Source organism: Shinella zoogloeoides, assembly GCF_022682305.1.
In the GTDB taxonomy this organism is placed as follows: domain Bacteria; phylum Pseudomonadota; class Alphaproteobacteria; order Rhizobiales; family Rhizobiaceae; genus Shinella; species Shinella zoogloeoides_B.
The window spans coordinates 1,670,110-1,727,780 of the sequence record NZ_CP093528.1 but is presented as its reverse complement, the minus strand read 5'-3'; the positions used below and the strand labels follow the sequence as shown (position 1 = coordinate 1,727,780).

46 protein-coding genes and 1 pseudogene (2 of these 47 only partly in view) are annotated in these 57,671 nt (G+C 61.1%); 15 read left to right on the top strand and 32 right to left on the bottom strand.

Annotation, left to right across the window (positions count from 1 at the left end):
• Both MOE34_RS08845 and MOE34_RS08840 read right to left on the bottom strand, forming a co-directional pair.
• Positions 1–1,050 carry the 5' portion of a hypothetical protein gene (locus MOE34_RS08845; protein WP_242218806.1) on the bottom strand. Its footprint begins 120 nt before the window's first position, so 1,050 of the gene's 1,170 nt are visible here — the first part of the coding sequence; it begins with the start codon at positions 1,048–1,050; its stop codon lies off the left edge, out of view.
• Positions 1,038–3,323: an argonaute/piwi family protein gene (locus MOE34_RS08840; RefSeq protein WP_242218808.1), complete on the bottom strand. Its 2,286-nt coding sequence runs from the start codon at positions 3,321–3,323 to the stop codon at positions 1,038–1,040. The genes MOE34_RS08845 and MOE34_RS08840 overlap by 13 nt, the downstream gene beginning before the upstream one ends.
• A gap of 644 nt (positions 3,324–3,967) precedes the next feature.
• Here MOE34_RS08840 and MOE34_RS08835 point away from each other — a divergent pair.
• Entirely contained in the window at positions 3,968–4,495 is a 528-nt protein-coding gene (locus MOE34_RS08835) for a hypothetical protein (protein WP_242218810.1), read from the top strand.
• Between the two features lie 240 nt (positions 4,496–4,735).
• Here the strand turns inward: MOE34_RS08835 and MOE34_RS08830 are convergent, their stop codons facing one another.
• The 5 genes from MOE34_RS08830 to MOE34_RS08810 form a co-directional block, all read right to left on the bottom strand.
• Entirely contained in the window at positions 4,736–7,870 is a 3,135-nt protein-coding gene (locus MOE34_RS08830; RefSeq protein ID WP_242218811.1) for a type I restriction endonuclease subunit R, read from the bottom strand.
• 141 nt (positions 7,871–8,011) lie between these two features.
• Positions 8,012–8,707, bottom strand: a complete 696-nt coding sequence (locus tag MOE34_RS08825; RefSeq protein WP_242218813.1) for an abortive infection family protein — start codon at positions 8,705–8,707, stop codon at positions 8,012–8,014.
• A 3-nt stretch (positions 8,708–8,710) separates the two neighbouring features.
• Positions 8,711–9,262, bottom strand: coding sequence for a hypothetical protein (locus MOE34_RS08820; protein ID WP_242218815.1), 552 nt, complete (start codon positions 9,260–9,262; stop codon positions 8,711–8,713).
• Positions 9,259–10,479: a restriction endonuclease subunit S gene (locus tag MOE34_RS08815; RefSeq protein WP_242218817.1), complete on the bottom strand. Its 1,221-nt coding sequence runs from the start codon at positions 10,477–10,479 to the stop codon at positions 9,259–9,261. Before MOE34_RS08815 ends, MOE34_RS08820 begins: the two co-directional genes overlap by 4 nt.
• On the bottom strand, positions 10,469–11,062 hold the full coding sequence (locus tag MOE34_RS08810) for an N-6 DNA methylase (RefSeq protein ID WP_242218820.1): 594 nt from the start codon (positions 11,060–11,062) through the stop codon (positions 10,469–10,471). The genes MOE34_RS08815 and MOE34_RS08810 overlap by 11 nt, the downstream gene beginning before the upstream one ends.
• Between MOE34_RS08810 and tnpA the strand changes: the two genes are divergently transcribed.
• Genes tnpA through tnpC form a run of 3 tightly spaced genes read left to right on the top strand, consistent with a single transcriptional unit; the run spans position 10,955 to position 13,407 of the window.
• On the top strand, positions 10,955–11,311 hold the full coding sequence (gene tnpA / locus MOE34_RS08805; RefSeq protein ID WP_242223859.1) for an IS66-like element accessory protein TnpA: 357 nt from the start codon (positions 10,955–10,957) through the stop codon (positions 11,309–11,311). The genes MOE34_RS08810 and tnpA overlap by 108 nt on opposite strands.
• A complete protein-coding gene (gene tnpB, locus MOE34_RS08800) occupies positions 11,308–11,661 on the top strand; it encodes an IS66 family insertion sequence element accessory protein TnpB (protein ID WP_037436657.1) in 354 nt (117 codons plus the stop codon). The genes tnpA and tnpB overlap by 4 nt, the downstream gene beginning before the upstream one ends.
• A gap of 45 nt (positions 11,662–11,706) precedes the next feature.
• Entirely contained in the window at positions 11,707–13,407 is a 1,701-nt protein-coding gene (gene tnpC, locus MOE34_RS08795; protein ID WP_242218822.1) for an IS66 family transposase, read from the top strand.
• Here tnpC and MOE34_RS08790 read toward each other — a convergent pair.
• The 5 genes and pseudogenes from MOE34_RS08790 to MOE34_RS08770 form a co-directional block, all read right to left on the bottom strand.
• Entirely contained in the window at positions 13,388–13,621 is a 234-nt protein-coding gene (locus MOE34_RS08790; RefSeq protein ID WP_108523402.1) for a DUF6429 family protein, read from the bottom strand. The two genes, tnpC and MOE34_RS08790, sit on opposite strands and share 20 nt — an antisense overlap.
• Positions 13,608–14,963: a type I restriction-modification system subunit M gene (locus MOE34_RS08785; RefSeq protein ID WP_242218824.1), complete on the bottom strand. Its 1,356-nt coding sequence runs from the start codon at positions 14,961–14,963 to the stop codon at positions 13,608–13,610. Before MOE34_RS08785 ends, MOE34_RS08790 begins: the two co-directional genes overlap by 14 nt.
• 498 nt (positions 14,964–15,461) lie before the next feature.
• A complete protein-coding gene (locus MOE34_RS08780; RefSeq protein ID WP_242218825.1) occupies positions 15,462–15,695 on the bottom strand; it encodes a hypothetical protein in 234 nt (77 codons plus the stop codon).
• A gap of 48 nt (positions 15,696–15,743) precedes the next feature.
• Positions 15,744–15,976: pseudogene (locus MOE34_RS08775) on the bottom strand (damage-inducible mutagenesis protein); the annotation flags it as partial.
• Positions 15,977–16,526: 550 nt separating this feature from the next.
• Complete coding sequence (locus MOE34_RS08770) at positions 16,527–18,635, bottom strand: AAA family ATPase (protein ID WP_242218827.1); 2,109 nt, start codon at positions 18,633–18,635, stop codon at positions 16,527–16,529.
• A gap of 562 nt (positions 18,636–19,197) precedes the next feature.
• On the opposite strand from MOE34_RS08770, the gene MOE34_RS08765 reads away from it, so the two are divergent.
• Positions 19,198–19,665, top strand: a complete 468-nt coding sequence (locus tag MOE34_RS08765) for a helix-turn-helix domain-containing protein (protein WP_242218829.1) — start codon at positions 19,198–19,200, stop codon at positions 19,663–19,665.
• 475 nt (positions 19,666–20,140) lie between these two features.
• Here the strand turns inward: MOE34_RS08765 and MOE34_RS08760 are convergent, their stop codons facing one another.
• The 7 genes from MOE34_RS08760 to MOE34_RS08730 all read right to left on the bottom strand — a co-directional run bounded on the left by MOE34_RS08760 (position 20,141) and on the right by MOE34_RS08730 (position 28,585).
• Entirely contained in the window at positions 20,141–22,012 is a 1,872-nt protein-coding gene (locus MOE34_RS08760; RefSeq protein WP_242223857.1) for an AAA family ATPase, read from the bottom strand.
• A gap of 5 nt (positions 22,013–22,017) precedes the next feature.
• Positions 22,018–22,410 carry a hypothetical protein gene (locus MOE34_RS08755; protein ID WP_242218831.1) on the bottom strand — a complete coding sequence of 131 codons (393 nt, stop codon included), beginning with the start codon at positions 22,408–22,410 and terminating at the stop codon, positions 22,018–22,020.
• On the bottom strand, positions 22,407–22,829 hold the full coding sequence (locus MOE34_RS08750) for a hypothetical protein (protein ID WP_242218833.1): 423 nt from the start codon (positions 22,827–22,829) through the stop codon (positions 22,407–22,409). The genes MOE34_RS08755 and MOE34_RS08750 overlap by 4 nt, the downstream gene beginning before the upstream one ends.
• 3 nt (positions 22,830–22,832) lie before the next feature.
• The gene (locus MOE34_RS08745) at positions 22,833–24,956 is read right to left on the bottom strand and encodes a hypothetical protein (protein ID WP_242218835.1); all 2,124 of its coding nucleotides are present in this window, start codon (positions 24,954–24,956) and stop codon (positions 22,833–22,835) included.
• On the bottom strand, positions 24,953–26,473 hold the full coding sequence (locus tag MOE34_RS08740; protein WP_242218837.1) for a site-specific integrase: 1,521 nt from the start codon (positions 26,471–26,473) through the stop codon (positions 24,953–24,955). The genes MOE34_RS08745 and MOE34_RS08740 overlap by 4 nt, the downstream gene beginning before the upstream one ends.
• Positions 26,470–27,573: a tyrosine-type recombinase/integrase gene (locus MOE34_RS08735; protein ID WP_242218839.1), complete on the bottom strand. Its 1,104-nt coding sequence runs from the start codon at positions 27,571–27,573 to the stop codon at positions 26,470–26,472. The genes MOE34_RS08740 and MOE34_RS08735 overlap by 4 nt, the downstream gene beginning before the upstream one ends.
• Before the next feature lie 478 nt (positions 27,574–28,051).
• Positions 28,052–28,585, bottom strand: coding sequence for a single-stranded DNA-binding protein (locus MOE34_RS08730; protein WP_242222946.1), 534 nt, complete (start codon positions 28,583–28,585; stop codon positions 28,052–28,054).
• Positions 28,586–28,873: 288 nt separating this feature from the next.
• On the opposite strand from MOE34_RS08730, the gene uvrA reads away from it, so the two are divergent.
• Both uvrA and MOE34_RS08720 read left to right on the top strand, forming a co-directional pair.
• On the top strand, positions 28,874–31,792 hold the full coding sequence (uvrA, locus tag MOE34_RS08725) for an excinuclease ABC subunit UvrA (RefSeq protein ID WP_242223855.1): 2,919 nt from the start codon (positions 28,874–28,876) through the stop codon (positions 31,790–31,792).
• Positions 31,793–31,814: 22 nt separating this feature from the next.
• Positions 31,815–32,627: a DUF72 domain-containing protein gene (locus MOE34_RS08720; RefSeq protein WP_242223853.1), complete on the top strand. Its 813-nt coding sequence runs from the start codon at positions 31,815–31,817 to the stop codon at positions 32,625–32,627.
• Here MOE34_RS08720 and MOE34_RS08715 read toward each other — a convergent pair whose 3' ends face one another.
• On the bottom strand, positions 32,628–33,527 hold the full coding sequence (locus tag MOE34_RS08715; protein WP_242222944.1) for an EamA family transporter: 900 nt from the start codon (positions 33,525–33,527) through the stop codon (positions 32,628–32,630).
• A 142-nt stretch (positions 33,528–33,669) separates the two neighbouring features.
• Positions 33,670–35,163 (bottom strand): NAD(P)H-hydrate dehydratase, encoded by a 1,494-nt coding sequence (locus MOE34_RS08710; protein WP_242222942.1) that lies wholly within the window; start codon positions 35,161–35,163, stop codon positions 33,670–33,672.
• Between the two features lie 366 nt (positions 35,164–35,529).
• Here MOE34_RS08710 and MOE34_RS08705 point away from each other — a divergent pair, with 366 nt between their 5' ends.
• Positions 35,530–35,868, top strand: coding sequence for a P-II family nitrogen regulator (locus MOE34_RS08705; RefSeq protein WP_003515720.1), 339 nt, complete (start codon positions 35,530–35,532; stop codon positions 35,866–35,868).
• A gap of 59 nt (positions 35,869–35,927) precedes the next feature.
• Positions 35,928–37,337 (top strand): type I glutamate--ammonia ligase, encoded by a 1,410-nt coding sequence (glnA, locus tag MOE34_RS08700; protein ID WP_242222940.1) that lies wholly within the window; start codon positions 35,928–35,930, stop codon positions 37,335–37,337.
• Positions 37,338–37,429: 92 nt separating this feature from the next.
• Here glnA and MOE34_RS08695 read toward each other — a convergent pair whose 3' ends face one another.
• Together MOE34_RS08695 and MOE34_RS08690 are read right to left on the bottom strand one after the other, a co-directional pair.
• Positions 37,430–38,461 (bottom strand): TAXI family TRAP transporter solute-binding subunit, encoded by a 1,032-nt coding sequence (locus MOE34_RS08695; protein WP_242222938.1) that lies wholly within the window; start codon positions 38,459–38,461, stop codon positions 37,430–37,432.
• Positions 38,462–38,507: 46 nt separating this feature from the next.
• Positions 38,508–39,506 carry a hypothetical protein gene (locus MOE34_RS08690; protein ID WP_242222936.1) on the bottom strand — a complete coding sequence of 333 codons (999 nt, stop codon included), beginning with the start codon at positions 39,504–39,506 and terminating at the stop codon, positions 38,508–38,510.
• Positions 39,507–39,660: 154 nt separating this feature from the next.
• On the opposite strand from MOE34_RS08690, the gene hspQ reads away from it, so the two are divergent.
• Entirely contained in the window at positions 39,661–39,993 is a 333-nt protein-coding gene (gene hspQ, locus MOE34_RS08685) for a heat shock protein HspQ (RefSeq protein ID WP_242222934.1), read from the top strand.
• A gap of 75 nt (positions 39,994–40,068) precedes the next feature.
• On the opposite strand, the gene MOE34_RS08680 is transcribed toward hspQ, so the two are convergent.
• Positions 40,069–40,692, bottom strand: coding sequence for an invasion associated locus B family protein (locus MOE34_RS08680; RefSeq protein ID WP_160784224.1), 624 nt, complete (start codon positions 40,690–40,692; stop codon positions 40,069–40,071).
• A gap of 278 nt (positions 40,693–40,970) precedes the next feature.
• Here MOE34_RS08680 and MOE34_RS08675 point away from each other — a divergent pair, with 278 nt between their 5' ends.
• Complete coding sequence (locus MOE34_RS08675; RefSeq protein ID WP_242223851.1) at positions 40,971–42,767, top strand: extracellular solute-binding protein; 1,797 nt, start codon at positions 40,971–40,973, stop codon at positions 42,765–42,767.
• 119 nt (positions 42,768–42,886) lie between these two features.
• Entirely contained in the window at positions 42,887–43,558 is a 672-nt protein-coding gene (locus MOE34_RS08670) for a DsbA family oxidoreductase (RefSeq protein WP_242222932.1), read from the top strand.
• A 57-nt stretch (positions 43,559–43,615) separates the two neighbouring features.
• On the opposite strand, the gene mfd is transcribed toward MOE34_RS08670, so the two are convergent.
• Both mfd and MOE34_RS08660 read right to left on the bottom strand, forming a co-directional pair.
• Positions 43,616–47,122 (bottom strand): transcription-repair coupling factor, encoded by a 3,507-nt coding sequence (gene mfd, locus MOE34_RS08665; RefSeq protein ID WP_242222931.1) that lies wholly within the window; start codon positions 47,120–47,122, stop codon positions 43,616–43,618.
• Entirely contained in the window at positions 47,119–47,427 is a 309-nt protein-coding gene (locus MOE34_RS08660) for a succinate dehydrogenase assembly factor 2 (protein ID WP_242222928.1), read from the bottom strand. Before MOE34_RS08660 ends, mfd begins: the two co-directional genes overlap by 4 nt.
• A gap of 106 nt (positions 47,428–47,533) precedes the next feature.
• On the opposite strand from MOE34_RS08660, the gene recG reads away from it, so the two are divergent.
• Together recG and MOE34_RS08650 are read left to right on the top strand one after the other, a co-directional pair.
• Positions 47,534–49,636: an ATP-dependent DNA helicase RecG gene (gene recG, locus MOE34_RS08655; RefSeq protein ID WP_242222926.1), complete on the top strand. Its 2,103-nt coding sequence runs from the start codon at positions 47,534–47,536 to the stop codon at positions 49,634–49,636.
• Positions 49,637–49,714: 78 nt separating this feature from the next.
• Positions 49,715–49,927 (top strand): hypothetical protein, encoded by a 213-nt coding sequence (locus MOE34_RS08650; RefSeq protein ID WP_242222924.1) that lies wholly within the window; start codon positions 49,715–49,717, stop codon positions 49,925–49,927.
• 39 nt (positions 49,928–49,966) lie between these two features.
• Here the strand turns inward: MOE34_RS08650 and MOE34_RS08645 are convergent, their stop codons facing one another.
• The 6 genes from MOE34_RS08645 to MOE34_RS08620 form a co-directional block, all read right to left on the bottom strand.
• Positions 49,967–50,674: a DUF502 domain-containing protein gene (locus tag MOE34_RS08645; protein ID WP_242222923.1), complete on the bottom strand. Its 708-nt coding sequence runs from the start codon at positions 50,672–50,674 to the stop codon at positions 49,967–49,969.
• A 25-nt stretch (positions 50,675–50,699) separates the two neighbouring features.
• Entirely contained in the window at positions 50,700–51,194 is a 495-nt protein-coding gene (locus MOE34_RS08640; protein WP_242222921.1) for a GNAT family N-acetyltransferase, read from the bottom strand.
• On the bottom strand, positions 51,191–53,017 hold the full coding sequence (glmS, locus tag MOE34_RS08635) for a glutamine--fructose-6-phosphate transaminase (isomerizing) (RefSeq protein ID WP_242222919.1): 1,827 nt from the start codon (positions 53,015–53,017) through the stop codon (positions 51,191–51,193). Before glmS ends, MOE34_RS08640 begins: the two co-directional genes overlap by 4 nt.
• 122 nt (positions 53,018–53,139) lie before the next feature.
• Positions 53,140–54,519 (bottom strand): bifunctional UDP-N-acetylglucosamine diphosphorylase/glucosamine-1-phosphate N-acetyltransferase GlmU, encoded by a 1,380-nt coding sequence (glmU, locus tag MOE34_RS08630; protein ID WP_242222917.1) that lies wholly within the window; start codon positions 54,517–54,519, stop codon positions 53,140–53,142.
• An 80-nt stretch (positions 54,520–54,599) separates the two neighbouring features.
• Positions 54,600–56,249 (bottom strand): Na/Pi cotransporter family protein, encoded by a 1,650-nt coding sequence (locus MOE34_RS08625; RefSeq protein WP_242223849.1) that lies wholly within the window; start codon positions 56,247–56,249, stop codon positions 54,600–54,602.
• A 59-nt stretch (positions 56,250–56,308) separates the two neighbouring features.
• A complete protein-coding gene (locus MOE34_RS08620) occupies positions 56,309–56,449 on the bottom strand; it encodes a hypothetical protein (RefSeq protein WP_242222915.1) in 141 nt (46 codons plus the stop codon).
• An 82-nt stretch (positions 56,450–56,531) separates the two neighbouring features.
• Between MOE34_RS08620 and MOE34_RS08615 the strand changes: the two genes are divergently transcribed.
• Positions 56,532–57,671: the 5' portion of a peptidylprolyl isomerase gene (locus MOE34_RS08615; RefSeq protein ID WP_242222913.1), read on the top strand. 747 nt of this gene lie beyond the right edge of the window; 1,140 of the gene's 1,887 nt are visible here — the first part of the coding sequence; its start codon is at positions 56,532–56,534; the stop codon falls past the right edge of the window.

The following is a 57,671-nucleotide window of genomic DNA, read 5'->3' as shown; positions in this document are numbered from 1 at the left end:
GACCATGATGTTGTCGTAGCCGCTATCAGTGCTCAGGTAGAGACTGGTATCCGCCGCTACTTCCTCTGTGACTTTAGCAAGCGCGGCCTGGCCTGCGGAGCGGAGGAACTTGACCTCGACGATTGTCCGCAAGGAAGGAATCCCTAGATCGGCTCGTGGATGTTTGTGACCGACGGACGGAAGGTTTTCCTCGTCCTCGAGGTCGGCAAACACCGGAGCCAGAATCGCCCAGAGAAACGACTGGACGTGGTACTCGTTTTCTACGTTCCAGCGCGCGGGAGCGGAATTCGCAGTCCGAGGCTTGTCCTCGTATCTCCATAGCTTGAGTGCCCGACCCGAATTGCGAAGAAGCGCCTTGAGGTCGTCGATCCCCGCAGCCCCCACGGACACGTGAGCCAATCTTGCAAGTGCAAACTCGAAAACAGCCAGACGAACGGCATCACGCGCCACTCCGTCGCCATGAGGCAGCATCTGAACGGCAGCTTGCCAAGCCGGCTCTACATCTTCGCTGTTCATTTGCCGACCGAGAACCTCGGCCAACGCGACCGAAAGCTCGGGAGGCGAGACGGTGATATTCGCCTCGCCGCAAACAATCCGGGCGGCGCGGATCAAGCCCTGCTGCCATGGATCGGTTGAGGATGATGCCTGTTGAAGGAGATTGGCGAGCCACGGCCCTCCGGTCTGGCCGTCCGCGGCTCCCAAGGCGATTCCTAGAAGGCCGATACCATCTGCCTCGATGCGTAGCGGCCGGCCGGGCGAGAAGAAATTGCGACCTGATAGATGTCTGATTTCTTCGTTCATAAGCGACAGCTGGGTTTCATCGAGCACCTTCCCTGCCGCGCCGAAACCGAGTGCCGCGATGTGCTCGGGATGCCTGGCTTGCCCGTCGAAATCCAGCGCGCGCCGCACCTGCGCTCGCAAGTTGGCTTCGTTCCCGGTGACCCAAGCGCAGAAGGCCCCGACGTGGCATGGTAGATCGTCCGATACCTGCGCCTTGGCGCGCAGCGCGTCGTGAACGTCAGCCAGCGCTATCGTCGCTATAGGAACCACAATGTTCGCCCGATCTGGCCGAATTTAACAGCCTCGGCATCCCAACCCGGGACGGCGGCCAGCCCGGTCAAACGTTCCGAGATAAGGTCAGAATAGCGGATCGTAATAGGGAACGGCTCCGGTGACATCATTCGCCACGAATGACCCGCGAACGCGAAAGCCTGGCGGGCGATGTATGTCATGTCGGTGAAGGTCGAAAGGCGGTGAAGTTTCAACAAGCAAGGTCGCGGCATTCCGTCTTCCGGCTTCTTGAGTTCCGAAGCACCCGAAAAGACGACGAGGGATTCCCGGTCCCCCAGCTTGATATGCAAACCACGCGTGGGTCCGAGCACCCCCTTTTTGGGATCGCGAAACCCATATCCGCTCTGTGCATGGTCGAACACGATAAAAGGATGATCGGGCGCGACATGCACGAACGCGAAGGTCACGTCCTGAAGTTTTAGGTCGTGGACGACCCTCTCAACGGCTTCCGCTTCGACATCCTTCAGTGGCTTGAACATGTGGAACACGAGTCGGACCTTGTCGGAACTGCGCCAATTGTCTTGGGTCCGGATGGTCGTTATCGCGCGCTTGAGAGTGTCGTAGAGCGCCGCGGCATAGTCTTCATAGGGGACCACGGCCGTTCTATCGCTCAGCAAATAGCTGCCGTCGCTCGAAAAAACCGTCGTTATCCCGACATACCGCTTTCCGGCGCCAATTCGGCTGGACGACTCGGTATGAGAACCAAGACCGATAACCAGTTCGTGGGCTACCGTCTGCTGAGCTGCAAGCAGCCAAGGGGTGCCTCCGAGTTTCGCGTAAGTGGCGAGGCTCAGATGATTGAGCGAGAACACAAGTTCTCCATCAGGTTGGGCCATCGTTTCCAGTCGAACGCTCTGGACCGGGACATCCCGCTTCAGGAAAACTGACTTGGTGGCGTAATACGGATTGTCGCCTCCGTCAGAAGCCTTGAACTCTTCCTCCACCTGGACAATAGCCAAATCCCATTTGAACCCCTCATCGGCCGATTTTGACAGCGCGGCCCTGCTCGCGACCAAATAGTCCTCTGCAGACGAACCTGCCGTCGTGAAGAAATTCACGGATGGCTTGTCTAGGTGGAAGCGTCGTAGGAAGCCGTCTCCATACCGTGCCTCTTTTTTCGCCCCCGTGAGGGCGTTCGGCATTCCCTCGAGAAATTTGGCCAGGAATCCGTCGACCTGGCCTTCGTGCCTGGCTTGGCAAACCACAGCGATCCGCAGTTGCTTGGGACTGAAAGTCCGCTGGTCGAAAGGCCCGCTTTCCTTAAGTCCGCGCTCTTTCCATGTGTCTTTTCGAGTTCCGCTCGGGTCGAAAAGCAAGGTGGGGGAGAAGATATTCTCGGTCTTCGGAAACGACCGGCTGCGGCTAGATAGCAATTCTCCTACCACAAACTTTGCCCCAGGCACGGCCTCGATGTTTGCCTTCTCCCGGAGATACTTCAACGCGTCCGCAGTCTGGTCTCGTCGCCCGGGGCCAGAATGAAATGATGCGGCATGACGCTCGGCTTCATCCAGAACGGACCGCGCCCGCCGCCCGAGGAGGCAATTCACGACATCTTCCATTATTTCCCGGCGAGGTTCCAGAAAGGCTTCTCCCGTTTTCACCGTTTCGTATCCTTCGGCGTTGTCGGTGAGAGACAGAATGTCGCCGTCCACCGCGACAACTTTTCCGACGAGTCGCACACGATCTAGGACGCGGGAATCCGCAGCGGGTTGCCGTATGGTGACATACCGTCCCAAGAGCGGAATCTCGTGTTCGAGGAGGACAGAACACGGCGCAGCGAGAAAGCTCTTCAACTTGGTTTCGCAAACGACTCCGAGCGTGCTTCTTCCGTCAGCGTGGATAGTTCTGGTATCGAAACGAAGGAGCGTACGACGTTGAATCCATTCGGGAAGCTCCGGATGAAGGAGATACCCACGGCCAACAGGCCCAACTACACTGACCGGACGGTCGGACAGGATGTCGCGAACGCCGCCGAACGCACGCAGCAATGCGGCGGAAAAGAGCGTCGGCCAAAGCCGGCGTTCCTTCAGAAGGTCAATTTCTTCACTGACGGTACCGAGGGGAACGGACCCATCGACAATGGGTATGTCGATGATCGTATCGTCAACGCCGCTTCGGTGAAAAACATGGCTGTCGACGAATTCGGCCCTCAGATCGGCAAGACGCTCCGCATCAAACGGTTGCCGGCCAACACGGACTGATGTGTCGCCGGTTATGGAGAGTGGCGCGAAATTAAGCGAAAGCTGGCTCATGAGCCCTTGGCAAACCCCTCTCGTGGAATTCCGTGAGTCGCGTCGACGATACCGCAAGTCGGTCGACATGCCGAGAATGCAACCACGCGCTGGTAGGGCAATTCCCAGCTTTCTTGCGCAAAACGCCGGAAAATAAGCGGCTCTACAGGCGGTGTCTTCTCGAGCGAACAAAGGTGTCTGCTTCGCTATCAAAGTCCGCCGATGGTCGTCATTCGAGGGGAAGCGGCTATTCGGATTTCCGTGTGAACGCTTCTGCTACGAACACGCCCGCCCTGCACCGCATTCCGAACTTCTGTATCTGGCCTTTGGTTGCCTCGAGCGGTAGAAGAAAGGCGCGGATTGATTACTAAAGTTGCAAGGAACAATTTGTGTTGACATATGTTTACACAGGTGCCATCTATAGAGGCATTGAATGAGCAGGCCTCGTCATCCGAACAAAGAGATCGAGGACGCAGTTGGTTATGCAGAGTCGAAAGGCTGGGTATGGCGAAAGCAAGGTCATTGGGGTCGATTGTACTGTGCGCATGCGGATCGTGACGGATGCCAGTTTGGTGTGAATGGGACCCCCAGAAATCCTGAAAACCATGCCAAGCAGATCATTCGGGCAGTGGACCGATGTCCACACAAGTTAAAGGAGACAAGCGATGAAGACATACGAGTTTAGCGTTATCGCTTCTGGTCTTGACCCGAATGCGGATGACTTCGAAGATCGTTTCTATGCGGCGGGCTGTGATGATGCGCTGATTGCCTTTCAGAAAGGACATATCATTGTCGACTTCGCCCGAGAGGCGGAATCCATTGAAGAAGCAATTTCCTCCGCGATTGAGGATGTGCGGTCAACCGGGGCTTCGGTTGACCGGGTGGAACCCGATCCGCTTGTCAATCTGTCTGAAATTGCGGACCGTGCCGGTACCACCAGAAGTGCGATCAGCCACTATGCAAAAGGCACGCGCGGCAAGGATTTTCCCGCACCGGTAGCAAAGATTACGGATGAAAGCCCGCTCTGGAGCTGGCCCGCTGTAGCACGGTGGTTTGTTGATCGCGAGCAGCTCGGCAAGGAGGCGCTCGTCGAGGCCGAGGTTTTCAGAGAAGCCAACGAAGTGATTGTTCAGAAGGACACCGCCCTCCGTGAACGGCTAAAGAAGGCTGCTGAGCTTTCCAGAGCCGCTTAGGTATAGTCCCCGCGCCCACTCAGTATTGCAGGCTACAGATAAAAACCAGCGCGGTGATCCAGTCTCTCTGCGCTGGTTTTTGGCTATTCGCAACTCATCCCCATGTCACCGTGTTCAGTGGATATGCGTTCCCACACGGAAATCCGAATAGTCGGGAAGCGGATACCGCCCTGCTAGGCACAACTACTTCACTGGCTACAGTTCAGCCTCCTCGGAAACAAGTATATGGTGGCGGTACCTCTACCCCCAATCGGCGGCAATAGCTTCGGCCTGACGGACAACCAAGTCCACAGCAGCCTTTTGCAAGTCGGGGGGATAGCCATATCGAGCAAGCATTTTCCGTACCTCGATGCGCATCTTGGCCCTCACACCCTCTTTACGCGTCCAGTCCACGGTTGCGGAGTCGCGGATGGTCTGCACCAACAGGCGTGCCAATGTGCGCAGGGTCTCATGAGCCATTAGTTCGCGGGCAGACCCATTTTCGGCGAGTGCCTCATAGAACGCGACCTCCTCTTGTGTCAGTCCCAGCTCCGCAGCCCGCGCGCCACTGGCTCGTATTTCTTTGGCAAGTGCAATCAATTCCTCAATGACCTGCACACTATCGACGGCGCGGTTATGATATTTGCGCAGCGTCTCGTCCAATCGCTCACTCAGCTTCTGGGCCTGAACGATGTTGGTGCGGGTATGGGCACTGATTTCATCGGCCAGCAAGCGGCGTAAAGTCTCGACAGCCAAATTCCTCTGGCTGGTGCCGCGCACTTCGGCAAGGAACTCATCGGAAAAGATGGAGAGGTCTGGCTGATCAAGGCCAGCGGACCTGAATACATCGAGGATACCATCTGCCATCACGGCTTTTGACAGCAGTTGGCGGATGTCCCGTTCAACTGTGGTGCGGCTACGGCCTGTGCCTGATGTGTACTTCGCCAAATTGGCACGGAGAGCAACGACCATGGCTATCTCATGCGCGCGGCCCTTTACCCGATCGTCACCCGCGCTGATCGCATAGGCGACTTCCAGCTTGAAGCCCATGTCGATGAAAGTATCACGTCTGTCGGTTGCCAGAAGGTGTTCCAAACACTGCTTCAAGATCGTAAGGCGGGTCGTAGGAGGCGATGTAAAGAAGTCTTTCCATGTGACACCGTCTAGCAGTACCAGCGCGCTTTCCAGCAGCGTGATAGTCTGACGTGCGGCCTCGTCAGAGTCCATACGCACTTGGTCTCGGTCGCCCTGCGTGTACTTCTCCAGGGCCGCCTTTAGTTCAGTACCGATTCCCAAGTAATCAACGACCAACCCACCGGGCTTGTCACCCCAGACCCTGTTCACCCGCGCGATCGCCTGCATGAGGCCATGACCACGCATAGGCTTGTCGATGTAGAGTGTGTGCAGGGAGGGCGCATCGAAACCAGTCAGCCACATGTCGCGCACGATAACTAGATCAAAACCGGACGAAGGGTCCTTGAAGCGAGACGCCAATGCCTCCAAACGAGATTTGGTACGCAAGTGAGGTTGCAACGGTTGAGGATCGTCAGAACGGTTACCGGTGATGACTACTTTCAAGAGGCCGGATTTGTCATCAGCGGACACCCATTCCGGTCGTAGTTTGGCGATCTCGTCGTAAAGCATCACAGCGACTCGACGGCTGACCGTCACGATCATTCCTTTACCGCCTGCCATCGCATCGCGTCGCGTACTGAAGTGCTCCACAATATCGGCGGCAATCTGCGCAACCCGATCAGGAGCACCCACGACTTCCTCAAACCGCGCAAGCCTGCCCTTGATGCGTTCCACGGCAGAGTCGTCACCTTCCGCAAGTTCCTCGGCAAGCGCGTCGAGTTGGGCCCGCTCTTCGTCATCAAGGGCAAGATGCAGACGGGCAAGACGAGCCGTGTAGTGGATGGGTACGGTGGCTTTGTCTAAAACTGCCTGCGTCATATCGTAAGTGTCAATAACATCGCCGAAAGTGCCGTATGTGTCGCGGTCCCGTTCTTCGATCGGTGTACCTGTAAATCCGACGAACGTCGCATGCGGAAGTGCCTGCCGGAGATAGTCGGCGAAACCAACTACTTCTCGCATGCCACCATCGCTTTCGACATAGCGCTTCTTGAAGCCATACTGTGTGCGGTGCGCCTCGTCGGCGATGACGATCACGTTGCCGCGGTCGGTGAGAAGGGGATGCGAGCCATCCTCACCTCTGAAGCGCTGGATGGTCGTGAAAACCAGACCGCCAATATCGACCGCAAGAAGGCGGCGCATCTCTTCCGACGTACCAGCCTGCCGAGGGGTGCCCCGTAGAGCCGCCCCGTGATCGGCGAAAGTACCGAAAAGCTGGTCGTCGAGATCATTGCGATCCGTCACCAGAACGATAGTTGGGTTCTTCAAATCCCTGGCGAGTTGAAGTTGACGCACAAAGAATAGCATGGTCAGTGACTTGCCAGAACCTTGCGTATGCCAGATAACACCGCCCTTTCTGCTGCCGGACTGAGCCGCGGTGAGGGTCGAGGCCAGCGCCTTCTTGACGGCATGGAACTGATGGTAGGCCGCGAGTTTCTTAGACTTGACGGTACCATCCTTGACCTCGAAGGCGACGAAATCGGAGATTAGTTCGATGAACCGCTCAGGCGCGAACACGCCACGGATCAACACTTCCAGCTCTGAGCGTCCAGCGTCATCAAAGTCCGTGCCATCAATAGTTCGCCACGGGGCGAACCGATCCAATTGCGCCGTCAGTGAGCCAATGCGCGCGTTGCTGCCATCGCTGATGACCAGCACCTGATTGGCGCGCATCAACTCGGGTGCTCTCGTCTTGTAGGTGGTTAGCTGGTTATGCGCCTTTTCCAGCGTTGCGGACGCGTCGGAAGGACTCTTCAACTCTAGTATTGCCACGGGCAGGCCATTGACGAAAGCTATGACATCCGCGCGAACAGTACCCCTTTCGCCTTTCACAATAAATTGGTTGGCGACGAGCAATCGGTTAGCCAGTGGATTCTCTTGATCGACGATCCTGATGCCTACGGTGCGTGTGGTACCTTTCTCGTTCACTTCGACAGGCACGCCGCTGACGAGGAACGGGTGGAAAAGCCTGTTGTTCTCGATGAGGTCCTGGCTCTGCGATGCCTTGATTTTTAACACGGCCGAATCGACCATGTCGGCCGTCGCCTCTGGGTTCAGGGAGGCGATGGCGCTGCGCAGTTCAGGCTCAAGGATCGCCTCGCGATAATCTGCCCGCGCGCCCATGGGGCCGTCCGGCGCGAGGTAGTCACCAGGCACGCTCCTCCATCCAAGCAACTCGAACCATGAGAGCGCCGCGAATTCGACGGCCTCTTCAGCTAGTTCCAGGCGCGGACTATCGGGAGGAGTAGAGTAAGTGTTGCTCACAGCTACCTCACCGCGCCATCATATGGTGGGACGTCACAGGAGAAAGGTGAATCGGGTCGCTCCCGCTTACAGCAACAAACCCACGTCGCCCGAAGGCGTCGGTGTAGGCTCCCCGGTCTGCGCGCCCGCACCACACCCGTGTCATGCAGCAACCTCCTTGTCGTCAGTGGCTTCGGCCGCGCTCTCGGCCTGCCAGTCGATCCGCGCCGCATCGTAAGCGGTTTCATCAAGGTGAAACAGCACGTAGCTGGGATCGAAGGTTGCACCGGCGATCTCTACCGGATCGAACTCTGAGTCGAGATAGGCATTGAACGCGTCATGGTCGCCGTAGTCCGGCTGGTGCCCTGCCACGTCTTCAGGCGCGGTCCGGCTCCAGGCGACATCGAAGAGGAAAGCAACCAGGCTGTCGCACAGGCCCCCCAGCATTAAGGCATGCTGACGCTGCAAGGTGCCCCAATCCAGCGAGCCGCCGTGGCGCATGTTGGGAATGTTGCTCAGTTCGGCGAGGGCCAGTGCCGCGCCGTTGATGCTGCCGAGCAATTTCGTGATCGTCTCATTGATTTTCGCGGTATCGGGGTGATCCGCTACGGAAAAGTCCATCGCGTTGAGAAGCGCGCGCGTTCGCTGTTGAAAATTATCGTCTTTTCCAAACGCGACGCCAAGACGCGGCCCAATGGTAGCGTGTGCGGCCTCGAACAGCGTGCGGACACTCTGGAGACAGAACGCAGGTTGAATCTCGATGCTGCGTTCCAGCGCTTCGACATGTATACGCAGCGGCTCCGCCCGGTCGGGGTGGGTTTCCATGAGTGCGCGGAGCATCTGCAGCGTGTAAGGCATGCGTCAGGCTCTTTCCCGTTCCAGCTCGAAGTCATGGCGGCGGACCGTGTCCAGCGCGTCAAACATCGTGTTCATGATGTGCCTGAGCTTGGCGAAATCGACCCATAGCTCCGGTGGCGTAGCAGGAGACGCGGCGTCATCGTAGCGGAAGGCCGTCGAGCGCGGGTCGACTGTGTCGAACTCGTGGATACGATCGCGAAGCCAGTTGACCTGAACGGTCGGGTAGCGTGAGGACAGCCGTTCGTGCAGCGCGTCTGCCATAGGCTTGAGGCCGTGTGTGCGCAGGCGTGCACCAGTGTGAAGACTCTTGAGGTTTAGCTCCAACGCGTGCCGGAAGCAGAACAAGATCGGGTCGACGCTCTCCCATGCTTCGCCATGTTTCATTGCCGCATCCAGCAGACGGAACGCCGCAGCGCGGTAGGACGTGACCATGTCGTAGGTGTCACGTGCGGTATTGCCGCTGTAGTTGACCAACATCGCGCCGTACTGCGTTTCAGGTTCGTCTGGCGGGTCAGCAAAGAGACGCCAGTTCAAATCAAATCGCGTTTCCGTCATGCCGCCACCTCTGTAGCTCCGGCGTCTTTGATGCGGAGTTCACCGGAGATCAGCTTAGGTAGCAGAGTGTCGCGGACCGCGCGCAGCGTAGCTGACTCTTCGACAAGGTTGAGGATGCGTTCATAAATCGGTTGCGCAGTACGCTCGAACGCCGAAACAATCTCGTCGCCGCCGTATATGACCTTTGCCGTCTTAAGGGTGGTGGTAGTGATCGTGTCGAACACTGAGCCATGCGCGCCACGTACTAGGTCGTTCACCATTGCTGAGAACGTGCAGGCGAGCCAAAACGGCCTCTTAGCCTCAGAATGCAGTGCATAACAGGTCTGGTTCATGGCCATTTCTCGACCAAAGACGCAGTGTCTGCCTGTGGTCGCTCCGCGCGCGACAACCACGGTTGAAAGCGCGGGGACTAAACGCGCGGCGCTTTCCTGAAGTCCGCGATGCGTGACGGTGCGTTCAGTGCTTATGAGGAATCGATCAGCACACTGGCTCACGTCCTTCGCGCTGGCCCAAAGAACAGGGCCATCCCAATATGCTGGTTCATCAGTCTTCGGCGTTCCTCCGGAAATAAGGCGCGCATGTTCGAGGAGTGGAACCTTACCCCAACCCGCCGGTAGACCATTTTCTTCGAAATGGTCAGGGAAGAGGGCTGCAGTGGTGTCGGGCAGGCCCGTGGGGTGGCCCTTGGATTTGGCGCGGACCGGGTCGAAATCGACGAACCAGCTCTTGAACACCGCCCGCGCTATGTCCTCTAATGTTGCCGCGGTGCGCAGGTTCGCGTCGACCTTGTCATCGAGCGAAGAAAGTAGTTCTGTGATTCGATCTTGCTCCTCCCGAGGCGGCAAGAGAAGATTTTGGACATAGAATGCGTCCCGAGTGGTCGACGGAATTGGAGACCCATCGTCGATGTTGTTCACGTCCAAATACTTGAGCTGATAGTAGGCCCATCGAAGATTTAGATCGACCTTCGGGCGCAGTGAATATGCCGTGTCGATCACCCAGTAGGGGGCAGTACTGTAGTGAACACCACGATAGGCACCTTTTCGCCCCACAATGACGCCGGGACCATCCCAGCGTGCTTCGTCATGCCAGCCGATTGGGCCGTTGGTGCCATAGACCCGCGCAATGCCCTTAGTTTTTGAATAACCATTTAGGGCTCTGCCATAAGCCAGCGTAGCTATCTCGCCCCACTTCGCGACGGTCCACTCACCAGCCATGGCCGACTCCCATTAGCGCCTTGCGGATACGTTCGTCCAGCGCCACGCCTTCGGCCATTTGCTCGCGCAGCACCTTGGTTAGCCGCGTCATTTTGGCGTCGAAGCCCTCGGCATCCTCTTCTGCTGCCTCAGTGCCGACATAGCGCCCAGGCGTCAGTACAAAGCCCTGCGCCTCGACCTCCTTGAGGGTCGCGGATTTGGCGAAACCTTGCACATCCTGATAAAGCCCGCCGATCTCTCTCCACGCATGGTAAGTGTCGGCGACCTTTGAGATGTCGTCGTCCGTTAGTTCCTTTAGCGTGCGAGAGACCATGATGCCGAGATTGCGTGCGTCGATAAACAGGATTTCATTTGTCCGATCGCGTAGCTTCTTGGTACGCATCCGAGGTGGGCCGCCTTGTAGGAATTGCCGGATCTGGCACTGACTGTCCTTATTGACGTCAAAAAGGACAGTGCGGCTATGGATCGAGTTGAGATTGTCGACACGGGTCGGCGTCGTCGATTTAGCAAAGAGATGAAGCTCCAGATTGTCGCCGAGAGCTATTCGGAACCTGGCTTGTGTGCGACGACGGCGCGGCGACATGGAATATCGCGTTCTCAGTTATATGAATGGCGCCGGCTCGCACGAGTGTGGCAACTGGATGTTGGGTCTCCTGTCGGTGGCTTTGTCCCGGCGCTACTTGTGCCAGAGGTAGAGCCAGCAGCAGGGTCATTGCCGAACGCCAGCCGGATGGAGGTTGTCAGCGCGAATGGTCGCCGTGTGATTGTGGACCGCGATGTCGACGTTGAAGCGCTGCTCCGGATCCTGCGCGGACTGGAGGCGCTGCGGTGAATCCGTTTCCGATGGGAACAGGGGTCAAGGTCTGGCTTTCGACGGGGTATACGGACATGCGCTGTGGCTTTCCCTCCCTGGCGCTTCGGGTGCAGGAGGTGCTGAAGCATGATCCGTTGTCAGGGCATCTCTTCGTCTTCAGGGGGCGCAGATCGGATATATTGAAGATCATCTGGCATGATGGTCTGGGCGCCTGCCTTTTTACGCGGCGCCTGGAGAAGGGCCGGTTTATCTGGCCGAATATGGAGGGCGGCGCGGTAGCGATCTCACCGGCGCAATTATCTTATTTGTTGTCCGGGATCGACTGGCGCAATCCGCAGGAAACCTGGCGTCCGACACGGGTCGGATAGCATTATTGCATTGAAAATATTGAGTGAATCTGATCGAATGGCTTCATGACTTCGAAGCCTGTGGATCTTCCTGCGGACCTTGCGAACGCCTATCTGGCGCTGCTTTCCGAGCGCGAGATGTTACAGGCTGAACGCGACGTCGTTGTCGCCGAGCGCGATACCGTCGTCGCCGAGCGGGACATGGCAGTGGCGCAAGCCGCCAATGCGCAGGCCATGCTGTCGGACAGTGAGGCCTTGATTGCCAGTCTGGAACTGGCGATCGAAAAGCTGAAGCGGGAACTGCGCGGCCGGCGATCCGAGCGCACGGCGCGCCTGATCGACCAGATGGAATTGCAGCTCGAAGAACTGGTGATGGCGGCGACGGAAGATGAAGCCGCAGCGCAGGCGGCTGCCGCCAAGACCTCGAGCGTGCGGTCGTTCACGCGCAAACGGCCGGTCCGAAAGCCGTGGCCGGAGGATATCGAGCGTGAGCGCGTGGTGATCGATCCCCCAGTCACCTGTGCATGCTGCGGCGGGTCGCGCCTGTCGAAACTGGGCGAGGACGTCACTGAGACGCTCGAGGAGGTTCCGCGCCGGTTCAAAGTGATCGAGACGGTGCGGGAGAAATTTACCTGCCGAGACTGCGAGGCGATCAGCCAGCCGCCGGCGCCGTTCCATGCCACGCCACGCGGCTTCATCGGTCCTCATCTGCTGGCGACGATCCTCTTTGACAAGTTTGGTATGCATAGCCCCCTCAACCGCCAGAGCACCCGGTTCAAATGTGAGGGCATCGAGCTTTCGACCTCGACGCTGGCCGACCAGGTCGGGTATGGCACAGCCGCGCTCCTGCCGATCTTTGATCTGATCGAGGCGCATGTCTTCGCGGCCGAGCGCCTTTTTGGCGACGACACCACCATTCCCATCCAGGCCAAAGACAAATGCACGACCGGGCGAATATGGACGTACGTGTGCGATGATCGACCCTACGGCGGCGCGGCAGCGCCGGCGGCCATATACTATGCGTCGAGCGACCGCCGCGGCGAGCACCCGCAGAAGCACCTGGCCGAGTATGGCGGTATTCTGCAGAGTGATTGTTACAATGGCTTCGAGCCGCTCAGTGTCGCCGAAAAGAAAGCGGTACCGATCACCTTCGCCTTTTGTCATGCGCACGCGCGGCGCAAATTCTTTGAACTGGCCGACATCCAGAAAAGTGCCCGTAACCGCAAACGCAAAGGAAAGCCGATCTCGCCGATCGCATTGGAGGCCGTCCAACGCTACGACGCGCTGTTCGAGATCGAGCGCCAGATCAATGGATTGAGCGCCGAAGAACGACTGGCCGCGCGGCAGGAAAAGAGCAAGCCGCTGTTCGATGACATGCACGAGTGGCTGAAACGGGAGCGCGCCACGCTCAGCAAATCGTCCGAGGTGATCGAGCCGATCGATTACATGCTGAAGCGCTGGGATGGGTTTGCCCGTTTCCTGGAAGATGGCCGGATTTGTCTCACGAACAATGCCGCCGAGCGCGCGCTGAGAGGAATTGCGCTCGGGCGCCGCAACTGGACCTTCGCCGGTTCCCAGCGTGGGGCCGATCGAGCCGCCATCATGCTCTCCGTGATCACGACTTGCCGTCTCAACGACGTCGACCCAAAAGCGTGGCTCGCCGATGTGTTCGCTCGCATCGCCGATCTTCCCGTCTCCCGCCTGCACGAACTGCTGCCTTGGCAATGGAAGACACACAAAGGGACGGCTATTGCGGCGGCCGCGTAAACAGCTCCCGGAACAACGCTTCCGAACGCTCCAAGCCTTCATCGGTCAGGATCAATGACTTCGACTTGTTGACAGGGTCGCCGATCAAGCCCTTCTTGTGAAGCCGATCCGTCGTTGCCCAGTCGAAGCCCTTCCAGGCACAACGCTCGTTATGCAGCGTCAGCCATAACAGCGCCAAGACGGCATCGTCGATCTTGTCCTCATCGATCTCCATGAACCGACGTTACCACGCGCGGCGCCCAAAATCCCGCGGCCCTCCTCGGATGGATACGCTTCTTGTCTCGCGAAAGGCCATTCGATTTGTCGCGGGTGAGAAACCACAGGCAGACTGGTATCTGTGTGGTGGAAAAGAGCTGCGCTGGTAGCGCCACAATACAATCAACGAGGCCCGGATAGTGTAATTGCTTTCCGGATTCGCTAACAGTGATGCCCTCGATTAGAGCCCGACGGATATCACCCTCGCCAGACTGTTGGCTGGAGAGCGAGCCGTTGGCCAGCACCACGCCTGCGTATCCATCGGGCGCAAGGTGGTAGATGATGTGCTGTAACCAGGCGAAGTTGGCATTGCCTGCAGGGGGCACGCCATAACGCCAACGGGCGTCGCCCTTGAGCTTATCGCCGCCCCAGTCACTGTCATTGAAGGGCGGGTTGGCGAGCACGTATTTCGCCATGAGACCCTTGTGCATGTCTTCGTGGAAGGTGTCCGCCCACTTGGACCCGAGGTTCGCCTCGATGCCCCGGATGGCAAGGTTCATCTTGGCGAGCCGCCATGTGGTTGCGTTGGACTCCTGTCCATAGACAGCGATCTGGTCGCGTGCCTTTTTAGGGTCAACGTGCTTGCCCGCATGCTCCTCCACGAAGCGCTCGGACTGCACGAACATACCTCCCGACCCACAGCAGGGGTCATAGACGCGACCCTTGAAAGGTTCCAGCATGGCGACGAGCAGCTTTACTACGCTGCCAGCCGTGTAGTACTGCCCGCCGCGCTTGCCCTCGAGCTTAGCAAATTCGCCGAGGAAATATTCATAGACTCTGCCCAGCACATCCTGCCCGTGGTGTTCGTCCTCGAACTTGATGTCAGAGAAGAGCTTCAGGACCTCGCCCAACTTAGTCTGATCCAGCTCCTGCCTAGCGTAATTCTTGGTCAACACGCCCTTGAGCGTGGGGTTTTCTTTCTCGATAGCGACCATAGCCTGGTCGATCAGCTCGCCAATAGTCGGTTTGGTGCTGGTGGCGTTCTCCTTGAGAAACGTCCAGCGCGCGCTTTCGGGCACGAAGAAGATGTCGGCCCCAATGATGAGATCACGAGCAGCATCCGGGTCGTCGAGGAGGAAGGCTTCCTCTGGGTTCGCCTTGACTTCGGCAATGCGGGCATCGAATCGATCCGAGATGTACTTCAGAAAAATCAGACCAAGTGCAACATGCTTATATTCAGCCGCATCCATGTTACCGCGCAGCTTGTCGGCGGCCGCAAAAAGTGTAGCGGCGATAGATGGGCCAGGCTTTGCCGCCTTGGTAACAGGGTTGTTGTCTCTCGGTTTTCTCCCACGCGGCACGACTCAACTCCAGTCTCTCAAAGTTTGACAGCTGGCCAGTTATTATCAACAGCAGGTTAACAGCAGGTGGAGCCCAGCCACGCCCGACGTCCCCGATGGTGAAACCCAAGGTCACTAGCGCCGAAACCTGAATTCAAGACCTCGTTCATACCGAACAGATCGCCACCCGCCAAGTTCACTAAGCTCGAATCAAACAAGGTGGGGCGATATGGCTTTAGAATTGTCCACGCGGGTTCGGAATCCGGACTTATACGGCGACGAGTCCGCACTTGTGCGGCGACAGTCCGGGTTGATGTGACGATGGACAACCTAATCGGCATTGCAAACGTTAGAACATCAAAATGAGTGGTTACCTCCGCGGAAACAAACCTCTGTCGATTTCAGGAAACCCAAAATGGACAAATCAAAACCAGCGGAATGACTCAACTAGGCAGTGCAGAGACAAACCTTTTCGGCGAAATCACATCAGCCCTCAGCGGAATCTTGTGGCAACTGCTCTCAATACCGGGCTTCTATGGCGATACCGAGCAAAGCAGTCTTTAACTCAGCGTGCGTCAGCGACTTGACATACTCGCGCTCATACAGCAGGTCGCCGCCGATGCATTCAAGTCCATTCACTGAGTTCGCCACTTCGCGCGGTATCAAGCGCGCAAGAGCCATTCCTTCCTCCGGGTGAGAGAATAAGAGGCCGACCCTCGCCGCACGTAAGGCTGCCAAATACGGATCGCTCATTCATCCAACCTTCGAAAGACGCTGGGGAAGATGTGCGGTCTTCATCCTCCTCATCCTCGCTGCAATCCCCGCCGCAAACAGGCAGGCTGCCGCACCATCGACCGTACCACCACCTGACACCTCATGGATGCCGTCGTAAGTCAGCCCTCCGCCCGGCAGCCGTTCGTCAATCTCGCGAACGCCGAACGGCAACTTCGTAGCGCGACGCGACGCGCCCCCTCGATATGAGCGATACGCTCCCTAACGTCATCCAGGAGCCGGGAATTGCATGTGTCGACGATCACGATCCTCCGTGGCTCGCGTTGATTATGGCTTCCTGTCCCGGACATGTTGGTGTTCCCTTTCTGTTCCTATTCGTATAGGGAGTCAAGCCAGCTGGAATCCCCAAAAATTCGGGAGTTGTCGTGTCTCCTGTCGGAAACGCCAATCGAATCAGACTCTAAGGTATCTCCGCTAAGTGACCGGCCGCGTTGAATATTTTTTCGAGGTGCAGAGCGAAAGACTTGTTTACGGTCGCGAATGCGACCAGGTTACGAATGGATGGATGGAGATGAAGCGATGGCAAAACGGTCTAAACCGAAGCCGCAGCGTGATGGAGAAAGCAAGCTATCGCTGGGAGCGGTATTGGATGAAATTGGCGCAAGGCCGATCGGGCGGCGGATCAGGATCAAACCAGACGAACGCCGCCCACCGCTACGCCTGCAACGAACTATCTCGTCGCCATCTGCATGCAAGGATTGAACTGTATTCGTAGCGGCTAAGGTCTGCATTTTGACGCGTGGCGCGATGTGGACGTACTCGAAAGCGGTTTCTCACCCCGCCGCGCGTCAGTCACGAACGACATTCCGATAAGGTATCATCATTGGGTACTTCGTCTCCCTGATCGGGATCGTTGTCGGGAACGCGGTCGAGTATCGCCAGGGCCGCACTGACTTTCCCTCGATCTGCCTCGTCCTGGCGTTTCCTGGCCGAGTGTACCCGGTGTCTTTCAATGATCGTCGTGACAGCGCCACCTTGAAGGTGCCGCACTTTCAGCACCTCCGTTGCCACTTCCCTCAGCGCGTCCAGATTTTCAACCAGGATGTTTCGAGCTCTCTCATACTGCTCCTTCAATATTTCATTGATTGCCGCGCGGACTTCCGGGTTTCGTACTCGCAGATCGGACAATCGCTTCTCTGATACGGTCTCGATGATCAACGTGCTGCCTAATCCGAACGAGACCTCGACGAGGGTTGCAATTTCAGTCGCGCGCCCGAGATCAGAGTCCACGCCCCCGGTTGCCCCCTCACAGGATTCTCCGAATTCGAGTTCTTCCGCAGCCATACCTGCCATCAAGACTGCGATATGGTTGAGGTAGTGACTGCGCGAGCGCCGTTCCGCGGGGTCTCCTGCGAATAGCGTCTTTCCAACCGATTCCACCGCCCCAACGGTGATATCCTCACGGATGACAATCGCCTCGAGGGGGCCGAGGCCGAGCGCCAGGCCGGCAATTGCATGCCCAGCTTCATGAATGGCTGTTCTGTGTAGAGTATTGGCCGACAACGATTGGAGTGCTGGTAAGCAACCCATAATGTGCTCCACGACCAATGCTTCTGATCGCCGACGCGCGACGCGCCTAGCATTGCGGATCAGCAAGCTGATGTCCGCACCTGTCATCCCGTGCGTTGTCCGAGCGAACCTTTCCAGGTACTCCGCCGGAAAAATCAATCCCGCATACTGCTCTGCGATTTTAAGACGCGTCGCGGCATCCGGCATCGGAATATGGATATGCCGGTCGAGCCGTCCGGCACGACGTATCGCAGGATCGAGGATGTCGGGAAAGTTAGTAGCGCCGATGACTATCAGCCCTTCGCGGCGCTCTATGCCATCAATGCATTCTAGAAAACCATTTATAATCTGGCGCTTATAGTCGTCGTGGTGTCCGTGTACGGAGCGGTCGCCAAACGAATCGATTTCATCCACAAACAAAATGCATGGTGCCTTCGACTTGGCTTCATGGAAAGTTTGCCTCATCGCCTTCAAGAAGTCGCCTAAATGCCCGGCGGCCTGCCACTGGGCCGCGGATGCTGATACCAACGGCAATCGACATGTTCTGGACAACGCTTCCGCAAAAGTTGTTTTTCCCACCCCCGGGGAGCCCGAGACCAACACACCGACGTCCACGTCCGACCAGGCCAGCTTCCCGTCAAGATAGTCGGCGACATCCCGAGACAACTCGATACCCCAGTGCCCGGCATCACCGAAACCGTGAAGGTCATGCAACGTCGGACCGTTCACTGCCGCATTTGAGGAATCCGGTTCGGACGACGACCGCTCTGCGCGCAGACGCTGTAAACCGGCAGCAACGCTCCGACCTGGAAGAAACGCGAGACGCAATCGCTCCCACGACTCTGCCGCTATCATCCGGAGGTCGCTCTCCGTAAGGGAATGGCCAAACCGTGCGAACGCCGCAATGATCTGCCTGTTTGAAGGCTTGCTAACCCGAACGACGGCATCCGAAAACAGGCGTGCCTTGTCGCTGATCTGATGCTTGTCGCTGACGACGATGAATGCGTAGCTCTTATCTATCGGACGCTCAAGCAACTCATCTACGGTGTGCTCGAAGCGACGGTCAGATGTAGTTTTAAGCCAGGAGTCAGCATACTCACCGCCCACATGCCGCAGATATAGCCTCGCTCCGGCCATGTAAGATTCAACATCATCCCCTTCTACAAGAAGGATCGCAAAAAGCCCGCGGCAAGGATTGGTATAAGGCCGCAACGCGGCTCCTACACAGCAATATGCCATAAAGTCGGGAACGGTGATCGGTCGGCTCCGCGGGCCGGCTACGTTTTGGCGCCAGGGATGTCGTGACTTCATCGCGCGCATTTTATCGACATATACCTCGAATTCGGGGTCAATGATCAAATCCGGCTTATACACTGCGAGCGACACTCTCATGGCCGCTCCGCGCGACCTCCGGTCCAGTATTCGGGACCCACTTCGTCAAGGAGCCGATACCAACGAGACCATGTCCGCGCCAACCGGCGCTCGGGGTCCAGAAGAAAGAGTTCGGACGTAAAAATGGGCTTGCTGTCCGGCAGCAGAGGATGGCCGACGGGCCGCCCCGCAAGGCACAGGACAGCGCGACGTGCCGGTGTCCATTCACGGATTTCGACGATTTTTTCTCCAGTCGGCGGAGAGCCGATCTCGATGTCTCGAGCGAGTTGGCGTAGGTGCTTCGCCAGTTCGACTGGCGACATTCCGAATTGCGCGATTGTTGAAGCAACCATGTTCACCCTCAAATCTTTTACGGAATCTTTTTTTCCACAAATGATGTCATATGGCGTCCTTTTCGGAAACTAAAGACCCTATTTTGATTTTCTTGACTTTCGGGCCGACAGCCGGCTGATGGCTTCTTATGAAGACGCAAATCACTGCAGCTGCGTTACGGGCGGCACGCGCCCTGTTGCCGCTATCCCGCACGGAAATATGCGCTGGCGCGGGGGTTAACGAGCGGTCGATGAGGGATGCCGAGGCGGATTCGCGACAGGCCGACCGATCAAATCTGCGGCTACGGAAATACTATGAATCTCAGGGCCTGGAGTTCGTCGGGACGGTAGACATCGGGTCGGGAATTGTCTCCGGGTCTGGCGTGCGCTGGCGCGACCCCCGATCCCCCGTCAGGCCGCCGGATGAGCACATGCAGTACAGGTCCAATGGCGCTGAATTCGCTTTAGGCGCAGCGCGCGCCTTTCTCGACATAACCGCAAAAGAGGCGGCCGCCGAACTCGGCTTGAATCGTCAAACCCTCACGAAAATCGAAGCAAGTGGTGAGTGCTCCCCAGAGGTGAGACGGAAAATCGTGGAGTTCTACCGCACGCACGGCATCGTTTTCGTGGGATGGAGGGACGAAGAAAACGATCGATACTTCGGGGTCGGAGTGATGACGACAAAACAGATTTTGCCGAAGTCTTCAGATACCGGCTGACTGGTACTCCCTCGCTTCGATCCCCGCGAACTTCAGCAACGCCTCTCTACAAGCCCGGCCTGACGGCCGACATTGTTTTCAAAGGTAGTTGCCGGTCCCCGGCTCTATATGTAGCAACGGCCGTCTCGGCGACACCTTGGGCGCAGCGGCTTTTCCAAGTCACAGTTATTCTCCGAATCCAATATCAAGCTCGGATGATATTGGTCCGCGCCTGCCGCCCGCCCGGAGTTTCCCTCAGCTTCCCCACGGCGAATCTCAGCGCCTTCGGAACGAGCCACGGGTCTCGTTCCGATCGCCTCCGGCGACCGGTGCTTCCGATTAGTCGCGTGGCCCCGCGCTTCGGTGACGCACCCCCGGCGCGCTCTTCTCACGCTCCGTCGTCGCTGCGGCCATCCCCCTTGCGGGGCATGCCCTCCGAAAGAGCCTATGCGCGCCGGGCGTGTGTCAACTCCGGCCTATGTTCGCGGGCATTGAATTATCCTGGCCTCTGGCTACCATCGGTCAGGGCCAGCGCAACGTTCCTATCAAGGGAACGGGGGTAAGGGACAACGGAACTGACGAGATCAGGCTCGATCCCGATTAAAATGACGCGGTCGGTCGCGCGGGTCACAGCCGTATAGATCATGGCGCGATCCATATTCGCGGACGGTTGTACCGACATGATGACGTTTTTGAACTGGCTACCCTGCGCTTTGTGCACGCTGATGCAGTATGCAAGCGCCAGTCTCTCGACCTCGTTTGGACCGATCCGGTGCTTTTCGCCTTCGAACTCGACGACCAGGGTATTCCCGTCGAGGCGGACCACTCGACCCATCGAACCATTCCAGAGGTTCCGATCATAGTCGTTTACAGTCCAGATGCAGGGATCGCCGTCGGCGAACCCATTCATCGACGGAGCGCCGGTCGCCACCCGTTCCGCGTGGAAATAGGCGTTGATGGCGTCAATTCCGGCAGGGCCAGCATAGACCGAACCTAAGACCTGAACCTCCTCGCCTCGAAGATCGTGCAGAACGTCCTCGATCGCGTGGATGACCTTTCTCCCGTTCGCGCGGATGAAGCTGCACCCCCCGCGGCGCGATGAATAGGCAGGGAGATGGGGTAATGTCCCGCCACGTATGGCGACAGACACCTGTGGAATCCCTGTGCTTTCAGCTGCCCTGAGAATGCGCGTCAGTTCCGTTTGGGGTATCCGCGTCTCTTCGACAAGCCTGTGAAGTGTCAGGCCGAACCCGATGGGCGGCAACTGGGCGGTATCTCCAACCAGCAGGCAACGGGCTTCTTTCGGAAGATGGAACAGGATTCGGTAGAGGGTCGGAAGGTCAAGCATCGACGCTTCGTCGATGATGACCAGCGTGTGGCGGCCGAGTTCGAGCCTCCCGTCCGCCGTACCCTTCAGCCAAGAGGCGACCGTCTGCGCATGCTGGCCGGTCGCCTCGGAAATCCGCTTGGCGGCCCGTCCGGCAATGGCAAGCTGGTAGACTTTCATGCCAAAATTGCGCGCCGCGGCGTTCACCGCCTTCAGCGCGGTGGTCTTGCCTACGCCCGCACCACCGATCAACAGCGAGAAGCGATGGCCGATCGCCATCATAACGGCCTCCCTCTGCTCACCGGTCAAGGAACCCAACGGATCAAACCCGTCGAGGAAGCGCGCCACATCCTGCGCCGTGATCCCGTCAAGGAACAGATCGCTCTCGTCTACGGCTGCGATATGCTCTTCGATGCGGCTCTCGATAAAACGCTCCATATAGGCCCCGCCGGCAGGCTGGTAGCCGCCAGCGATCGGGAGCGCTGCGCGATCTCCCACAGCCGCTGCGAGGGCGCGCTCGGCGCTGTCGATGCTGACGCTCAGACGTTTTGCCGTCTGGACAACCAGTTCCCGGTGCGAACACCAGGTATGTTTTCGATCCAACCTGTCGTACAAAACCGACTCGACGGCCGCCACCTGCCTTCGTGGATCGGCCGCGGGAATACCGAGTACGGAGGCAACCCGATCGACCTGCCCCCAGGAGCAAACCGTCAGCAAACGATAGGGATTGTCCCTGATCTTCGTCAATGCGTCAGAACCCCAGAAGTCCACGGCCTTGCGGGCAACCTTCGGATCGATGCCGTTCTCGTCGAAGAAGACCACGCAGTCGGCCAGGGCGATCTGGTTTGCCCACGCTTGGGCGACGATGGCGGCCTGGTTTCGATCCAGAACCTCCGCCAGCCGATCGATGTCGCCGCCACCGAGGACGGCGTAGAGATCGGCACCGAAGTGCTTCCAGAGCCTCGCGGCCGTCGCTTTTCCGACACCGGCGAACTCCGGCCGCGAGGCCAGGAATTCCACGATGTATTTGCCGCGCGGCATCACGTTCAAGGAATGACCCTCCTGCCCGTCTGCGTCGAGTGCTCATACCGGGCGACCTTATGGCGAAGTTCGAGATTCTCGCTTCGCAACGATGCCACCTGCTGTTCGAGCGCCGTTATTCGCGCCTTGTCACCGGAATCGCGGGTGGTGGCAGGTGTCTCCGCGGATTTCGGAGGCTCGAGCCCCAAATCCTCGACAGCTTCCATCAGCCGTTTTTCGAAGCGGGCATTCTGGTCGAACGTTTCCCTGTTAAAGCCACAGGCCGTCGCGACGGCGGTCTTGTTCACCCTGCCGCCACGGCTCGGTAGCTTCAATCCGGCGGCTTGCAGGCGCTCGACATATGTTTCAAGCTTCGCATAATTCTCTTCGCTAATCTGTTGGAAACGGTTCAAGCTCATTCCGCCGTACTCCGGTCGCGCTCCACTCTCGGCAATGGCATGTTCAAGCCGGCCTCGGACAGGCCTTTACTTCGCGCGTTGTACTGCCAAGTGGCGAATTTCTCGAGGAAGCGGTTCCTTTCCGCCTTCAGGACGGCAATCTCCGCCTCCAGTCTTTCTACCCGGCCAAGGGCCAAAGCCAGTTCGGCTGACATCTCAGAAGGCGGCACTGTCACCGGCGAAGAACGAAGCCTATCCTTCGCCTGTTGGAAGGCAGTTCGGATGTTTTCCTGTTTATCCAATCCCTGACGTGTGAAGGGCCGTTTGAGCATGCACCCTACCTGCTGCGTCAGCAGTTCCCAACTCAACTTTCCCTGCCAGGAGATGAGGAGTGCGACTATCCGGTCGATCTCGTCGTCCGTAAGTTGGGCCTTCGCCATCGATCAATCCTCCCACATCGCGGCCAGGGTGCCATCGTCTTCCGCCGCCTCCTCGGCGGGATACACACTGGACTCCGGACGTGATGCCTTTGCATCCTGCCGGTCACGAAGTGCCATTGCGACTTCGCTGTCCTTTGATCCGCCGGCTAGGTTCACGACCGTTCCGTCTTGAATGGAGGGATCGTCGTGGATCACAAGAATCCCGCGCAGTTTTTCAACGCTTCTCTGATGGGCCTGAACCCACCTGTCGGCCCCATAGAAGTCGTCGCCCATCGCCAGAAGAGCATCTGCAAGTTGCTTCTCGGTCAGCGAGAGGCGCTTGCCCACGCGCTCCTTGTGCTTGAGGTCTCCCTTGATGAAGACATTTTCGGAGCAATCGAGGCAATCGCCGTGCGTCTGACACGGTAAGAGCGAATAGTCATGCACGCATATGCCGAGTTCGGTGACCAAGGCCGAACCGATCTGAGCGTCGAGGAACTCGCGGTGATCAACAGGCGGTTTGATGCCGGTGACCTTGGCGGCTTCAAACATCGGCCCCGTTCCCTTACCGTCATCCAGCGCCGCCCTGACCTGGTCAAGGAACTCGTCGGAAGACACATGGTTGTAGGCTTTGTTCTGCTCGACCTTGCGGCCGCTCCACTTCGCGATATCCAGGTCGCTCATCCCCTTCAACTGGGCAACCGTGTTCAACCAATGGCGGAAGCCATGGCTGCTGATCCGAATGGGAGAACCGTCTCGTTCCTTGAAGTCCCAGCGGTCAAACACGCTCGGCCTCTTCCCGTGGCCGGAGAGCCAGTGATCATAAGACTGGATGGTCACCTGCTCTACCAGCCCGGGATACCTCGGCTTGCTCGTGTGCACTTGGTTCAAGAGGAGCAGGATCAGCGTATGGGAATACTTCTGATCATCGGCCCCATTGAAATTGGGGAATTCCTTTGGCAGCTTTTGAAGCAGGCGTGCTGCCAGTGACGATATCCGCACTTCTCTCATTTTAGTCGAATTGGTGGAACCCGGTCTCCATTCCACGTCCTGCTGCCGGACCCAACGGGCAATAGCGACCTTACTTTCTATTGCCACCAACCTCGACACATCCTCACGCTTGAGCCAGTCGGATGCGCGGAACCTCTGTAGCTCAACCGGAAGCCACAGTTCTCCGGGATTGGCCTCGTACCACGCAGCCACTGAACGCGCATCCGCACACATCTCGCGGATGCGCGCAATGGCTTCCTGCACGACCGACGCCATCTGTGTCGGGACCCACTTGACCTGAGGAGGGTTGTCCTTACCCGGGAAAACGCGGATGCCGTACGCATCCACCAGTTTGCCGCTGTCAGGGTCCTTGATTGTGTCGAACACCTCGCAGTCCACGCGAAGCTGCAGAACCTCGTGAGCTCTAATCGGTATTGAGACGAAGATCGCGCTGATCGCCGAGTATAGCCGATCGACAAATGTCTCCGAATGCCGGAAAATATGTGCCAGCGCCCTATAGGCCTCTGGACTGGGCAGCTTTTTCTCACGCCATTCCTTGGCCTCGCGCCCCAGCGCCTCCGTCTTGTCCTTTGGCTTCGTCACCCCGTGTTTCCACTGGAACGGAGCATTCAGGAACTTACGCTCCATACAGAACCGATAAACCTGCTGGATATAGATTGCGAACTGATAGTGGCGGCCGGCTCCGACACCGTCCTTCGCGATTGCGACGGCGGTGTTCAGGACGGTGACGTTTAGATTCTCGATGACGGGTGCGGTGCCTAGAGACCTGAACGCCGCCTCGATGAACTGCAATGCATCCAGCCGCTTCGCGGTATTTTCGAAAGCGACCGGGGAGGACGAATGCTGGTATCGGATATAGGCTTTCGCGAACTCTTTGATGCCGTCCGCCAGTGGCGCACCGCCGATGATCTCATGCCTGTTAGTCAGGATAGTATCACGATTGTAGAACGCCAGAGCGCGATTGTCCCGATTCTGGCCCTTCGTCACAAACGAAGCGCCGACCTGCCACACGTCCTCCGGCCATGCGTCTTGAGGGATAAGCACGTCGATTGTTCTCGCCAGCGCGATGAAGCTCTGGAGCCGGTCCGCGGGATATTCGACCCCTTCGGCTACGAATTTGACGACGTTTCCGGTCATGCTGCCACCTCGGCTCTGATTTCTTTTTCCGCGGCACAGAGTTTGATGACCTCGGCGACTGCCAGAATGGTCCGATCCCTGATGGTGTAAATCTTGGCGGAATAACCTTCCGCTTCCATACGATGACGGTCGGTGATGAGCACCGTCATGAACTCCTCATGCGGGCCGTCGAGCCATGGCTGGAAGTGGCGACAGGTGTAGCAGGCAATTGGTGCAGCCAGCCCGCAGAAGCTCATCTGACCGCACGTCCCGAGCGCATCCGAGACGTTGTTGAGCGACCTGTCGAAGATGCGGCTGGAGCGATCGTCACCGCGCAACGCTTCCGTTTCGGTGGTCACAACCACGCCGGCGAACGCGTGAGCGAGCGGTGCCATTTCCATCGCCAGATGACGATCGAGGCGCAGGACCATCGCCGGGCTAGCTTCGAAGTAAACTTCGACGTTCTGCGTGTCGGAGTGGTCGAGCAGTTCCGCGACGGTGTGCTTATCCTTGCCGTCATCGACGGCGCGTTGGGCCAAGGTGATGCGGAATCTACGCGCGTTCGTCCTGAGACCCGTTACCTTACGGATTGTATAGTTCAGGACATTGGATATGCCGCTGGAGTTCATATGAAAGCGAAGGCCAGGTAGCTTCCCTTCTTCGTTTGCGATGAACATCGGACAGTCGTCCTCGGAGAGACCAAGCTCTCGGCGACGCGCTTCGTTGTTCTTTTTCAGATGCTCCAGCAACGTACCGACTTGCTTGCCGCAATACCGGATTTTGAAAGAATCTCTCGCCTTTTCACCCTGCTGTTTTGCCCGTGGCACGCGAAGCGCATATAGAGGCCCCTCATCGTTTTCAGAGACCAGTAGGTCCTTCTCTTTCAGGGCAGCGATCTGAACTGAACGCAGTCCGTAGGCGAGGAAGAGCCAGGTGATCGCAAACGCAGTGAGGTCAATGTCGCCCTTCGCATATGCATCGTTAAGCGCTGACTGTATCGTGAGAAGTTCGGTGTCTGTGAATGAACCCTTTTCGGAATCGCGCGTTCGGACCGAGGTTCCTTTAATGTTGCCACGGATGGTAGAGGTCGAGAGGTATTCGACCGCCTGTTCGGACGCGATGCCAAAACCGAGATTGCCCATCTCGTTCAGCAAAATGCGTATGACGCCCAGGTACCACTCCGTCGACGCGCTGAGCCGACCTCTATACGTCAGGATATGAGACAACTCTATTTCATCGTGGATTGTATCCGTCGCCTCGATGACTGATCTATAGAAGGCCTTGAAGCGGGCGTATAAGTTCACTGCGTGTGAGCACGATGTATTTTGAAGGGCGATAATCAGCCCCCATTTCAAACAGTGCACCATTCTGCTTGATAGACGGTCGAAAACATCGAACCTTATTCGCGCCTTTGTGGCAAGACTACCGACGCGCCAATCGTCTTGTCGAGGGTCGAACACGACTCCGTCATGTGTCGTGACCGCCGAAGGCAGTGGCGGTATCAGCTTCGATGGGTCCATTTCCAGTGGCGATATCATCGCTCTTGCCCCGCCTTTTTAACGCGAATATCAAGATCATCGTGCATCTCCATGAGAACCTCGTTGGCCCTGCGGCCAACGGTTCTCCGCAGGTAAAACCTCGCTGATGCCTCGTCTCGCCAGCCCATGATCTTCTGTCGGAACTTCACCTCGTCGTTCTCGGAGATGCCCTTCTTATCGATGAGCTCGGAGAAAGTGTCGTTCCACGAATGCCGGAGGAGATGGGGTGAAAATTCTTTCGGCAGTTCCGGGACGCGCCTCCGCAGCGCCTCGAATATCTTGTTGACATTGGATGGCGACATGGGTTGGCCCTTCGGTATGCTGACAATCAGAAACTGACCCTTGCCCCTTGCAGCTCCCGGCAATTTGGATCGGTAGTGGACGATCCACTCGTAGACCAACTGCGTCGTTCGCGGGCTTAGCTCGAGCTTTCGCGCGGCGGTTTTCGTGCTTGCCCCTGGTGCTATGCGCCTGTCGAGGACATTGTCGGGTCGACGATGGATGGTGATGTAGCCTCTCGGACCGGACACGTCGCAGTCGTGGAGCATGATGCCGAGAAGCTCCCCGCGCCGGATGCCGAGCTCGATCAGCAACCGGATCATCACAAAATTTCGAAAGCGGACTTTGGGTTCAAAGGGATTGTCTGGGTGGTCCGGGTCAATGACCGCGCAAAGCAGCACCAGCACCCCGGCATCAAGTCCTTCCCTCTCGCCGACGTCTTCTCGTTTCGGCGCGCGTAGGCCTTCGATATAGGTCGCGAGATGGCCCAGGCATTCGACCCGCATATCGCGATATAACGCCCATCGATTTGGCCACGACTGGAGGCGCGAGAGATAGTCGGCGCTGGTGAACTCAAGAAAAGAACGAACGACGCTAAGCCGATTTCGCTTCTCGCCGGACCCGACGCCACTTTTCGGCATGTGTCTGGTAAGCGTAGTCAAGCCAGACGACCGTCTAGCGACCGCTGACAGCAGATCACCCAGCTTCCAGCCGCATGTGTTCACGAGGTCTATTATTTCGGAGAGTTCGAAGAACGTCCCGTCATGCAGGCGCTCAACTATATCGATGCCCTGCAGGTCCGCCCATAGGTAGAAGACCATAAGGGAGCGGAGCTCGTTGAAAAGTGTGTTGGGTTGGATACCTAACGGCCGCCGGTGGGCAGTGATCCAGAAACTCGGCGCTTCAATAGGTAAGCCTGTAGATGCCCTTACTAGGAAGGGCATCCGCTCTCCGTCGGAGAAGCGGGACCACCGAACAATAAGTGTATTTGCATTTTTCATTGATCGGCATGCTGTCCGCATGCCGATCAATGGCGCTTAAGACCCAGATTTACCGAGCAAAACAAAACACCATTGACCGGGATGCAGACAGCATGCCGATCAATGGTATCAACTATCAATGATTTGCCCGCCAGTCAAACGGCAAATCCAGCAAAGAGGCGACATTCAAAGTTTACAAATTTTCTCACTACTCACCTGACAGGAATTCGGCAGCTAACGAAAAACTGTAAACTTTACTTTCTGATAACGAATTCAGATAGTTGGGTGTCTTAGTTTACAAAACGTCGACCACTCTTTCCTAGAACGGAATGTCGTCATCCATGTCGCGGGCCATCGAACCGCCGCCCGAACGGCTGCCGCCGCCGCCGCCACCGCCAGAAGCCGGACGCGAACCGTAGTCGTCGTAGCTCGGCGCGCCGCCGCCATAGTTGCTGCTGCCGCCGAAATCGCCGCCGCCGCGGCGCTCGCCGCCGCCTTCACCGCGACCGTCCAGCATGGTGAGCGTCGAGTTGAAGCCCTGCAGCACGATTTCCGTCGAATAGCGGTCGTTGCCGGTCTGGTCCTGCCACTTGCGGGTCTGCAGCGCGCCCTCGATATAGAGCTTGGCGCCCTTCTTCACATATTGCTCGACGACCTTGCACAGACCTTCGTTGAAAACGACGACATTGTGCCATTCCGTCTTCTCGCGACGCTCGCCGTTGTTGCGGTCGCGCCAGGTCTCGGACGTCGCGATGCGCAGGTTGGCGATCGGCCGGCCGTCCTGCGTCCGGCGGATTTCCGGGTCCGCCCCGACATTCCCGATCAAGATCACCTTGTTGACGCTTCCAGCCATACCCGTAATTCCCGTTGTCGCGCGGGCAGAAGGCCCGACCTCATTCCACTACATGAATGCGGCATCTTATCGACTGGCGCGCGCCCGCGCCGCCCCGCAGAGGTGGTAATCCACAGATCAATTGCGAATTTTTGTTCTTTTTTTGTTCTAATAATTCCCTACACTCTTGTCAACCGAATCGGAAACGGGCACGGAATCTTCTGACCGCGCATGGACAGGCTCCCATCAATCCCTACATAGGGGCCGATCCCTTCTGCCATGTGCAACGACCTTCTGACGCTGGACACCATGAGCGAACTCAAGACCATTTCCATTCGCGGCGCACGCGAACACAACCTCAAGGGCATCGACCTCGACCTGCCCCGCAACAAGCTGATCGTGATGACGGGGCTTTCCGGCTCCGGCAAATCCTCACTCGCCTTCGACACGATCTATGCCGAGGGCCAGCGCCGCTATGTCGAGAGCCTCTCGGCCTACGCCCGCCAGTTCCTGGAGATGATGCAGAAGCCGGATGTCGACCAGATCGACGGCCTGTCCCCCGCCATCTCCATCGAGCAGAAGACGACCTCGAAGAACCCGCGCTCGACCGTCGGCACGGTCACCGAGATCTACGACTACATGCGCCTGCTCTTCGCGCGTGTCGGCGTGCCCTATTCGCCGGCGACGGGCCTGCCCATCGAGAGCCAGACGGTCAGCCAGATGGTCGACCGGGTGCTGGAATTCGGCGAGGGCACGCGCCTCTACATCCTCGCGCCCGTCGTGCGCGGCCGCAAGGGCGAGTACAAGAAGGAACTCGCCGAGCTGATGAAGAAGGGGTTCCAGCGCGTTAAGGTGGACGGTCAGTTCTACGAGATCGCCGACGTTCCAGCGCTCGACAAGAAGTACAAGCACGATATCGACGTCGTGGTCGACCGCGTCGTCGTGCGTCCGGACCTCGCCTCGCGCCTCGCGGACAGTCTCGAGACCTGCCTCAAGCTCGCCGAGGGGCTTGCGATTGCCGAATTCGCCGACAAGCCCTTGCCCGTCGAGGAGACGGCGGCGGGTGGCTCGGCCAACAAGTCGCTGAACGAGACCCATGAGCGCGTGCTGTTCTCCGAAAAATTCGCCTGCCCGGTTTCCGGCTTCACCATCCCGGAAATCGAGCCGCGGCTGTTCTCGTTCAACAACCCCTTCGGCGCCTGCCCGACCTGCGACGGTCTCGGCAGCCAGCAGAAAATCGACCCGGACCTGATCGTGCCGGAAAGCGAGCGTACGCTGCGCGACGGCGCCATCGCACCCTGGGCGAAGTCCTCCTCGCCCTACTATAACCAGACGCTTGAAGCCCTTGGCGCGGCCTACGGCTTCAAGCTCTCCAATCGCTGGTCGGAATTGTCGGAAGATGCGCAAAGCGCCATCCTGCACGGCACGAAGGAGAAGATCGAGTTCAACTACAAGGACGGCGCACGCTCCTACAAGACGGTGAAGACCTTCGAGGGCATCGTGCCGAACCTCGAGCGCCGCTGGAAGGAAACGGATTCGGCCTGGTCGCGCGAGGAGATCGAGCGCTACATGTCGGCCGCCCCCTGCCCGGCCTGCAACGGCTATCGCCTGAAGCCGGAGGCGCTGGCGGTGAAGATCAACAAGCTGCATATCGGCGAGACGACGCAGATGTCGATCCGCGTGGCGCGCGACTGGTTCGAGGCGCTGCCGGAGCATCTCAACGCCAAGCAGAACGAGATCGCCGTCCGCATCCTCAAGGAGATCCGCGAGCGCCTGCGCTTCCTCAACGACGTCGGCCTCGAATATCTCTCGCTGTCGCGCAATTCCGGCACGCTGTCTGGCGGCGAGAGCCAGCGCATCCGCCTCGCCTCGCAGATCGGTTCCGGCCTGACGGGCGTACTCTATGTGCTGGACGAGCCGTCCATCGGCCTGCATCAGCGCGACAATGCACGGCTGCTCGATACGCTCAGGCACCTGCGCGACATCGGCAACACGGTGATCGTCGTCGAGCATGACGAGGACGCGATCCTGACGGCGGACTACGTGGTCGATATCGGCCCCGCCGCCGGCATTCATGGCGGCGAGGTGATCGCGCAGGGCACGCCCGACGAAGTCATCGCCAATCCCGCGTCGCTCACCGGCAAATATCTCTCCGGCGAACTGTCCGTCGCCGTTCCAGGCGAGCGTCGCAAGCCGAAGAAGAAAAAGGAAATCAAGGTCATCGGGGCGAAAGCTAATAATCTGAAGAATGTAACCGCCTCTATCCCGCTCGGCGTCTTCACCGCCGTTACGGGCGTGTCCGGCGGCGGCAAGTCGACCTTCCTCATCGAGACGCTCTACAAGTCTGCCGCCCGCCGCATCATGGGCGCGCGCGAAATCCCGGCCGAGCACGAGCGCATCGACGGCTTCGAATATATCGACAAGGTCATCGATATCGACCAGTCGCCCATCGGCCGCACGCCGCGCTCGAACCCGGCGACCTATACCGGCGCCTTCACGCCGATCCGCGACTGGTTCGCCGGCCTGCCGGAGGCCAAGGCACGCGGCTACCAGCCGGGTCGCTTCTCCTTCAACGTCAAGGGCGGGCGCTGCGAAGCCTGCCAGGGCGACGGCGTCATCAAAATCGAGATGCACTTCCTGCCCGACGTCTACGTGACCTGCGACGTCTGCCACGGCAAGCGCTACAATCGCGAGACGCTCGACGTCACCTTCAAGGGCAAGTCGATTGCCGACGTGCTGGACATGACCGTCGAGGAAGGTGTCGAGTTCTTCGCCGCCGTGCCCGCCGTGCGCGACAAGCTGGTGACGCTGAATCAGGTTGGCCTCGGCTATATCAAGGTCGGCCAGCAGGCCAACACGCTGTCCGGTGGCGAGGCGCAGCGCGTCAAGCTCGCCAAGGAGCTTTCCAAGCGTTCCACCGGCCGCACGCTCTATATCCTCGACGAGCCGACGACGGGCCTGCATTTCCACGACGTCGCCAAGCTGCTGGAAGTGCTGCACGAACTGGTCAACCAGGGCAATTCAGTCGTCGTCATCGAACACAATCTGGAGGTCATCAAGACCGCCGACTGGATCATCGATTTCGGCCCCGAGGGCGGCGATGGCGGCGGCGAGGTGATCGCGGAAGGCACGCCCGAGGACGTCGTCAAGGTCGAGCGTTCCTATACCGGCCAGTTCCTCAGGGAGTTGCTGGAGCGTAGGCCGATGAAGCGGATCGCGGCGGAGTGACCAGTCACACGGGAGAACGATGATGAGCGCAACCGGCACCATTCGCACCGGCATCGGCGGCTGGACCTTCGAGCCATGGGAAGGCACCTTCTACCCGGAAAAGCTGCCGAAGAAGCGGCAGCTCGAATTCGCCAGCCGGGAGCTTGCGGCCATCGAGGTCAACGGCACCTATTACGGCTCGCAAAAGCCGGAGACCTTCGCCAAATGGGCCTCCGAGGTGCCGGACGGCTTCGTCTTCTCGCTGAAGGCGAGCCGCTTCACGACGAACCGCAAGGTGCTTGCGGATGGCGGGGAATCTGTCGAGAAGTTCCTGACGCAGGGCCTGACCGAGCTTGGCGATCATCTTGGGCCGATCCTCTGGCAGTTTCCGCCGACGAAGAAGTTCGAACCGGACGATTTCGAAGGGTTCCTGAAGCTGCTCCCGGAAAAGCTGGATGGCTTGCCGCTGAAACACGCGCTGGAGGTGCGTAACGACACGTTCATGGTGCCGGAATTCGCGGCGCTCGCCCGCAAATACAAGGCGGCCATCGTCTATGCGCAGCACGAAGACTATCCGGAGATCGCCGACGTGACGGCGGATTTCGTCTATGCGCGCCTGCAAAAAGGGTCGGACGATATCGCGACCTGTTATCCGGAAGCGGCGCTGGACGAATGGGCGGTGCGGCTGAAGGGCTGGGCCGGCGGCGGCGAGCCGTCCGACCTGCCGAAGATCGACCCGCAGACGAAGCCGGCCGGCAAGCCGCGCGATGTCTTCGCCTTCTTCATCACCTCCGGCAAGGTGAATGCGCCAAACGGCGCGCGGGCCTTGCAGGCGCGCAGCCAGCCGAAGGCCTGATCATCCGGCCTTTTGGGCTGCAGGAGCGGCACGCAGCCGGTCGATCAGGCGCGGGCCGAGCACGGTCAGGATAAGGCCGCAGACGACGAGCAAAGCGCCGGCAAGGCGCAAGGGGCCGAAACTCTCGCCCAGCACGAGGGCGGAAAAACTCATGCCGAAGATCGGCACGAGCAGGGAGAACGGCGCGACCGTGGAAACGCCGTGCCTGCGGATCATCAGGCCCCAGACGCCGAAGCCGAAGATCGTCGCGACATAGGCGATATAGCCGACGGCGCCGATACCCTGCCAGGAAAGCCCCTGCAGGGCGGCCATATCGCGCTCCAGTCCCTCCGTTGCCAATGAAATAAGTGCGAGGGGCACCGGCGGCACAAGGCTGGCCCAGACCATCAGCGCCAGCATGTCGACGTTTCCGGCCGCGCGGGTCAGCATGTTGGAGAAGGCCCAGGCGAGGCCGGCCGCAAGCGCCAGCCCGAGGCCGAGATAGGTGAAGCTGGCATCCACCGTGGCGGCGATCACCGCCATGCCCGCAAAGGCGAGCAGGATGCCGGCGACCTGCGCGGGGCGCGGGCGGGTGCCGTAGAATACGGCCGCCAATGCGACGGTGAAGAAGACCTGCGACTGCAGGAGGAGCGACGCAAGCCCCGGCGACAGGCCGACATCCATGGCGATGAACAGCAGGCTGAATTTCACGACGCCCAGCACGAGGCCGATGCCGAGCACGATTCGCCAGGACACCGCCGGACGCGGCAGGAAGAGCGCGAGAGGCACGGCGGCGAACAGGAAGCGGAGCGCGGAGAACAGGATCGGCGGGAAGTTCTCGAGGCCGATCTTGATGACGATGAAATTGAAGCCCCAGACCACCGCGACCAGGAGAAGAAGGACGACATCGATCAACGGCATGGTCACGGCTCCCGGCTTGTTTCGCGACGGTGCAGGCGGGTGGGTCACCGCGGAATTCTTACGCGCAGGGCGGCGGAAATTCCGCCGGAACGGCTCTGCGTTGCGTGTAACCGCTGTAGCGGGAATAGCGGCCTCCGCAAAGTCATTTGATTTGATCGTGGCCATTCAGGTTGTTGATGAGATCGTCCGCCGTCAGGCCCTCGCCTGCCAAGCGCCCGGCCTCTCCGTGACGCCACACGGCCGCGGCCGCGGCCTCGAAGGCAGGCATGCCCAGTGTCAGATGCGCGCCGGCAATCCCGGCCAGCACGTCGCCCGAGCCGGCCGTCGCCAGCCAGGGCGGGGCGTTGTCGTTTATCAGCGCCCGTCCGTCCGGCGATGCGATCACCGTATCCGCGCCCTTCAGAATGACGACGGCGTTTCCGCGAGCGGCGGCCTTCTGCGCGCGCTCGACCTTCGACAGCGTGGTGTCACTGGCAAGATCGGGGAAAAGCCGCGCGAATTCACCATCGTGCGGCGTCAGGACCAGCCGTGACTCCCCATCCGAAAAGAGCGCGAAGAGCCTCTCCGGGTCTTGGCGAAAAGCACTGATCCCATCGGCGTCCAGCACAAGGCGCCGGCCGGCCGCTGCGATCTGCTCCACATGGCGGCGGGCCGCCGGCGCATCGCCGAAGCCCGGGCCGAGAACGAAGGTCCTCAGCCGATCGTCGTCCAGAAGCGCGGTGAGGTCGTCCGCACCGTCCATCATGGCCTTCAGCATCACGCTCGTCAGATGGGCGGCATTCGCCGCAAGCGCGCCGGTCGAGGACAGCACGGTGACAAGCCCCGCACCGGCACGAAGGCCGGCCATGGCGGAAAGCCGCGCCGCGCCGGTGGCGGTCGCCGGGCCGGAGAAGACGGCAAGGTGCCCTCGGACATATTTATGCGCCGCGCCGGTCAGCACCGGCATTGCCGCGCGCCACGCATCGGGCGTGTTGATCCGCATATGGCCGGCATGCCCGGCGAACAGGCGCGCGGGAATGCCGATGTCGAAGACCTCCACCTCGCCCGCCATCTCCCTTCCGGGCAGGAGCAGGTGACCGGGTTTGCGGCACATGAACGTGACGGTCGCGGCAGCCTCGAAGGCCACGCCCCTCACCTGCCCCGTCCGTCCGTCGATGCCGGACGGCAGGTCCACGGCAAGCACGGGCAGCACATGGCGGCGCACCGTGTCGATGACGGCAATGGCCGCTTCCGGCACATCCCGCGCCAGCCCCGCGCCGAACAGTGCATCGACAACGACGTCGCCTGCCCGGGCGCGGTAGTCGGCCAGCGGCGCGACGGGGCCGGCAAAGACCGTATGAGCCATCGCGGCGTCACCCTTCAGTGCGGCGGGATCGCTGAGCGCATATACAGAGACATCGGCCCCGGCCGCGCGCAGCGCCCGCGCGGCGACATAACCGTCGCCGCCATTGTTGCCCGGCCCGCACAGGACGGCGAAGCGCCGTGCGCCCGGAAAGCGGCGTAGCACGGCGGCCGCGACCGCCTGCCCCGCGCGCTCCATAAGCCCATAGGAGGAAAGGCCGGATGCGGCCGCAGCCCGGTCGATGCGCCCCATATCCTCGGGTGACAGGATCAGCGTCTGGATTTCCTTGTGCATGTCCGCAGGATGCCCGCAAAGACGCGCCGGAAACAAGCCCGTATCCTCGTTGCACGGCAAAGATCATTTTTTATGCAGATGCATATTGGATATGCTCAAATTTACAGCTTTCGGCGCTGGTCCCGCCCGACATGCCGCCGCAATCGAAACGCGGCCGCGGAAGGATACATTTTTTAGGCAGATTCCCTCTGGTCCTTTTGCCCGGAAAGCCGCATCATCGCCCGCGTGAGGACGAGCGGGAGCGCCTGGAAAACGGATTTCATTCCATCTGGCACGCATCCTGCTTCAACTTGGCATGCTACGTGCATTTGAAGTGAGCAGCGGGCATGGCCCGCGCAAACAGGGGAAGCGGAGAGACATCTTCTCATGAAAAAGATCGAAGCGATCATCAAGCCTTTCAAACTCGATGAGGTGAAGGAAGCTCTTCAGGAAGTCGGCCTGCAGGGCATCACCGTCACCGAGGCGAAGGGCTTTGGACGTCAGAAGGGGCATACGGAGCTTTACCGTGGCGCCGAATACGTCGTCGACTTCCTGCCCAAGGTGAAGGTCGAGGTCGTTCTGGCGGACGAAAACGCGGAGGCCGTCATCGAGGCGATCCGCAACGCGGCCCAGACCGGTCGTATCGGCGACGGCAAGATCTTTGTCTCCAACGTCGAAGAAGTCATCCGCATCCGCACCGGCGAAACCGGCGTCGACGCCATCTAATCCCGCCGGGCCATTCCGGCCGCGGCTCTTTCTCGTCATCACATACAGGGACTTCGCTAATGACGACTGCCAATGACATCCTCAAGCAAATCAAGGAAAACGACGTAAAATTCGTCGACCTGCGCTATACGGACCCGCGCGGCAAGCTGCACCACATCACGATGGATGTCGGCGTCGTGGACGAAGACATGTTCGCCGACGGCGTCATGTTCGACGGCTCCTCGATCGGCGGCTGGAAGGCCATCAACGAGTCCGACATGGTGATGATGCCCGACCCGGCGACGGCGCACATGGACCCGTTCTTCGCGCAGTCCACCATGGTCATCCTGTGCGACATCCTCGAGCCGGTCTCGGGCGAAGCCTATAACCGCGACCCGCGCGGCACGGCCAAGAAGGCCGAAGCCTACCTCAAGGCATCGGGCATCGGCGACACCGTCTATGCCGGCCCGGAACCGGAATTCTTCATCTTCGACGACGTCAAGTACAAGGCCGACCCGTACAACACCGGCTTCAAGCTCGACTCGTCCGAGCTGCCCTCCAACGACGACACCGACTACGAGACCGGCAACCTCGGCCATCGTCCGCGCGTCAAGGGCGGCTACCTGCCGGTTCCCCCGGTCGATAGCTGCCAGGACATGCGCTCGGAAATGCTGACCGTGCTCACGGAGATGGGCGTCACGGTCGAAAAGCAGCACCACGAAGTGGCTGCCGCCCAGCACGAGCTCGGCGTCAAGTTCGACACGCTGGTGCGCAGCGCCGACAAGGTGCAGATTTATAAATACGCCGTGCACCAGGTCGCCCATGCCTATGGCAAGACGGCCACCTTCATGCCGAAGCCGATCTTCGGCGACAACGGCTCGGGCATGCACGTGCACCTGTCGATCTGGAAGGATTCGAAGCCGACTTTCGCCGGCGACGAATATGCCGGCCTCTCGGAAAGCTGCCTCTATTTCATCGGCGGCATCATCAAGCACGCCAAGGCCATCAACGCCTTCACCAACCCGACGACGAACTCCTACAAGCGTCTCGTCCCGGGCTATGAGGCGCCGGTTCTGCTCGCCTACTCGGCCCGCAACCGCTCGGCCTCGTGCCGCATTCCGTTCGGCACGGGTCCGAAGTCCAAGCGCGTCGAAATCCGCTTCCCCGACCCGCTCGGCAATCCCTATCTTGGCTTCGCCGCCATGCTGATGGCCGGCCTCGACGGCATCAAGAACAAGATCCATCCGGGCAAGGCCATGGACAAGGACCTCTATGACCTGCCGCCGAAGGAGCTAAAGAAGATCCCGACCGTCTGCGGCTCGCTGCGCGAAGCTCTCGAGAACCTCGACAAGGACCGCAAGTTCCTGACGGCCGGCGGCGTATTCGACGACGACCAGATCGACTCCTACATCGAGCTGAAGATGGCGGAAGTCATGCGTTTCGAAATGACCCCGCACCCGGTCGAGTTCGACATGTACTACTCCGCCTGATCGGCGCGACAGTCCTCCCGTCCTTCGGCGGGAGGTCTCCCGAGACGGAAAACCCGGCCATCGGCCGGGTTTTTTGTTGTCCTGCGAAGGGGTTATTTCTGAAGCCGTTGTTTCAAGAGGTTCAGGTATTCCTCGTTCTCGTCGCCCGCGCCGCCGGTGGTCCCGGCGTTCGGCTTGCAGCTCGGCTTGTAGTCCAGCGCCATGCCGGCCTTGACGCAGACGCCGACCTGCCAGCCGGGCGGCAGGGCCGTAAGATCGACGGTCTTCCATTTCGGATGGCCCGTCGTCCTCAACTTGTCCAGTCCGCCGATGATGAGGCTCGAGAAATCGGCCACCGTCTTGCAGCTGTCGCGATGATAGGCGTTGCGCTTGATGTCGTAGTCGTAGGTCATCATCACGGCCTTCACCGCGATGAGATCGACCGGCTGGTCCTGGAAGGAATAGGTGCCTGCCTCGATGCGCGAGGGCGTATAGGTCGCCAGAAGCGGCGCCTCGGTGATCGGCACGAGATGGAATTTCGCCTTGTCGATCGCATTGCCCGTGAAGAGCGATGCGGGCGCGCCGGCGACGTAGAAGAAAGCGTCGATCTCGCCCGAAAGGAGCTTGGGCAGCGCCTCGTCGGGGTTGATGTCCATGCGCTCACCGGCCTTCACCTGGAGGATGTCCATGATGAGCGTCGCCGTCAGGAACGTGCCGCTGTCCTTCTTGCCGACGGCGATCTTCTTGCCGGCGAGGTCCTTCATGCTGGAAATGTCCTTGCGGGCCAGCACGTGGATCTCCTCGTTGTAGAGCGGGAACATGATGCGCACGCCCTTCACCGCCTTCTGTACCTCCGGGTCGTTTGCCTCGAAGGTCTTCAGGTATTCGAGCACGTCGCTCTGCACGATGCCGAACTGCGTGTTGCGCCGGTTGCGCACGCCGACGAAGTTCTCCAGCGAGCCGGCGCTTTCGACGACATTGAGCTTCAGGCCGCATTCGGCGCCGAGCGCGGCGATGTCGCGGCCGATCTTGATATAGGTGCCCTGCGGGCCGCCGGTCATGATGTTGCGCTCGAATTCCTGCGCGGGCGCGCCGCCCGCCGAAAGCGCAAGGCCGATTGCGGCCGCCAGAACAGATCGCTTCATCCAAGTCTCCTTCCCATGAAACCGGCAGCCAGAGCTGCCGACGGAACTAGCAGTCGCTGTCGAGGTCGCGCATCAGGTTGCGCAGCGTCAGCACGGGCACGCGCTTGAAGACGCCGCCGAGCGCATTGGTGACGCACTCGCCGGAAACCAGCACGCGTTCGAGCTGGTCGCGCTGCCCGCTCGTCAGACGGTCGAGACCGGGCGTATCGTTCATTGCGTCCGCCACCAGGGCGGCGTTGCGCGGGCTGCGGCTATCGGCGGGCTTGGCATTGTCCAGCGCCGGCGTGCCGCTATTGCCGGCCTCTCCCTTCGGACGGGCGGCTTCGAGGGCGTCGATGCGGGCGTTCAGCGCGGCAATCTCGCTGTCCTTGCGGGCAAGCTCCGCCTTGAGCGTCGGCAGGTCCTTCGTGCGGACCGTTTCGGCGTCGCGCTGCGCTTCCTTCAATTGCCGGCGCAATGCATCGGCCTCGGCCGACAGCCGCTCGGTCTCGGTATCCTTGGCCGCATCTGCCTGGCTGTGCGCCTGATCCAGCGCCGTTTCCAGCCGCGCGATCTGGTCGGCCCGGACGGAAAGCTGGCGTTCGCGGTCGCGCACCGCCTCCTCCGCCCGCTTTTTCAGGGCCTCGGCATCGGCGACGCGCTGGCCGGCCAGTTGCAACTCGTTCTTCAGGCCGGGTACGATATCCTGCGTGAGCCGGGCATTCTCGGCGAGGGTGGTGGCTGCGTCGGAGGCGCCGGCATTCTTGCGCAGGGCCTCGATCTGCCGGGTGAGCGCACCGTTTTCCGCCGTCAGCGCCCTTACCTTTTCGCTGCCTGCCTCGACTTCCGCGACGCGCGTATCGAGTTCCCCGGCAAGCTCGGCGATACGCTGGTCGCGTTGGCCGATTTCGTCCGAAGGAGGCGCGCCGCCCAGCACGCGGAAAGCACCGTAGCCGCCGGCCGCGCCGAGTACGAGGCAGACCACGGAGGCGAACAGGATGCCGCCGATGCCGGAGCCGCCACCCGTTCCCGGCCCGTTGCCGCTCCTGCCCCATTGATTGTTCATGCTATCCGACCCGCTGAGACATTCGCTTTTCGAGGTACGCCGAAACGCCCGGACACGCAAGCGCCGTCCCCAGCTGAGAAGAACGGATGCGATGCATGGAACTATTGATGTTTCAGCGCAATTACCCAAATATAAGCGGAAAGGTAGGTACGCCATGAAGATGCGTAACGCAAAATTTGCCATCGGCGACGTGGTCCGCCACCGGGTCTTCCCCTTCCGCGGCGTGGTCTTCGACGTGGACCCCGAATTCGCCAATACGGAAGAGTGGTGGAATTCCATTCCGGCCGAAATCCGGCCCTCGAAGGATCAGCCGTTCTATCACCTCTTCGCGGAGAACGAGGAGTCCGAATATGTCGCCTATGTCTCGGAACAGAATCTCGTGCCCGACGACAGCGGCCAGCCGATCCGCCACCCGCAGGTCCGTGCGCTGATGAACGTCGATCACGGGCATTATCGCTGGAAGGAGGAGAGCGGCATCTTCCATTAGCCGCCTCTCGCCTTCGTTCCGGCAATAAAAAACCCGGCCGATGGCCGGGTTTTTCGTATCCTGCGAAGCCGCGGATTACTGGCTCTTGGCAGCCTTCTGGGCGTCTTCGAGCTTCTTGCGGGCTTCCTCGGCCTTCTTCTGCATTTCTTCCTGCAGCAGGCGCTGGCGCTCTTCGAGCTGCGACTGCTCGATCGGCTCGCCGTCGAATACGCCGGTGAAGCCTTCGAGCGAGAACTTGATCGGGTTCGGCGCGCGCTGGAAGTTGACCGAGGTCAGGACCAGTTCGCCGCCCTTCTTGAGGCTGGCGAGCATCTGGTCGGTGAGCAGCACTTCGGCGACGCACTTGTCGGGCATGCAGATGGCGTAGTCGAGCTTCTGGGCCTTGCCGCCGTCGATCTGCATCTGGATGCCGACCGGGATCAGGCGCGCGCTCGGAACCGAGACCTGCATGATCTTGCGGTTGGTCTTGCCGCTGACGGTGATGAGGCCGACGGCCGTGATGAGCTGGCCGCTGGACGCGGTCAGAAGGTTCTGCACGATGCAGACGTCATTGTCTTCCTGCTTGGTGCAGACCTTGAACCAGCCCTTCGGCGCGGCCTGCTGCTGTGCCAGCGATGCCGACGGCGCGGCGGCCATGGCAACGGAGGCAGCGAAGGCGGAAAGCACGGTCCGCTTGATGAGATTCGATGTGAAGATCATACGAGTTCGGTCTCCTGAAAATCCGGTGCCGGAGCGACGGCGCCCCTCCCATAAGCCCCTCTCGGGCATCTGGTCAGCCGTGCGCTCTCCTGTCGGCGAAATGAGGCATTTGCATGACCCGCTTCGGCGTAACCTGTTACAATGCGCCGCAGCGGATATCCAGCCTTTCCTTGCGAAATTCCGGCTTCCCTTCTATTTCCCCTGCGCGCCCTTGCGGCGGGTATAATGAGCGAGAATCATCCGGACCTGACGAGGAGACACCCTTGCGCCCCTTTCTGATGGCCTTTGCCGCCGCACTCTTCGGCCTGCCGGCCACTTTCGGCCACGCCGCCCCGGTGCACGGCATCGCAATGCACGGCGAACCCGCCCTGCCGCCGGACTACAAGCACTTCAGCTACGTCAACCCCGACGTGAAGAAGGGCGGGCGCATCGCCTATGGCGTCGTCGGGACTTTCGACAACCTCAATCCGTTCATCCTGAAGAGCATGCGCACGACCGCGCGCGGCATGTGGGACCCGGAATTCGGCAACCTTGTCTACGAATCGCTCATGCAGCGCTCACGCGACGAAGCCTTCACCATGTACGGCCTTCTCGCCGAGACGGTGGAATGGGACGACGACCGCACCTTCATCCAGTTCAACCTGAATCCCAAGGCGCGCTGGGCGGACGGCGAGCCGGTGACGCCGGAGGACGTGATCTTCAGCTTCGAATTGCTGCGCGACAAGGGGCGTGCGCCCTTCAGCCGCCGGCTTGAGGCCGTTGACAAGCTCGAGAAGGTCGGCGAGCAAAGCGTTCGCTTCACCTTCAGCGACAAGGCGGACCGCGAACTGCCGCTGCTGCTTGCGCTTTCGCCCATTCTGCCGAAGCACGCCATCGACGTGCAGACCTTCGACCGCACCTCGCTCGCCCCGCCGCTCGGTTCCGGTCCCTACAAGGTGAAAGAAGTAAAGCCGGGTGAGAAGATCATCTATGCGCGCGATCCCGACTATTGGGGCAAGGATATCCCCGCCAAGGTCGGCTTCGACAATTACGATGAGATCTCCGTAGAGTATTTTCTTCAGGAGAACTCGCTGTTCGAAGCCTTCAAGAAGGGCGAAATCGATCTCTTCCAGGAGGGCAACCCGACGAAATGGGCGCGGGGCTACGATTTTCCGTCCGCGCTTTCCGGCGCCGTGATCAAGGACAGCGTGAAGCCGAAGACACCTTCCGGCATGCTCGGCTTCGTGTTCAACACACGCCGACCCCTGTTCCAGAAGCAGGAATTGCGCAAGGCGCTGACGCTCGTCTTCGATTTCGAATGGGTCAACCGCAGCCTCTTCGAAAACGCCTACAAGCGCACCCAGAGCTACTGGCAGAATTCCGACCTCAGCTCGATGGGTGCGCCCGCCGATACGCGCGAGCGCGAGATTGCCGGCCGCGCCATTTCCCGCATCGAGCCGGATATCCTTGCCGGCACGCATCTCCTGCCGAAGACGGACGGTTCCGGCCGGGATCGCAAGGTGCTGCGCGAGGCGATGGACCTGTTCCAGAAGGCCGGCTACGCCATCAAGGGCGGGCAGATGGTCGATGCGGCGGGTATGCCCCTCACCTTCGAGATCATGACGCAGAACGCCGATCAGGAGAAGCTGGCGCTCGCCTACCAGCGCTTCCTCACCGCCCTCGGCGTGAAGGCATCGATCCGCACGGTGGACGATTCGCAATACCAGAGCCGCAGCCAGACCTTCGATTACGACGTGATCATCAAGGCGTTCCCCTCCTCGCTTTCACCCGGTATCGATCAGGTCAGCTATTGGGGATCGATTTCGAAGGACCGGGACGGCAGCTCCAATTTCGCCGGCGTCGCCGATCCCGACGTCGACCGCATCATCGAGGCCATGCTGCAGGCGCGCACCGCGGAGGATTTCCGCTCGGCCGTGCGCCTGCACGACAGGATGCTGCTTTCGGGCTACTATGTCGTGCCGCTTTATCACCTCGGCGAGCAATGGGTGGCCCATTCCAGGCATATCGCGCGGCCGGAGACGGTTCCGCTCTACGGTTTCCAGTTCCCCGCATGGTGGGATGCGCGGGCGCAATAAAGAGGGTATCCCCAGATTTGGGGTTACCTTGAGGTAACCTGTTGAAAGCGGGGGCAAGCCAGCCTATCTCGGCGCAAAGTCTCAACCGGAATTTTCCGGCCCATCGAAAGGAAAACCGGATGGAAGCCATTACGATCGATGTCGTCTCGGACGTCGTGTGCCCCTGGTGCTATCTCGGCCGCCAGCGGCTTGAAAAGGCGATCGACAACGTGAAGGAGGAACTGGCCGTCGCGGTGACGTTCCGCCCCTACCAGCTCAATCCAGACATGCCGCCGGAAGGCGTCGACCACAAGAAGCACCTTGCCGAAAAGCTCGGTGGTGCGGACGCCGTCAATCGCGCCCATGACATGCTGGCCGGCCTCGGCGCAGAAGATGGCATCGACTTCGATTTTCCGGCGGTGAAGATCAGTCCGAACACGCTGGATGCCCACCGCCTGCTGCGCTGGGCGATGATCGAGGGACAGGACGTCCAGAGCCGCGTCGCGCTCGCGCTCTTCAAGGCCTATTTCGAAGAAGGCCGCAATGTCGGCGACCGCGCCGTCCTGCTCGACGTCGCCGAGAGCGCCGGCATGGACCGCGCCGTCGTCACCGCCTTGTTCTCTGCCGGCGCCGACGTCGATGCCGTCAAGGAGGAGATCGGCATGGCCCGCGACATGGGCGTCACCGGCGTCCCCTGCTTCATCATCGACAACAAATATGCCGTGATGGGCGCGCAGTCCGTCGACGTGCTGACCAACGCCTTCCGCGAGATCGCGGCGATGAAGGCGCAGGAGCGCGTCGGGAAGAACTGAGTTAGCAACAGAGTTTGGAAAAGCCGTCCGGCGATATCCGGGCGGCTTTTTTGATTCCTACTGTTTCGCCAATCCCGCAAGCTGCGTCATCACCTGTGCGGCACCCGTCAGGCGCTTTTCCGGCGTCGGGTAGTCGCGGGCGAGGAAGAGGCTCTGGTCGGGTCGGATCTTCGCCAGCGTACCCTGCTTGGCGATATAGCCGACCAGTGCCGCCGGATTGGGGAATTCCTTGTGGCGGAACTGCACGACGACGCCCTTCGGGCCGGCGTCGAGCTTTTCGACATTGGCCACGCGGCAGAGCGACTTGATGTAGACGATCTTCAGGAGATGCTGGACCTCCAGCGGCAGCGGGCCAAAGCGGTCGATCAGCTCCGCGCCGAAGGCGTCGATGTCACCGAGCTCGGTGATTTCGCCGAGGCGGCGGTAGAGGCCGAGACGCAGGTGCAGGTCGGGCACATAGTCGTCGGGGATCATGACCGGCGTGCCAACGGAAATCTGCGGCGACCAGCCGCTGTCGGCGACTTCCTCGTCGCCCTTGATCTCGGCGACCGCCTCTTCGAGCATCTGCTGGTAAAGCTCGAAGCCAACTTCCTTGATATGGCCGGACTGTTCCTCGCCGAGGAGGTTACCCGCGCCACGGATATCGAGATCATGGCTGGCAAGCTGGAAGCCCGCACCGAGCGTGTCGAGCGATTGCAGCACCTTGAGGCGGCGCTCGGCGGTGCCCGTCAAGGTGCGGTTGACCGGCAGGGTCAAAAGTGCGAAGGCGCGGACCTTGGAGCGGCCGACACGGCCGCGAAGCTGGTAGAGCTGGGCGAGGCCGAACATGTCGGCGCGGTGGATGATCATCGTGTTCGCCGTCGGCACATCGAGGCCCGATTCGACGATGGTCGTTGAGAGCAGCACGTCGTAGCGGCCTTCGTAGAAGGCGTTCATGATATCTTCGAGTTCGGTGGCCGGCATCTGGCCGTGCGCGACGGCGACCTTCAGCTCCGGCACGTCCTGGCGCAGGAAATCGTGGATTTCCGAGAGATCGCTGAGGCGCGGGCAGACATAGAAGCTCTGGCCGCCGCGATAATGCTCGCGCATCAAGGTCTCGCGGATGACGAGCGGATCGAAGGGCGAGATGAAGGTGCGCACCGCCATGCGGTCGACCGGCGGCGTGGTGATGAGCGAGAGTTCGCGCACGCCCGTCATGGCGAGCTGGAGGGTGCGCGGGATGGGCGTCGCCGAGAGCGTCAGCACATGCACGTCGCTCTTCAGCTCCTTCAGCCGCTCCTTGTGCTTCACGCCGAAATGCTGCTCCTCGTCGATAATGAGGAGGCCGAGATTCGCGAACTTGATCGACGAGCCGAGCAGCGCATGGGTGCCGACGACGATATCCGTCTTGCCTTCGGTAAGCTCCTTCTTGGTCAGCACCAGCTCCTTCGAGCCGACGAGGCGGGAGGCCTGCTGCACGCGGATCGGCAGGCCACGGAAGCGCTCGGAGAAGGTTTTGAAATGCTGGCGGGCGAGCAGCGTTGTCGGCACGACGACGGCGACCTGCACGCCGTTCATCGCCGCGATGAAAGCCGCGCGCAGCGCCACTTCCGTCTTGCCGAAACCGACGTCGCCGCAGACGAGCCGGTCCATCGGCCGGCCCGCGCCGAGATCCTCGCGCACGGCGTCGATGGCGTTCGCCTGGTCGTCCGTCTCGTCATAGGGGAAGCGGGCGGCGAATTCGTCGTAGACGCCATCCGGCGCGGCCAGGACCGGCGCATGGCGCACGAGGCGCGCGGCAGCGATCTGGATGAGGCCGCTCGCCATGTCGAGCAGGCGCTTCTTGAGCTTGGCCTTGCGCGCCTGCCAGGCGACGCCGCCGAGCTTGTCGAGCAGTGCATCGGTCCCCTCGCCGCCGTAGCGCGAGAGGAGGTCGATGTTCTCGACGGGCAGAAAGAGTTTTGCGTCGTCCGCATAGACGAGTTCAAGACAGGCATGCGGCGCGCCGGCGGCCTCGATGGTGCGCAGGCCGACGAAGCGGCCGATGCCGTGCTCGGCGTGGACGACGATGGAGCCTTCGTCGAGACCGGCGACCTCGGTGATGAAATCCGCGCCCCGCTTGCGGCGCTTGGCGCGGCGCACCATGCGGTCGCCGAGGATGTCCTGCTCGCCGATAACGACGATATCGCCCGCCTCGAAGCCGCTTTCGAGGCTGAGTACGGCCGACCCTGCCTCGCCCGGCTTCAGCTTGCGGAGATCGCCGAATTTCTCGACGGGCACCACATTGCCGAGGCCATGTTCGGCAAGTACCTGTAGGAGGCGGTCGAGCGAGCCTTCCGACCAACCTGTCACCAGCACCTTCGCGCCGGAGGCCCGCTTGTCGGCGATGTGTTTGACCGCCTGGTCGAAGACATTGACGCGCGCGCCGTCGGCATCCTCGCTGCCGGCCGGCCGCGCCCAGCGCATGCCGGGCCGCGCCGCGATGGTCTCGACGTGGCGCGCCTCGCCCTCATGCTCATTGAAAGGCGAGAGGCGGATGGCGTCTCGTTCGTCGAGTTCGCGGGCGAAACGCTCGGCGTCGAGATAGAGGAGGCCCGGCGGTACGGGCTTGTAGGGCGTCGCCTGCGCCACCTGCCCCTTGCCGGGCGTGGCGGAGGCGAGACGCGCGTCGTAATAGTCGCGCACGAGGCGGGAGCGCTCGATGGCTGCCTCACGTACCGTATGGTCCGTGACGATACGGAAGCCTTGAAGGTAGTCGAAGGCAGTTTCCAGCTCGCCGTAGAACAGTGGCAGCCAGTGCTCCATGCCGGCATAGCGCCGGCCCTCGGAAACAGCCTGGTAGAGCGCGTCGTCGCGCGTCGCCGCGCCGAAGGAGGAGAGATATTGCTTGCGGAAATGCGAGATCGTCTCCGGCGTCAGCGTCACCTCGCTCATCGGGTTGAGATCGAGGGAGCGGGCCTGCCCGGTCGTGCGCTGGCTGGCGGGATCGAAGGAGCGGATCGATTCCAGCGTGTCGCCGAAGAAATCGAGGCGCAGCGGCTCCAGGCTGCCGGGCACGAAGACGTCGAGGATGCCGCCGCGCACGGCGAATTCGCCGACCTCGCGCACGGTCGCCACGCGCTCGAAGCCGTTGCGCTCTAGCCGTGCGGCGATATCGTCCATGCGGATCTGGTTGCCGGGCTTCGCCGAGAAGGCAAGGCTTTCGATGGTCGGCCGCGGCGCCGTCTTCTGCAGCATGGCGTTGACCGTGACGAGCACGATGGCCGCATGCGGCTTCTTCTGGTGGGCGATCAGCGCCGAGAGCGCGGAAAGCCGGCGCGCGGAAACCTCGGCGCTCGGCGAGACGCGGTCATAGGGAAGGCAGTCCCAGCCGGGCAGCGTCAGCACCGGAATATCGGGCGCGACGAAGCCGAGCATCTGTTCCAGATCGGAAATGCGCTGGCCGTCCGACAGCACATAGGCGACCGGGCCGGTCTTGCGGGCGAGATCGGCGAGGATTAGCGGCTCGACGCCGGAGGGCACGGCGCCGATGGTTATCGGCCGGCCGGCGCCGGCAATGCGTTCGGGAGAAAATCCGGGGATCATGCGCGATCGTCTTTGAAGAGCGGCGAAAAATCGGGGCGGTAGGCGGCGATGCGCGGGAAGAGGCCGCGCTGGAATTCTTCGGGCACGGGCTTCTCACCGGTCACCCATTTGACGAGGTCGTTGTCTTCCTCTGCCATGATGCGCTCCAGCTCGTCCAGCTCGGCCTCGGATAGCGTGGCGATCTCGGCATCGGCGAAGGCGCCGAGCACCAGATCCATCTCGCGGATGCCGCGGTGCCAGCAGCGGAAGAGGATGCGCTTGCGGCGCGGGTCGATCTCGGCGCTCGAGCGTGTCGTTCCCGTCATGATCGTCCTCGCTTTTCAACCCGCAACGTGATTGGCGCTTCTATAGACCGGCAAAAGCCGCTTGTCAGCCTTGCCAAAGGCATGATCTCCGGCGATTTTGCCGGCCATGAGACCCGCCCTGCTCGATCCGCTCTTCGCTCCCCTCTCCTCGCTCCCCGGCATCGGCCCGAAGCTCGGGGAACTCTATGCGCGCCTCTTCGGGCAGGAGAGCGTGGAGGATTGCCGAGTCGTCGATCTCGTCTTCCATTTTCCGCATTCGATTGTCGACCGGCGCAACCAGCCGGGTATCGCGAACGCGCCGCCCGGCGTCATCGTCACCATTACCGGCCGCGTCGACCGCCACCAGCCGCCACCCGGCCGGTCCAACCAGCCCTACCGCGTGTTCCTGCACGACGAGACCGGGGAACTGGCGCTCACCTTCTTCCGGGTCAAGGGCAACTGGCTGGAAAAGGCGCTGCCCATCGACGAGACGGTGGTGGTGAGCGGCAAGGTCGACTGGTTCAACGGCCGCCCCTCCATGGTGCATCCCGACTATATGGCGCGGCTCGGCGAAGCCGACAACGTGCCGCTGGTCGAACCGGTGCATGGCCTCACTGCCGGTCTTACATCGCGTGTGCTGCGCAAGTCGGTGGAGGCTGCGCTAGCCCGCGTGCCGCACCTGCCGGAATGGATCGACGCGACCTTGATGCAGCGGCAGGGTTTTTCCTCGGCCTTCGACGCCTTCCATCGCATGCACGATCCACGCGACGAAACGGACCTCGATCCGCAGGCCCCCGCCCGCAGGCGGCTTGCCTATGACGAGTTCCTCGCGGGCCAGATTTCGCTCGCCCTCGTGCGCCAGCGCCTGCGCAAGGTCGCCGGCCGGCCGGTGATCGCAACCGGGGCGCTGAGCCGCCCGGTCATCGACGCCCTGCCCTTTTCGCTGACGAACAGCCAGGAGACGGCAATCGCCGAAGTGCTGAAAGACATGGCCGGCGAGCAGCGCATGCTGCGGCTGCTTCAGGGCGATGTCGGCGCGGGCAAGACGGCGGTGGCGCTGATGGCGATGCTGGCCGCCGTCGAATCCGGCGGGCAGGCCGTGCTGATGGCCCCGACGGAAATTCTCGCCCGCCAGCATTTCACGACTTTCGCGCGCATGGCCGCTCCGGCTGGCGTGACCATCGACGTCCTCACCGGCCGTACGAAGGGCCGCGAGCGGGATGCCATCCTCGAACGCATCGCCTCAGGCGAGACGCAGATCGTCATCGGTACCCACGCGCTCTTCCAGGACAATGTCGCCTACAAGGATCTCGTGCTCGCCGTGGTGGACGAGCAGCACCGTTTCGGCGTGCACCAACGCCTGCGGCTGACGGCCAAGGGCATCTCACCCCACATGCTTGTCATGACCGCGACGCCCATTCCGCGCACCCTCGTCCTTGCCGCCTTCGGCGACATGGACGTCTCCAAGCTCACGGAAAAGCCCGCCGGCCGCAAGCCAATCCAGACTGTCGTCGTGCCGCAGGAACGTGTGGGCGATATCGTCGACCGCCTGCGCGCCGCGCTTGCCGAGGGCAAGAAAGCCTACTGGATCTGCCCGCTGGTGGAGGAAACCGAAGAAAGCGAACTGATGTCCGTCGAGGAGCGGCATGCGACGCTGGCGAGCATCTTCGGCCCCGCCGCAGGCCTCGTGCACGGCCGCATGAGCGGGCCGGAGAAGGATGCGGCCATGCTCGCCTTCAAGAGTGGCGAGACGCGGCTGCTGGTTGCGACGACCGTCGTGGAGGTCGGCGTCGACGTGCCGGACGCTTCCATCATGGTGATCGAGCATGCCGAGCGCTTCGGCCTCGCCCAGCTCCACCAGTTGCGCGGGCGGGTCGGACGCGGCGAAGAGGCGTCGAGCTGCATCCTGCTCTACAAGGGGCCGCTGAGTGAGAATGGGCGGGCGCGGCTTTCCATCCTGCGCGAGACGGAGGACGGTTTCCGCATCGCGGAGGAGGATCTGAAGCTGCGCGGAGAAGGCGAGCTGCTCGGCACAAGGCAGTCCGGTACGCCGGGGTTCCTCGTGGCGAGCCTCGAGGCGCATGGCGATCTTCTCGAAATAGCCCGCAAGGACGCCGCCTATCTCCTCGAACGCGACCCGGAGTTGACGGGCGAGCGGGGCGAAGCGATCCGCACCCTGCTCTATCTCTACCGCCGCGACGAGGCGATCCGGTTCCTGCGCGCCGGATGAGGCCCACAAAATCGTGATTTCGCCGAGACCGCGCGTGAAGGCATACTTGTTCCTCACCCGCGAAGGAGGAGAAATGCCATGAAGACAGTTCTCGCAGTCGCAGCAATCCTCGGCCTTTCGGCATCCGCAGCCCTTGCGGATTGCGCCTGGCACAACAAGACCTCGGCGGAAGCCAAGGTCGACAAGTCGATCACGACCGCAAGCGTCGTGGCCACTGAAAAGCAGTCCCGCCTTCCCGCGGCAACGGACCAGATCATTCTGGACGAACAGAACGCCGCTACGAAGGAATAGGCTGTTGCGAGCCGTCTCGGGTTCCGGGACGGCTCCCCCTTATCCCTTCTTCTTTGCTTTCGCCTTGGCCTTGCGTTGCTCCTCGCTTTCGAGGAGCTGCAACGTCTTTTCCGGTGGCGTGACGAGGCCGACCGAGATGATGAGCTTGGCGGCGTCCTCGGCGCTCATGTCGAGCGGCACGAGCTTTTCGCGCGGAACGTAGACGAGGAAGCCGGCCGTCGGGAACGGCGTCGGCGGCAGGAAGCAGGCGACCATGTCCTTGCCCATGGACTGGAACTTCGTCGCGATCTCGCCGCGCGCATCCGTCGCCACGAAGACGACAGACCAGAGGCCGGGGCTCGGATATTCGATCATCGCCGCCTTGTTGAAGGAGTTGCCCTTGTCCTTCAGCACCGTCTCGAAGATCTGCTTCAGGCTCTTGTGCACCGTGCGCACCAGCGGCGTGCGGTTGAACAGCGAATCGCCGAATTCCACCACCGTGCGGCCGATGAGGTTCTTGCCGAGGAATCCGACCAGCGTGATCAGCACCAGCGCGATCAGCAGGCCGAAGCCGGGAATGGCGAACTGGAAATAGTTCTCCGGGTTGTAGTGCGCCGGAATATAGGGCTTCACCCAGCTATCGGCCCACCGGATGAAGGACCAGGTCAGCCATATGGTGATGGCGATCGGCGCGCAGATGACGAGGCCGGTCAGGAAGTTGTTGCGCAGCCGCATGGCGAGCGACTGTCTCGGGACGAGGTCGGTCATCTAAGGTCCAGTGTGAGGCAGCCGCTCAGCCGTAGAAGCCCGGATGATAGGAAACGCTTCCCGCGCCGTAAACCGGGGAAAACGCCACACGCATGAAATACTCCGGCGGCACCCCGTCGAGCGTCAGCCTGGGATCCGGCTTAAAGCCGAAACGGCTGTAGTAGGCGGGATCGCCGAGGAGCACGCAGCCCGTCGCACCGAGCGCTTTCAGCCGCTCCAGCCCTTCGCCGATGAGCTTGCCGCCAATTCCCTCGCCCTGCCGCGACGGATCGACCGAAATCGGGCCGAGGCCGTACCAGCCCCTGCTGCCATCCGAAAGCGATACCGGGGAAAAGGCGACATGCCCGACGATGGTCCCATCCGCTTCCGCCACCAGCGAAAGCGTAAGCACTCCAGCCGCGCGCAGACGGTCGATGATCAGATGTTCCGTGCCATCGGCGTGCGGCGCGGTCCTGAAGGCCGTTTCCGTCAGCATGCGGATGGCGTCGATATCGCCTTCGCGTTCCGGCCGGACGATCATTCGACGGTGACCGACTTGGCGAGGTTGCGCGGCTGGTCCACGTCCGTGCCCATGAAGACGGCGGTGTGATAGGCGAGAAGCTGGATCGGCAGCGAATAGATCATCGGCGCGATGATCTCGTCGACATTCGGCAGCACGATGGTCTTCATCGTCGGCAGCTTGGAGGCGGCCGCCCCCTTCTCGTCGGTGATGAAGATGATCCGGCCACCACGGGCAGCCACTTCCTGCATGTTCGACACGGTCTTTTCGAAGAAGCGGTCATGCGGGGCGATAACGATGACGGGCATGTTCTCGTCGATCAGCGCGATCGGGCCGTGCTTCAGCTCGCCGGCGGCATAGCCTTCGGCGTGGATGTAGGAAATTTCCTTGAGCTTCAGCGCGCCTTCCATGGCCAGCGGATAGCTGGTGCCACGGCCGAGATAGAGCACGTCCTTGCACTTGGACAGGTCGCGCGAAAGCTGCTCGATGGCCGGCTGGATGGTGTTGAGCACGCCTGCCATGATGCGCGGCATCTCGGCAAGATGATGCACCAGTTCCTTCTCCTCGGCTTCGCTGATCGTGCCGCGCGCCCGGCCCGCGCCGATGGCGAGCGCGGCGAGCACGGCGAGCTGGCAGGTAAAGGCCTTGGTGGAGGCGACGCCGATCTCCGGGCCGGCGAGGATCGGGAAGACGGCGTCCGATTCGCGGGCGATGGTCGATTCCTTGGCATTGACCACGGCGCCGATCTTCAGGCCGTTCTCCTTGCAGTAGCGCAGCGAGGCCAGCGTATCGGCGGTCTCGCCCGACTGCGAGATGAAGAGCGCGGCGGAGGCCGGGTTCAGCGGAATCTCGCGATAGCGGAACTCCGAGGCGACATCGATCTCGACCGGCAGGCGAGCGTAACGCTCGAACCAGTATTTGCCGACGAGGCCGGCGAGATAGGCCGTGCCGCAAGCCGAAATGGCAAGGCTCGGCACCCTGGCGAAATCGATGTCTGCTGCGACCGGGCGTACCGTATGCGCGAGGAAATCGACATAGTGGCTGAGGGCGTGAGAGATCGCCTCCGGCTGCTCATGGATTTCCTTTTCCATGAAATGCCGGTGGTTGCCCTTGTCGATGAGATAGGCGGCGGCCGAGGAGACCTGCTTCGGGCGCTCGACGCGGTTGCCATCCATATCGAAGATGAAGGCCCCGTCGCGGCCGATCACGGCCCAGTCGCCATCGACGAGATAGCTGATCTCGCTGGTGAAGGGGGCGAGCGCGATGGCGTCGGAACCGAGGAACATCTCGCCCCGGCCATGGCCGATGGCGAGCGGCGGGCCGTTGCGGGCAGCCAGGATGGTGGACGGGTCGTCCTCGAAGATGACGGCGAGCGCATAGGCCCCGGTGACGCGGCGCAGCATGGCATGCATCGCCTCGCGGCGGCCAAGGCCGTCGCGGCGGAATTTCGCGACGAGCTGCGCGACGACTTCCGTGTCGGTCTGCGTGACGAAGGTCGCGCCGCCGGCGGCAAGCTCGTCCTTCAGCTCGGAGAAATTCTCGATGATGCCGTTGTGCACGACAGCGACACCTTCGACGAAATGCGGGTGCGCGTTGTTCTCCGTCGGCGCGCCGTGCGTCGCCCAGCGCGTATGGGCGATGCCGATGGTGCCGCCCAGCGGCTCTTCCGAAAGGCGCTTCTCAAGGTTGAAGAGCTTGCCCTCGGCACGGCGGCGCGCGAGCTTGCCGTCGACGATGGAGGCGACGCCGGCGGAATCGTAGCCCCGGTATTCAAGGCGCTTCAGGGCATCGACAAGCCGACCCGCGACAGGCTGGTTTCCAACGATACCGACAATTCCGCACATGGGCCGCTCCGCTCTTTCGAAATGCTGTGTCGCGCCCTTCGTAGAGCTTTTTTATCGCGACGCAACACGGCCATGCTCACTTTCGATTGCAGGCGGTAATGTGGGCGCGCCCAATGCCCGGATTATTCGGCCGCTTTCTTCTTCGCGTCCTTGATGGCCTGGTTGCGCTCGCGGATGAGCACAGCCCGGCCCTCCTTGTTCTCCTGCCGGGCGCGGCCGAAGGCGACGGCGTCGTCCGGCACATCGGCGGTGATGACGCTGCCGGAGGCGACATAGGCGCCGTTGCCGACGCTGACGGGTGCGACGAGCGCTGTGTTGGAGCCGATGAAGGCGTTTTCGCCGATGCGCGTCACGAACTTGTTGATGCCGTCATAGTTGCAGGTGATCGTGCCCGCGCCGACATTGGTATGCGCGCCGATGAAGGCGTCGCCGATATAGCTGAGATGGTTGACCTTGGCGCCCGGGCCGATCTCGGCTTTCTTGATCTCGGTGAAATTGCCGACCTTCGCCCCTTCCCCCAGATTCGCGCCCGGCCGCAGGCGGGCATAGGGACCGATCTCGGCATCGGCAGAAACGTGCGCGCCTTCGATATGGGAGAAGGAATGGATGAGCGCGCCGCTTTCCACCGTCACACCGGGGCCGAAGACGACGTTCGGCTCGATCGTCACGTCGCGGCCGATCCTTGTGTCGAAGGAGAGGAAGACGGTTTCCGGCGCGATCATCGAGACGCCGTCGATCATCATTTCATGGCGTCGGCGCTGCTGCCAGAGGCGTTCGATGACGGCAAGCTCGGCGCGCGTGTTGCAGCCGGTCAATTCCTCTTCGGGGGCCTCGACGGCGATTGCCCTGCCCCCGGCCGCGCGTATCACCTCGACGATATCGGTGAGGTAGTATTCGCCCTTCGCATTGGCGTTGCCAATCCGGTCGATCAGGTCGAGCGCCTTGCGGCCGTCGATGGCCATCAGGCCGCCATTGCAATAGGTGATGGTGCGTTCGGCCTCGCTGGCATCCTTGTGCTCGCGAATCGCCAGCAGTTCGCCGTTCTCCGTGATCAGCCGGCCGTAGCCGGTCGGATCGGCCGTCTCGAAACCGATGATGACGACATCCGCGCCGTTCGCAAGACCGTCGCGCGCGGCGATCAGCGGTGTTTCGGTGATCAGCGGCGTATCGCCGAAGACAACCAGAACATCGTCGTAGCCCCTGGCGATGGCTTCGCGGGCCGCGAGTACGGCATGCGCCGTGCCGAGCCGTTCGGTCTGGAGGTGGACCGTGCTTGCGACGGCCGCATTCCGCGCCGCCGCCTCGACCTTTTCCGCGTCGCGGCCGAGCACCAGCGCGATCTCGGAAATACCGGCCTTGGCGAGCGCATCGACGACATGGGCTATCATCGGGCGGTTTGCGACCGGGTGCAGCACCTTCGAGCGTGAGGACTTCATCCGCGTGCTCTCGCCGGCCGCGAGGATGACGGCCAGGCAATTGCGTTTCGTGCGGTCTACGGTCATGGGAATCCCTCGTACGTCGGTCTTTCTCGCCGTTCCTTAGCAAAAAGCCATGGAAAGAGACAAAGGGATTTCTTCATGCCTCAGTTCGCGTTGCTGCGCAGGCGGCTTTCGGTGAGAAGGCCGTTTTCGTCGAGGATCGGATAGGCGACGGAGACGAGATGGGCGTTGACGCGCTTGAGGTCGCGCAGCATGTCGAGATGCAGCGAGCTGGTCTGGAGGCTGTCCAGCCGGCCATCGCGCAGGCGCTCCAGATGGCGTTCCGACGACTGCTTCTCCATGCGCCGCACATCCACCTTCACCTCCATGAGCTGGCGGGCAAGGCCGGAATCGCGGGTCACGAAAATGGTCTGGGCGATGCGCAGGTTCTCGATGGTCAGGTTGAAGAGGTTGGCGAGTTCCTTGTAGCCGTCCTCGGAGAATTTCAGGCCGTTGACGATCTTCTTGCGCACCTGCTCCTGAAGGCCCTTCTCGATGATGTCGCCGACATGCTCGAGATTGATGGCATAGTCGATGATGACGATGGAGCGGGCGGCGCATTCGCCGGTGACGCCCTGCCGTCCAAGGCGCGAGAGGTAGATCTTCACCTCCTGCTGCAAGGCGTCGACCTGGCGTTCCAACTCGCCGATATCGGCAAGCGGCGACAGGTTGTTGTCGTTGAAGGCCCGCATGGTGCGGATCAGCATGGCCTCGATGAGATCGCCGACACGCAGCACCTCGCGCGTCGCGCCGGACAGCGCGACGACGGGGCTGGCAAGCGCCGAATCGTCGAGATATTTCGGGCCGGTCTCCGGCTGCTTTTCTTCCGGCACCAGTTTTTCCATGAGCCGCGACAGCGCGCCGGACAGCGGCCACATCACCAGCGCCACGACGAGGTTGAAGGCAAGGTGCACATCGACCGGCAGCTTTGCGGCCGGGATGGGCAACAGCGCCAGCAGCTCGGCGACCTGCCCGGCGAACGGCAGGACGGCGAGGCAGCCTATACCGCGCACCAGGAGATTGCCGAGCGTCACGCGCCGCGCGGATGCCGCCGCCTTCGCCGTGGCGATGACAGGCGGCACGGCGCCGCCGAGATTGGCGCCGAGCACGAGGATGACGGTCAATGCAGGTGAGAGGATGCCCATACCCGCCAGCGAGAGGATCAGCACGACGACCGCGAGGCTGGAAGAGGAGATGATGGCGAGAACCGTCGAGAAGGCGAGCGCGGCCGGCCATGCACCGTCGAGCAGCTTCAGGAAGGCGGCGAGCGCCGGGGACTGGCGCATCGGCTCCGTGGCGAGGCTCAGCAGATGCAGGGACAGGAGCATGAGGCCGATGCCGACGAGCGCGGAGCCAAGACCCTGCCGGGCGGTCGAACTGCTCGACTTGTAGAGGACGACGCCGACGAGAATGATCAGGGGCGAGACCGATTCGATGCCCGTTGCCACCAGCCAGGCGGTGACGGCGGTGCCGACATTGGCGCCGAGCAGCACGATCTGCGCCATCCGCGCCCTGACGAGGTTCTTTTCCACGAAGGAGGCGATCATCAGCGCCGTGGCGGTCGAGCTTTGCAGGGCGACGGTTGCAACGAAGCCGCCGAAGAAGGAGCGGAAGGGACCGCGCGTTCCGAGCGCCAGCCCGGAGCGCAGCTTCACCCCGAAGGCCCGCGTCATGCCGTCCTTCACCTGCGCGAGGCCGAACAGGAGCAGCGCCACCGCGCCGAAAAGGTTGATCATGACGACCGTGGATTCCACCTCTTTATCTCCCTGCGCGACGGCCGGCGACAGACTCACCGGGGTAATCCTGCATCCGATCACGGATTTTCAAATTGTGACAGCGGAATAGGGCCGGATTCTGCCAATAATTTCATAAAAATTTCTTTTGCCGGCAAAAGAAATTGACCTTGGGCAACGCGTTTGCGCCATGCCCCGCTCCCGCCGGGCGCCACAGGCATGCTGCGGACTTCTATTCCCGCAAACTTTCCGTTAAGAGACGATCTCCGGCCGCATGACCGCGTATATGAGGAAATTTAGACGATGCTCGACGCCCTGAGACGCGCTTCCCAGACCTGGGTGGCAAAAGCCCTGCTGATCGTACTGGTCGGTTCCTTCGCTGTCTGGGGCGTTTCGAGTTCTCTTGTCACCGGCACGTCGAGCGCCGTCGTCACGGTCGGCGACGTCAAGGTATCGCCGACGGACTTCCGTCTTGCCTATGAGCGCCAGGTCGGCGCCATGTCGCAGCGCCTCGGCATGCGGCTGAACGCCGAGCAGGCCCGCGCCTTCGGCATCGAGAACCAGGTCTTCGCCGAACTCGTCGCGGGCGCTGCGCTCGACCAGCTTTCGCGCGACATGAATCTCGGTCTTTCCGAAGGCCGCCTCGCCCAGTTGATCGCCGACGATCCGGCCTTCCACGGCGCCGGCGGCCAGTTCGACCGCGCCGCCTTCTCGGCGATCCTGCGCAATGCGGGCCTGCGCGAGAGCGACTATATCAGCAACCGCAGCCAGGTCGCGATCCGCACGCAGGTCGTCGAAGCCATCTCGGACGGCTACAAGGCACCCGATGTGCTGACGGATGCGCTGCGCCAGTATCGCAACGAGGCGCGCAGCATCGACTTCCTGCTGCTCAGCAATGCCAATATCGACCCCGTCAAGGCACCGGCCGACGATGTGCTCGCGCCCTGGTTCGAACAGAACAAGGCGAAATACCGCGCGCCCGAATATCGCAAGTTCGTCTATATCTCGCTGGAGCCGAAGGACATCATGGACGCCTCGGCCATCACCGACGAGGCGCTTCAGGCCGATTACGAGAAGAACAAGGAAAAGTATCGCACGCCGGCGCTGCGCACCATCGAGCAACTGACCTTCAAGGATCGCGCCAGCGCCGATGCCGCTGCGGCCAAGCTTGCCGCAGGCACGACCTTCGACGCCATCGTCGCCGAACAGGGCAAGACGGCAGCCGACGTCCTGCTCGGCGATTTCACCAAGGCCAACGTTCCGGACCAGAAACTGGCCGAACCCGCCTTCGCGGTCGCGGAGAACGGCGGCACGACGCCGGTCATCGACGGCACCTTCGGCCCGATCATCCTGCGCGTGACGAACATCCGCCCGGAAGTCCTGAAGACCTTCGACGAGGTCAAGGAAGAACTGCGCAACGAACTGGCGCTCGCGGAGGCTGCC

Bases quoted from the DNA above. Each gene is read 5' to 3' on its own strand.
- MOE34_RS08840 (WP_242218808.1), bottom strand. From the start codon at position 3,323: ATGAGCCAGCTTTCGCTTAATTTCGCGCCACTCTCCATAACCGGCGAC.
- MOE34_RS08835 (WP_242218810.1), top strand. From the start codon at position 3,968: ATGAAGACATACGAGTTTAGCGTTATCGCTTCTGGTCTTGACCCGAAT.
- MOE34_RS08825 (WP_242218813.1), bottom strand. From the start codon at position 8,707: ATGCCTTACACGCTGCAGATGCTCCGCGCACTCATGGAAACCCACCCC.
- MOE34_RS08820 (WP_242218815.1), bottom strand. From the start codon at position 9,262: ATGACGGAAACGCGATTTGATTTGAACTGGCGTCTCTTTGCTGACCCG.
- MOE34_RS08815 (WP_242218817.1), bottom strand. From the start codon at position 10,479: ATGGCTGGTGAGTGGACCGTCGCGAAGTGGGGCGAGATAGCTACGCTG.
- MOE34_RS08810 (WP_242218820.1), bottom strand. From the start codon at position 11,062: ATGTCGCCGCGCCGTCGTCGCACACAAGCCAGGTTCCGAATAGCTCTC.
- tnpC (WP_242218822.1), top strand. From the start codon at position 11,707: ATGACTTCGAAGCCTGTGGATCTTCCTGCGGACCTTGCGAACGCCTAT.
- MOE34_RS08790 (WP_108523402.1), bottom strand. From the start codon at position 13,621: ATGGAGATCGATGAGGACAAGATCGACGATGCCGTCTTGGCGCTGTTA.
- MOE34_RS08780 (WP_242218825.1), bottom strand. From the start codon at position 15,695: ATGAGCGATCCGTATTTGGCAGCCTTACGTGCGGCGAGGGTCGGCCTC.
- MOE34_RS08770 (WP_242218827.1), bottom strand. From the start codon at position 18,635: ATGAGAGTGTCGCTCGCAGTGTATAAGCCGGATTTGATCATTGACCCC.
- MOE34_RS08765 (WP_242218829.1), top strand. From the start codon at position 19,198: ATGAGGGATGCCGAGGCGGATTCGCGACAGGCCGACCGATCAAATCTG.
- MOE34_RS08760 (WP_242223857.1), bottom strand. From the start codon at position 22,012: ATGCCGCGCGGCAAATACATCGTGGAATTCCTGGCCTCGCGGCCGGAG.
- MOE34_RS08755 (WP_242218831.1), bottom strand. From the start codon at position 22,410: ATGAGCTTGAACCGTTTCCAACAGATTAGCGAAGAGAATTATGCGAAG.
- MOE34_RS08750 (WP_242218833.1), bottom strand. From the start codon at position 22,829: ATGGCGAAGGCCCAACTTACGGACGACGAGATCGACCGGATAGTCGCA.
- MOE34_RS08745 (WP_242218835.1), bottom strand. From the start codon at position 24,956: ATGACCGGAAACGTCGTCAAATTCGTAGCCGAAGGGGTCGAATATCCC.
- MOE34_RS08740 (WP_242218837.1), bottom strand. From the start codon at position 26,473: ATGATATCGCCACTGGAAATGGACCCATCGAAGCTGATACCGCCACTG.
- MOE34_RS08735 (WP_242218839.1), bottom strand. From the start codon at position 27,573: ATGGTCTTCTACCTATGGGCGGACCTGCAGGGCATCGATATAGTTGAG.
- MOE34_RS08730 (WP_242222946.1), bottom strand. From the start codon at position 28,585: ATGGCTGGAAGCGTCAACAAGGTGATCTTGATCGGGAATGTCGGGGCG.
- uvrA (WP_242223855.1), top strand. From the start codon at position 28,874: ATGAGCGAACTCAAGACCATTTCCATTCGCGGCGCACGCGAACACAAC.
- MOE34_RS08720 (WP_242223853.1), top strand. From the start codon at position 31,815: ATGAGCGCAACCGGCACCATTCGCACCGGCATCGGCGGCTGGACCTTC.
- MOE34_RS08715 (WP_242222944.1), bottom strand. From the start codon at position 33,527: ATGCCGTTGATCGATGTCGTCCTTCTTCTCCTGGTCGCGGTGGTCTGG.
- MOE34_RS08710 (WP_242222942.1), bottom strand. From the start codon at position 35,163: ATGCACAAGGAAATCCAGACGCTGATCCTGTCACCCGAGGATATGGGG.
- MOE34_RS08705 (WP_003515720.1), top strand. From the start codon at position 35,530: ATGAAAAAGATCGAAGCGATCATCAAGCCTTTCAAACTCGATGAGGTG.
- glnA (WP_242222940.1), top strand. From the start codon at position 35,928: ATGACGACTGCCAATGACATCCTCAAGCAAATCAAGGAAAACGACGTA.
- MOE34_RS08695 (WP_242222938.1), bottom strand. From the start codon at position 38,461: ATGAAGCGATCTGTTCTGGCGGCCGCAATCGGCCTTGCGCTTTCGGCG.
- MOE34_RS08690 (WP_242222936.1), bottom strand. From the start codon at position 39,506: ATGAACAATCAATGGGGCAGGAGCGGCAACGGGCCGGGAACGGGTGGC.
- hspQ (WP_242222934.1), top strand. From the start codon at position 39,661: ATGAAGATGCGTAACGCAAAATTTGCCATCGGCGACGTGGTCCGCCAC.
- MOE34_RS08680 (WP_160784224.1), bottom strand. From the start codon at position 40,692: ATGATCTTCACATCGAATCTCATCAAGCGGACCGTGCTTTCCGCCTTC.
- MOE34_RS08675 (WP_242223851.1), top strand. From the start codon at position 40,971: ATGGCCTTTGCCGCCGCACTCTTCGGCCTGCCGGCCACTTTCGGCCAC.
- MOE34_RS08670 (WP_242222932.1), top strand. From the start codon at position 42,887: ATGGAAGCCATTACGATCGATGTCGTCTCGGACGTCGTGTGCCCCTGG.
- mfd (WP_242222931.1), bottom strand. From the start codon at position 47,122: ATGATCCCCGGATTTTCTCCCGAACGCATTGCCGGCGCCGGCCGGCCG.
- MOE34_RS08660 (WP_242222928.1), bottom strand. From the start codon at position 47,427: ATGACGGGAACGACACGCTCGAGCGCCGAGATCGACCCGCGCCGCAAG.
- recG (WP_242222926.1), top strand. From the start codon at position 47,534: ATGAGACCCGCCCTGCTCGATCCGCTCTTCGCTCCCCTCTCCTCGCTC.
- MOE34_RS08650 (WP_242222924.1), top strand. From the start codon at position 49,715: ATGAAGACAGTTCTCGCAGTCGCAGCAATCCTCGGCCTTTCGGCATCC.
- MOE34_RS08645 (WP_242222923.1), bottom strand. From the start codon at position 50,674: ATGACCGACCTCGTCCCGAGACAGTCGCTCGCCATGCGGCTGCGCAAC.
- MOE34_RS08640 (WP_242222921.1), bottom strand. From the start codon at position 51,194: ATGATCGTCCGGCCGGAACGCGAAGGCGATATCGACGCCATCCGCATG.
- glmS (WP_242222919.1), bottom strand. From the start codon at position 53,017: ATGTGCGGAATTGTCGGTATCGTTGGAAACCAGCCTGTCGCGGGTCGG.
- glmU (WP_242222917.1), bottom strand. From the start codon at position 54,519: ATGACCGTAGACCGCACGAAACGCAATTGCCTGGCCGTCATCCTCGCG.
- MOE34_RS08620 (WP_242222915.1), bottom strand. From the start codon at position 56,449: ATGCCTGTGGCGCCCGGCGGGAGCGGGGCATGGCGCAAACGCGTTGCC.